Below are 56,646 nucleotides of genomic sequence, written 5' to 3'. Positions count from 1 at the left end.
CTAACATGGTAGTCCCCCTATTTGAAACGCCTGCAATCATGCAGGCGTTTGGGTCTGTCTTGGCTACTTAAAATGGAGACACTGAAGTAAATTTCAAGTCCCCATAGCAAGCATCAAATCTTAATCATTCTCGAGGAATGAACGTAAATGTTCTGAACGTGATGGATGGCGAAGCTTGCGTAACGCTTTAGCTTCAATCTGACGAATACGTTCACGTGTCACATCAAACTGTTTGCCCACTTCTTCCAAGGTGTGGTCGGTCGGCATGTCGATACCAAAACGCATTTTCAGGACTTTGGCTTCACGTTCAGTCAGGTTTTCCAGAACTTCGCGTGTCGCTTCTTTCAGGCCTTCTGAAGTCGCAGCATCAATTGGTGACGTGATGTTGCTGTCTTCAATGAAGTCACCCAGATGCGAATCTTCATCATCACCGATCGGTGTTTCCATCGAAATCGGTTCTTTGGCGATTTTTAGCACTTTACGTACTTTGACTTCGTCCATTTCCAGACGTTCGCCCAACTCTTCAGGTGTCGGTTCACGCCCCATTTCTTGAAGAAGCTGACGCGATACACGGTTGATCTTGTTGATGGTCTCGATCATGTGCACCGGAATACGAATGGTACGTGCCTGATCGGCGATTGAACGGGTGATCGCCTGACGAATCCACCAGGTTGCATAAGTCGAGAATTTATAACCACGACGATATTCAAACTTGTCTACCGCTTTCATCAAGCCAATGTTACCTTCCTGAATCAGATCCAGGAACTGCAAGCCGCGGTTGGTGTATTTTTTCGCAATTGAAATCACCAGACGCAAGTTGGCTTCGACCATTTCTTTCTTGGCGCGACGTGCCTTAGCTTCACCAACGGCCATGCGTTTGGCAATGTCTTTAATGCCTTTAACATCAAGACCCAATTCTTTTTCAATATCGGCAATCTTTTGCTGGAAGGCCAATACATCTGGACGTACTTTTTCCAGATAGGCTTTCTGGTCTGCAGGTGTTTTCGCGATCTGTTCATCTAACCAGGCTGGATTCGATTCCTGTCCCGGGAAAGAAGTACGGAACTGGGTACGATCCATACGACCACGGCGCACGGCATAACGCATTACTTCACGTTCTGCACCACGAATCTGGTCATGCGTACCACGAATCATTTCTGAAATGATATCGAATAGACGCGGCGTGAATTTGAACATCATGAATACGGTTGCCAGTGCTTCCAGCGCAGCTTCAGATTCTTCGCTGTCACGACCATGTTTTTCGATGGCTATTTTGGTATTCAACCATGCATTTTCAAGTTCAGTGAAGCGCGCTTTGGCAATTTCAGGATCTGGACCAGAATCAGCTTCTGAATCATCTTCAGTTTCAGCTTCTTCCTCTTCATCATCGTCCAGTTTTACATCTTTGGTCGATTTTTTCGAGTCAGTCTTGTCTTCAGCGATCTCGACTTCTTCTTCGAGTACTTCAGGAATTTCTTCGTCTGATTCAGGATCTAAATAACCCGATAACAGGTCAGCAAGACGGCGTTCGCCCGCTTCATAATCTTTATATTCTTGGAGTACAACTTCTACCGCATTGGGCCAGTAAGCAATCGAGTGCAAAACATCACGAATACCTTCTTCGATGCGCTTTGCAATGCTAATTTCGCCTTCACGGGTTAAAAGCTCAACGGTACCCATTTCACGCATATACATACGCACAGGGTCAGTTGTACGACCTGGCTCATTTTCTACAGAGGCCAATACGGCTGCAGCTTCTTCTTCTGCAACTTCATCGGCAGCTTCTGTAGTATCTTCGAACATCGTATCATCAGATTCAGGCGCGCGATCATGTACAGGAATACCCACGTCATTCAGCATCTGAATGATATCTTCAATCTGCTCGCTTTCTGTGATGGAGTCCGGCAGATGATCGTTAACCTCAGCGAAGGTTAAGTAACCTTGTTCTTTGCCTCGGCTAATCAGAGCCGCTACTTGTGAAGTAGGGGAAGTCATATCGCTCATCTTTTGCTTACTCTTCGTTGAATCTGTGACAGGAAAAACCGTACAACTTATGCACGATTTAAGCTCATTAAATTTAGTGAATAGCCTACGTATTTCATCAGAGTATTCAGCGTTCAAGCTGTCTGATAAAATATTTAAAATGAAATTCAGTAATTTAAGATGGGGATGAATTTGTTATTTTCAAGTCCAACCCCGGCATCTGTGTATTTGACCAAAAAATGTGTAGTCAAAAAACATAAGGACGCAGGGTGGATTATATCATGTCACACAATGTCCTTAAAAAAAAGCCCTATTTACAACTTTAAAATACGAAAATTTAAATAAAACTTGACTTGTGGTTTTAGGCAAGATAAATAGCGCTAAAACCATTTACATTTTTCACTATGAGGAAGTTTTAGTGTCTTCTACAGATTTTGAACTAGATGATAGCTTCGGTGAGGATGATGTTAATTTCGATGAAGCTTCCAGCAAGCTGAGCGCTAAAGAGTCGTTGGAAAAACGTCGTCTGATTGATGATTTACTTTCACAACGTCGCTTGGAACGCGAACTCAAAGATTTTGACTATGACTTCGACGATGATGACGATTTTGATGACGAAGATTAACGAATTCGGATTTAGCATGGCCTGAATAAATGCTATGCTAAACCTTTCGGTTTTCTAAGTTTGGATGTTAGATGAGTGCTTTAGATTTAGACCTGTTGAGTGAATATCTAGATGGTGACCAAAATGAACATGGTCTAGATTTCGCAGCAACCCATGGTTTCTTATGTGCTATTGCAGTAGGCCCAAAATTCGACAAATGGTTAGACGAGCTTTTTGATAGCAATCAAAAGAAAGTGCCTGCAGAAATCATCACTCAGGTACAAGCATGGTTAGAGTCTATCCGTCAAAGCTTAGCCAATGAAGAAGGGATTACATTCCCATTTGAAATTGAAGAAGCAGACACCGAATCAAGCTTGGGTGACTGGAGTGTGGGCTTTGTCGATGCCATGTTCCTGAACGAAGAAGCTTGGTTTACTGAAGAATTTGAAGAGCAACTGGTAGATTTAACTCTGCCAATCATGGTCTTCAGCGGCATTGATGATGAAGATCCACAAATGGAAACTTTCCGTCGTAATGGCCAGTTAATGGACGAACTTGCAGAAGAAATTCCAGACAACTTAAATGAATTGTATCTGATGTATCACACTCCAGAATAATTCATAAAAAAAGCACCGCACGGTGCTTTTTTTAGCTTTGGACTTTTATCAAAGCATCGAAGGGATTTTATTTTCTTTCAATACCGACCCGTTTGCTCAGACTGTAGCGGGCATAGCCATTATAGGCAATATGAAAGATCAAACCATGTACCGCAATCACAGCGGCCATCAGAAATGAATTCGGGCCCCTTCCGGTATAAGCCATGTTGTTGAAGATGGCTTCAGTCTGTGGATGTATCCAGATCACAACAAATATAAAAATAAACCCAAATGTAATCGCAATGATGGTAGAACCCCATACCAGTTTGCTTTTCTCTTCCTTGCTGGGTAAACGTTGTTCTCTCTTCACAAAGTATCGGGCACTGAGAAAGGCCGACGCGATCAGGGCCGGGATCAGGAGAATCGCGCCCAGATTGAATACATAAATGAGTACGCCCACGAATAGAACCAAGCTAAGATAAACGGTGGCAAAATATTTAAGATAGTGCGACATCGTTTTAGCCTCCTTCATGCTGAGGTCTATTCAGGATGGACGATTTTTACGCTGCTGTCTACGGTAGATAACCCAGGCAATAATGACTATAACAATCGCAATAATCACATAACTGACTTTACTGAAAATTTGCTGCATCAACTCTTGGTTTTCACCAAAGTAAAATCCGACACAGGCCAAAAACGTGGTCCAGATGATGGTTCCGAGTGTGCTATAGAACATGAATTTCCAGAAGGGCATACGGCTCATGCCGGCAGGAATGCTGATCAGTGAGCGGACGGCAGGAACCATGCGGCCAAAAAACACAATCCGATGTCCATAATGTTCAAACCAGCTCAGTGATTTTTTCACATCATTGGATTTGATAAACAGATATTTGCCATAACGGTCGACAAACTTGAAAATGGAATCGTGATTGAATTTATAACCCACCCAGTACAGCAAGGCTGCTGCTAGTAATGAGCCAATGCAACCGGCCATGATCACCCCGACCAGTATTAACTCACCCTGAGAGGCCGAATAGCCCGCAGAAGGCATAATGATTTCGGAAGGGATGGGTGGGAAGACATTATCCAGAAACATGAGCAGGGCAATACCCCAGTAGCCCAGTTGTTCCATGACGGAAATAATCCATTCAGTTAAATTCATAAGATGGTCAAAATAAAAAATACTGCCTGTATCCTAAGCAGTATTTTTTATGCGGTAAAGTCTTGGAATATAAATGAGCAGGCAGAATCAGCTATGTGTCAGCGTATAAATATAGACTTTGCGTAAGCCATAGGCCAAACAGACAGGTAAAACACTCAGCAGCATAAAATGAATGACACTGGTATTAAGATGATAACCAATAAACAGCGCTAAAATCGCGCCAATCACAGTTCCCAAGATGACCACAAACACATGTGACTGGCTCTCAAGCTCGTCATTAACCTGATGAAGTCGTTGTTGTTTTATATTCTCTTTGGGTTGAAACTGAACCAGATTATCTGGATCTCGAGCAAGTGAACTGGTCATGTTATATTCCTTTTCATTTTAAAATTTAAGTTAATAATGAAAGACTTGGCTTAAGATAGACTTTTCAATAGACTAGCAATCTTGCTTGGAAAAAAATAAGGTTCTTGGTAATGAATTGGTGAGAGTTTTATTACTGTTGTAATTTTTATGTAAATAAAAAACCCTCCGAAGAGGGTTTTTATATATTTTCTTACAAAGCGGCTGGCTTAGAGACGTTTACGTTTTGCTGCCAGAATTTGGGACTGACGCATACGGAAACCGTCTTTTTGTTTCTCTGTGGTCTTGTCAATGCAGTACACGCAAGAGACACCATGTTCATAACTTGGCAGCGCCACTTCTTCAGGAAGCAAAGGCCAGCCACAGGCATGGCATTTGGTGTTTTGACCTTCTTCGACACCGTGTGTTACTGCTGTACGGCCATCAAATACGAAGCATTCGCCTTCCCACATACTTTCTTCAGCCGGAGTTTCTTCCAGGTATTTTAAAATACCGCCTTTCAGGTGATACACCTCTGTAAAACCTTCTTGCAGAAGCAGAGAGGTTGATTTTTCACAGCGAATACCACCGGTACAGAACATGGCAATTTTCTTGTCTTTGTGCTGTTCCAGATTATTTTTCACATATTCAGGGAATTCACGGAAGCTTTCAGTTTTCGGGTCAATCGCGCCTTTGAACGTTCCTGCTTTGTATTCGTAATCGTTACGGGTATCAACCAGAATCACGTCATCACGCGCAATCAGTTCATTCCATTCCTGAGGATCAAGATAGTGACCGACCAGATCACGTGGTTTCACTTCTACCCCTAAAGTCACGATTTCTTTTTTTAATTTAATTTTCATTTTACGAAATGGCTTGTCAGAGCTGTCTGACTCTTTATATTCCATCTCAACAAAGCCTTCATTGAGAAGGAACTGGTGAATTTGATCAATCGATGCACGGTCACCTGCAACCGTACCGTTAATCCCTTCACCCGCTACAATGAGTGTTCCACAAAGGTTGATTGTTTTTACCAAGTCTAAAAGACGTTGTTGAAGATCGGCAGGATCTTGAACTTCTTTGAATTGATAAAGTGCGGCAACAACCCAACCTGAGGTCGCTTGCTGTTCTACAGGTGCAAGCTGTTCTACAGTAGCGTTCATGGAATACTCCAACGTAGCATGATAATTTAAAGGCGCATATTTTAGCGTGATTCGAGTGAATAAGCGAGTAAAACACTTGCCTTTTAACAGGCTTCAATTCATGGGGGAGAGCGTGTATAGTCATGCCCGACCCGGAATTTTGTAAAGTTTTATGCAGTGATGCAGGTACTGGAAGTTGTAGTATCTTTGGAGTGTGTTTTGAGTTCAGATCGTCGTATTGCGTCTTTAACCCCGTGTGCTGGGCGTTGCTCGACCGTATTTGGTGATGCGGTATGTCGTGGTTGCCGCCGTTTCAATCATGAGGTGATTCACTGGAACACTTATGGCGCTGATCAACATCATGCCGTATGGCGGCGTCTGGATGCACAGCTGGATCAGATTTTAGTGCCGTTGTTGCCACATGCAGATATCGTCAAGGTTCAAGCCTTTGTGCTGTCAAAACGGGTACGTTTACGTGACGATGCCTCCAAAGGACGTAAGCTGTATCATGCTTTAAAGCTCTGTGAAAAAAATCGGCATTTTACCGATGATAGTGGTTTGGGGATTCATTATAAGCAGGTACGTCCACTCTGGGATGAGTTTGAGCGCCGGATTCTGGCTTTGGCCACTGCCAGTTATGATCTGGCTTTTCTGCGGGCGGATGGCATTAGTCAGCATCTGATTCATCTGCAGGAAGAGGAATAAGTCCTCTTTTTTTATGCAGAAAAATAACAACAGCTGAGGGAAAAGCATGAATATCAGTGAGTATCTCTTGTATTGTCTGGCTGTTGTGGTAATGATCGCCACGCCTGGTCCGGTGATGTTGCTGGTGGCCAGTGCCGGTCTAAAAGGCGGTTATGCTGCGGCTTTAAGAACTATTTTTGGCACCAATTTCGCTTCATTGATATTGATTGCTTTATCGATATTAAGCCTGAAAGGCTTGCTGGTCATTAATGAACAGTGGCTGGATGCCATCAAGTTGCTGGGTTGTCTGTATATTGGTTATCTGGGGCTGCAAATATTTCGGGAGGTGATTTTCCAGCAAGCAGAGTCAACTCAAAAGAAGTTATCTCCGGTACGTGGCGGCTTTCAGCAGGGTTTTCTGGTCGGTATTTCCAATCCCAAAGATATTATTTTCTTTGCGGCTTTTTTCCCGCAGTTTATTGGTATTACATCTGATCTCGATTTGAGTCTCATAATCTTAACCTTGAGCTGGATCGTGCTGGATTTCCTGACCCTGTCGGTGGTGTATTTGGGTTTTAACCGTTTATCCCGTTCTCGGTTGTATCCGCATTTGCTGGCCTTGTGTGGTCTCATTCTGCTGATCATTGCTCTTTACGGCATTTATCAGATCCTGATTTAAAAAAGTACTGCACAGTTGTAAGGTTCCTGCCTGGCATATGCGCTAAAAATCATGCTAAGGTAAAATCAAATAAAAATTGAACAGATCAGCATGTCTAAAACAGTAACCAAGCCCGATCATCCATTCTCACCGCTGTTATTTATTCAACCTGCTGTTATTCAGATTCTTCAAATCATTGGACTCGCGCTGATCGCTGTCAGTATCGTGTATCTGCTGGCAGCAAACTGGTGGATGCTGCCGAAATTTGTCCAGTTGTTTATGCCGCAAGTTTTATTGCTGGGTTCGGCATTGCTGAGTGTGCATTTTGCTGCGCGAGAAAAGTTAAGACAAAGTCTGGATACTGTATCGGGTTTAATGCTGGGCTTAAGTCTGGCGGTGATTGGGCAGATCTATCAGACTGGCGCGGACAGTTATCAACTATTTTTGCTTTGGGCATTGTTACTTTTGCCTTGGCTGTATCGACCGAATATTGGTGTGTTTGCATTATTTTGCGTGGTCAGCCAGCTGGCGCTTTATTTTTATTTTAAACAAAGCTTTTGGTTGGTGCGTGCTGAAACTGCCTATCTGCTCAGTCTTAATCTGTTGACCGGACTGAGTCTGATCTATGCATTACGCTATTATCCGGTTTTACGCTATCTGTTGATTGCCGTGGTGGTACTCATTTCGGTATTCAGCATGTTTCGATTTATCGACTCGAATTCGATCTGGTATTTGGCTTCGGTACTGGTCTTAGCACTGTTATTTAGTGCTTATTTCTATACTCGGCAGCAACAGCTGGAAACCAGTTTGCTGGTTGCAGGGCTGGCACTGAGTTTTAGCATTCTGATTTTTGATCTCACAGACCAATATTTGCAAAATTCAGCTGCAGGCTTATTGGTGCTGGCTTTGCTCATCTTTGGCTGGTTTGCGGCGATTAGTGCGCTGCTGATAAAGCTGTTACCCCAGAGCCGGTTTTCGGTCATTCCACTGGCGCTGGGCGCATGGATTGCTGGTGTGATACTGGCCATGCTGTTGCTGACCTATTGGGAAAGTTTATCCATCCTGATGGGGCTAATCTTTATCGGGATTGCCTGGTGGCTGATTCATAGCAAGCCTTCAGTTTTTCTGCGGCAACTGGCTTATTGTTTGTGGGTTTGCGGTCAGGCTGCTGTCCTGATTCATACCGAATTGTTGACAGATAGTTTATTGCTGATCTGGCTGATACAAATCGGTATTACGTTGCTAAGTATCATGAATCGCATGCATTGGCTGGTGCTGCTATTACAGTTATTACTGGCTCATGCGTTGGGAATTGCAGTTTTAATCGAGCAGCACCCATTTTCTCATGACCATCGCCTGATCACATGGATCATGCTGTTGAATTACAGTGTGCTGACCGTGGCTTTACTCACTGCAAGACACTGGCTTGCTTCAGCTTATGCCAAAAGTGTGAATCTGTGGATGATCAGTATTTTGGCAGCAACGGCTATTTTTCAATGTCTGTTGCAATTTGGCGTAGCGCAGCAACTGCATCCGCGCGGTATAGATGAAGCAATTGTTTTCTATATTTTACCCGCAGTATGGCTGCTGAGTTTTATCGGAATACATCTGAAGCAATTTTCGCTGACACCACTCTGGCTGATTCCTGCCGTAGGCATTTTACTGATTGCACTGGGCTATTTTGAAATTTTCATCATTCTGGTACTTATGGCCTGGGCGATGGTCAATCAACAGCGATTGATGCAGGCCTTATTGGTTCTGTTACTGATCTTCTGGTTATGGTTGCTGTATTACAATCTGGGACTCAGCTTTTTATTTAAGAGTGTCAGTATCTTTGCTTCAGGTCTGCTGGTTTTGCTTCTGGCTTATGTGTTGAGCTCACCGAAATTTCAGTCGAAAACAGGAGTAGCCTCATGAAAAAGTTCTGGGTGCTACACCTGAGTATTTTTAGTATTGCCTTATTTGTGGGCTTAATTATCCAGCATGAATGGCATTTAAGAAATAGTCAGAGTATTTTTGTTAAGTTGGCGCCCGTCGATCCGCGTTCGATTTTGCAGGGCGATTATATGGCGCTGAACTATCAGTTGCATTTTGCTGGTCTGGATGCTGATGAAACTGCCCTGAATCAAACAGGTTCAGATATCACTATTCAGGATTTTAAAGATCGGTCTCAGATCGTGAGCTATGTACGCTTGGATGCACAACGACGAGTGATACGAAGCAGTTTTGATCCGCGTCTGTTACAAGTTCATCCGGCATCTTCCGCAAAACTGCTGTTAAAGAATCCACGCAATAGTTTTGAAGCTTTATATCCGGCGGCCAATAGTTTTTTATTCGCCGAAGGCCTAGAGCCGTGTTATCGCAATGCCAAATTTGCCGAACTTAAGCTTAAGGAAAATGGAAAGGCTTTACTGGTTAATCTTGTTGACTCCCATTTAAAGCCCCTAAATTGTGAAAGTTCTAAAAGCTGGCGGCAGGGCAGTTAATTATATTTAGTCATTCTGGCCATAAAAAAGCCCGCGAGGTGCGAGCTTTGGGAATCTGGTCGCATCGACTTAAGCGACTTGTACCGGAATACAGTTGGCAGTATGGCTGACGGTATTGTTTGGATTTGCATAGACCAAGCGAGGCTGATGAGCATTCGCTTCAGCTTCAGTAAAATCGCCAAAGGTTGCAATAATCACGATATCACCTACATCGGCCTGATGTGCAGCGCCACCATTGACTGAGATGATGCCTGAATTGTCTTCGCCACGAATTGCATAAGTTGCAAAACGTTTACCATTGGTCACGTTCCACACATGAATTTCTTCGTATTCACGAATGCCAGCCAAATCCATCAAAACGCCATCAATTGCACATGAACCTTCATAGTGTAGTTCTGCATGTGTAACGTGAGCGCGGTGAATTTTGCATTTTAATAAACGAGATAGCATGGCTAGCGTCCCCTGAGTTGACCTAAGAGTTTGATCATTTGGTTAAATCAATCTTGCTTGCTGTATGGTGAACAATCGAGCAAACGCATTTTGCGCTTAAATAAACTTTCTGGCAAGCGGAATTGTCCAGCAATTTTTGAATGTTTAGTTCGGCTTATATGCGTTGATTTGATTCATGGCTTGCTGTACTTCACCATTCACCAGCATTTTTGTGCGGGCGAGGGCATGGGAAATTGCATCATCCATTAAATTCTGTTCGCTGCTGGGCGCTTTACTGAGCACATGACCGGAAACGCGGTCTTTGGCACCAGGATGGCCGATTCCAATACGCAGGCGATGGAAGTTTGAACCAATATGCGGCACGATATCGCGTAGACCATTATGACCACCGTGACCACCGCCAGTTTTCAGGCGAATGACACCAGGATTCATATCCAGTTCATCATGGGCAATCAGGATCGATTCAGGTGCAATATTGTAGAATTTGGCGAAAGGAACAACACTTTTACCGGAAAGGTTCATAAAGGTTGTCGGTAGAAGAAGACGGACGTCTTGACCTTCGATATTGCCACGACCGCTAAATCCGTTGAATTTTGGGTCTTTTTTGAGGGTAATGCCATATTGCTCTGCAAGGCGTTCTACGAACCAGAAGCCTGCATTATGGCGGGTTTGGGCATACTCAGAACCTGGGTTACCCAAACCAACAATCAGTGAAATATTTGACACTAATTACACCATTAACACTTATGCGCGTTTGAAGTCAGCGTGCATTGGTGTGTTTTTCGCTGGGTGACGTTGTAACGCTTGGATTTTCACGCTTTCAACTTTACCGTCTACATCAATTTCGATAACTTCTTCAAAGAATGAATTGTTTTCTAAGAATTTAACAAGCTGACGAAGCTCAACAGTAATTGCTACAGGAGCAGCTTCACCACCGTAGATGATTGCAGGAACTTTAGCTTGAAGACGAAGGCGGCGGCTCGAACCTTTCCCTTGAACTGCTTCTTCACGTGCTGCTGCGTTTAATACGAAGTTTGCCATGATAGACATCCTATTTAAGTTAAATGAACCAGACTTGCGACCAGTCTAGTGAGTAAAAGCCCTACCAAGTGGCAGGGCTTTGAAAATTCAGCGCTCTATTATAGATAAGAATCGAACATTGCGCTAATAGATTCTTCGTTGTTAATGCGACGAATCGTTTCGGCAACCATGCTGGCTACGGAAACCTGGCGAATCTTGCCCAGTGCTAAAGCTTCATCTGAAAGTGGGATGGTGTCACAAACCACCAACTCATCAATCACAGAATGTCTTAAGTTTTCTAATGCTTTACCAGAAAGTACTGGATGCGTTGCATAAGCAACAACCTTGCGAGCACCGAAAGTTTTCAATGCATCAGCTGCTTTGCATAAAGTGCCTGCAGTATCTACCATGTCATCGACGATGACACAATCACGATCTTTCACATCGCCAATCAAATGCATCACTTGTGATTCATTCGCTTTTTGACGACGCTTATCGATGATTGCAAGATCGATATCACCCATTTGTTTCGCAACAGCACGTGCACGAACCACACCACCGACGTCAGGTGAAACCACCATCAGGTTGTGATGTGACTGCTGACGTAAGTCAGCAAGTAGCGCTGGTGTACCGTAGATGTTGTCTACAGGGATATCGAAGAAACCTTGGATCTGGTCAGCATGAAGATCAATCATCACAACGCGGTCAATACCTACAGTCGTCAGCATGTCTGCAACGACTTTAGCAGTAATTGGCACACGGCTTGAACGTGGACGACGGTCTTGACGAGCATAACCAAAGTAAGGAATCACGGCAGTAATACGACCTGCACTTGCACGACGCAAAGCGTCAGCCATGACTAAGATTTCCATCAGGTTATCGTTAGTAGGAGCACAAGTAGGTTGCACGACGAATACGTCTTTACCACGAACGTTTTCAGTAATCTCGACAGCGATTTCACCATCAGAGAACTGACCTACAGAGGCAGCGCCTAGAGGAATATGTAAGTGACTTACGACTTTTTGAGCGAATTGTGGATGCGCAGATCCACTAAAAACGACAAGATTGGGCATGAAGCACCCTTGGCGGTTGGGATATATGGGAATAGATGGCAGGGGTAGCTGGATTCGAACCAACGGATGCCGAGATCAAAACCCGGTGCCTTACCACTTGGCGATACCCCTAATGCGGCAGAACTTTAATATTTTTACGGTAAAGTGTCAAGGTAAATTAACAGTCTTACAGCAAATGAGTGTTCTGTCTTTTTTCGAGAAAATGGCAGGGGTAGCTGGATTCGAACCAACGGATGCCGAGATCAAAACCCGGTGCCTTACCACTTGGCGATACCCCTAAATTTGATGAACTGTAAGATGGCAGGGGTAGCTGGATTCGAACCAACGGATGCCGAGATCAAAACCCGGTGCCTTACCACTTGGCGATACCCCTAATACAGTACATCTACAGGTGAAAATGGCAGGGGTAGCTGGATTCGAACCAACGGATGCCGAGATCAAAACCCGGTGCCTTACCACTTGGCGATACCCCTATCTACACTTTAAACTGAACTAAAGGTGATTCTTGTAAACTGTTGACCAGGTAAGCTTTACATGGTGCATTTGCAAGAATATCTTCGATATTCAGATTTTCAGTGACTTCAATAAACACACAAGCACCTGTACCTGTAAGTTTTGCAATACCGAACTGGTCGAGATATTGCATCGCTTCATCGACTTCAGGATATAAGGATCGAGCCAGTGGCTCAAAGTTATTTCCAAAATCAGATGGCGTTTGCTGATAGGCGCAAAATTTAGTGCTCTTCGTGTCTCTTGTCAATGCTTTTTGCGAAAAAAGCAGTTGAGTGCTGATAAAACAGTCAGGTTTTAACACAATGAATTGTTTTTGATCTAAGTCTATGAATGTTAAGTGTTCGCCAATGCCTTCAGCCCAAGCATTTCGACCATGTACAAATATCGGTACATCTGCACCCAGCTTGACTCCGAGATCTGCCAGTTGCTCGATATTTAAACCGCACTGCCAGAGCTGGTTCAGCACAATCAGGGTGGTGGCTGCATTAGACGAGCCGCCCCCGAGTCCAGCACCCATCGGGATATTTTTTTCCAGACGAATCTTTAGTCCGGATAGTGTTTGAGCATAGGGCTTCAACAGTTGTACCGCACGATAGATTAAATTCTGTTCTAGGTCGACGGAGGCCAGCCCTTCAATCTGGATGTGTTGATTATCTGTTTGTTCAAACTCCAGCCAGTCATACAGATCAATCAGCTGAAAAATGCTTTGCAGCTCGTGATAGCCATTTTCACGGCGACCGGTAATATGTAAAAACAAATTCAGTTTAGCAGGCGAGGGAACACGAATCATCATGGGCTAACATCAGGTCAATTAACGGTTTTCAATGATCATTGTAATACGGTTTTCCGCACCATTTTCAAGTGACTGCTTTAAAATCAAGCGGTTTGGCATTTTGGCCTGCGCATTGTAATTGAGATCGACCGTCCAGCCCTGTTCAATAATCTGGCTAATCCGCTGTGTATCATCTTTTTGCAATTTGGCAGTCGTTGTCGCAGGGCGGGCCTGTACCCAGTCCACTAAATAGCTGATCGGTGCTTGCCAGCCTGTGGCGCGTTGCAGTAATTCTTCGGCACTTGCCGCCTGAATCACACCTGTTTTAGCACTGTTTAATGTGACTTGGCCGGGCGTGCCGGAAATCTGGGTTTTGCCCACACCTAAAATACCACTCAGCTCAATATCAAATTCTTCTTGCTGTTGTACCCAGGTAAAGAATGCACTGCCGGTCTGTTGCGGTGTGCGCACACCAATTTTACCTTGCAGCTGGAATTGATTATCTGCCTGTACAGAAGGTGTAACTGGCGTTTGCGGATTGATCATCTGCTGACAGCCAGTTAAGAATAAAGCAGTTGCTGCAAAGGCACAGCAGCCCAATTGGCTTAAATTGCGCATAAAAGAATTAACTCGTTTGGTTTTGTGGTGCTAACAATAGCGAATTAAGTTGTTTTAATTCGGGGTCATTTGGATGGTTTTGTTGTAATTGTTGTAACACTTGATGGAAGTGTTGTATATCACCATTCATGTACAACGAACGCGCATAACGTACCCCAATCTTCACGCTTGGATTGAGTTGATATGCTTTGTATAAGACATCTGCAGCCGTGGCAAAGTCATTCTGTAAATAACAGATATAACCATAAGTATCCAGAATGGAAGCCTGTTCCGGTGCATATTCCAGTGCCTGTTCGACATAGCGGCGCGCTTCTTCCAGACGCCGGTTCTGCATTGCCAGGGTATAGGCATAGGCATTCAGATAGGTCGGACTATTCGGTTCAATCTTGAGTAAATTTGCCAGCAATTTATCCAGCTTGTTGCGATCCTGATGTGGATCTAGCAATAGCACTTGCGCATAAACCAGTTCCGGATCATCCGGCAGGTTTTTGCTGGCTTCTTCTAGCAGGCGGATCGCAGCTTTTTTATTCTGCATACGCGTTAAAATATCTGCCTGGGCCAGATATAAAAAGCTGGCATGTTGTGGATAATTCACCCGTTCCTGAGTCAAGAAACGCAGCGCATCATGCAGCTTATCCTGCTGGGCAAAAATCGAGATCATGTTACGACGCGAGACGGTGTACAGACTGCCATCGACCAGACGATAATAGGCTTTGGCGGTTTCATAATGCTGTTTGCGTTCAGCATTCACTGCCAGATAATAATAGGCTTCATTTTGATACTGCGCAGAATAACGCAGTTCGACCAGATGTTTTTCGGCCTTCTCGTATTCTTCCAGATCAATACTGGTCAGTCCGGCAATGAACAGGGCTTCTTCAGCCGTTGGCCATTTTTTTAGAATGTCTTGCAGTTTTTTCAGCGCCAAAGTCGCTTCGTTCAGCTTGACCAGATATTTGACTTCGGCCAGACGCACATCCAGATTATTGCGGTGTTTACGGCTGGATTTTTCATACCATTGCAGGGTTTCTTCTGGATCGCCAAGAGCATTCAGCAGATTGGCTTTCATCAGGATATAACCAGTCGCATTCGGACGTTTTTTTAGAGCACGGTTAATGGTATTTAAAGCCTGTTCCAGCTGACCATTTTGTGCTTCCAGACCGGCCACCAGCACCAGAATAGACGGATTGTCTCTGGCTTTGGTGGTGCTTAAAGCCTGAATCAGATAGCTGCGGTCTTCTGTGCCTTCAGGTGAAATCCCAGCGAGAATTTCTTCCAGATCGGCACTGTCATCAATTTGCAGGATTTTCTCTAAGGTCTCTGCCGCCAGCTCATACTCATGCGCTTTCAGGGCAATATGGGATAAATAAAATAAGGCGGGGACATCCTGCGGCTCCTGTACCACCCAGTGGGTCGAGATATCGAGGGCTGCCTGTAAATCATCATGTTCCAATGCAACATTCAGTGCACGCTGCTTGACCGTGGTGGAATTGCTCTTGATTGCCAGAACCGTATAGTTGTGCAAAGCAGTCGGAATGTCATGTGCGGCAATGGCAAACTCGGCCATCATACTTTGTTTTATCGCATCATAATTTTGATTTGCATGGTAAACTGCTTCCGCTGCATAGAGATGCGCAGTCGAAGCCATGCTACCTACCAGTAGGAATGTGGTAGAATATTGCTTAATTGTAGGGCCGTTGATACGGCTGATTGTTTGACGCAATTTTTTATTGATCCAAGTAATGCTTTTTATGACACCGATGTTGCACAATAGCATAAATTTAGTGAAATGATGACCTGATATGTCTTTCTTTGCATTGGGTGTCAACCATCAAACTGCCTCTGTAGAACTGCGGGAACAAGTTGCGTTTAACCCTGAAAAGTTAAGTGCCATTCTTGCCGAGCAAAGCCAACACCCTGAATTAAACGACATGGTGGTGGTGTCTACATGTAACCGAACCGAAGTTTACGCGATGTCTGACAATGTCGACATGGTGCTGAACTGGCTCGCCCAAAAAAATGGGGTGGATGTCAAACAGCTGCAAAATCATGTCTATCGTTATGAAAATGCCCAAGCCGTGACGCACTTGATGCGTGTCGCCAGTGGTCTGGATTCACTGATGCTGGGTGAACCGCAGATTCTGGGACAAGTCAAAAATGCTCTTTCTCTTGCCAAAGATTCCCAGACGGTGTCACGCAGTTTAAACCGAATTTTTGAATATGCCTTTTATGCGGCCAAACGGGTTCGTTCCGAGACCGCTGTCGGCAGTCATGCGGTATCAATGGGCTATGCGGTCGCACAGTTGGCCCTACAGGTATTTAGTCATCCAGACAAGCTCACCATTATGGTGGTAGCAGCCGGGGAGATGAACAGTCTGGTCGCCAAGCATCTCGCAGAAATGGGTGTGGGCAAGATTATTATCTGTAACCGTACCCGCGAACGTGCCGACATTCTGGCGCAGGAAATTGCGCATCGGGTGGAAGTAGAAATTATTGACTTTGACCAGCTGGCAGACAATCTGCATCGCGCCGATGTGATTTCCAGTTGTACCGGCAGTCTGCATCAGGTGATTCATTTTGCAGATATCAAAGCGGCACTGAAAAAACGCCGTTACCAGCAAATGTTGTTAGTCGATCTGGCCGTGCCACGTGATATCGATCCTAAAGTTGAAAAACTTGATGGGGTATATCTGTATGGCGTCGATGATCTGCAAAGCGTGATTGAGGAAAATCTGGCGCATCGTCGTCAGGCTGCGGTTGAAGCTGAAGTTATGGTGAATCAGCTCGCAACAGAACTGATGACCCAGCAAAAGGTCAAGCAGGCCGGGGCCACCATTCATGCTTATCGTGACCATGGTGAAGAGTTGCGGCAGGAAGAACTGGCATTGGCGCTGCAACGTATTGCCAAGGGTGAAAAAGCAGAAATGGTTATGGCTGAGTTTTCGCACCGCCTGACTCAGAAACTCTTACATCCGACTTCTATTGTGCTGCGTGAGGCGGCCAAGGCGGAAGATCCAAGCTGTTTTGAAATGATGCGCGATACCTTGCAAGAGGTAGTTGATACACGCCGCAAGACCAAACATTAGCGAGCTCTTTAACAATAGCTATTTTGAAGAAAGGCGTTTAGAGATAAACGCCTTATTTTTATTTGAAGCGATTTAAAACTGTTAATCGTCCAATAAGGTCATGGAGCGTTTTTTATCAATTTCGTAAATCTGCATTTTCAGATTCTTCATTTCTGCAATGCTGCTAAATTTTTTCGATTTTATCTTGTTTTTCAGACATTGATATTGCAGCTTGGTCGAGAAGTCTGCCGCCAGTTTGTCGGCCTGTTCAGGCGAAGAGGTATAATCGCTCACATTGGCATGTTGTAGAATATGCTGTAATTCATGATGATGTACTGCACAGGCACCTAAAACATAATAGATCGAGAGTTCAGGATCATCCGGCAGGTCATCAAAAATCACATTCAGAATATTTAGGATTTTAAACAGTAGCTGATCTTCAGATACCAGCGCACGCAGTGGTTCAAAATGAATATACAAATAGGGATGATTCATCAAAATTGCAATCACATATTCTTCAGCATCAATTTTGGTGCTAAAACTTAAGGATGCATCGGTATTGACCTTGGGTTGCCATTTACGGTTAAAGCCCAGTTTCTCGCGGAAAAATTGCTGCAGCAAATAGCGGAATGAGCCATGTTTAGGCAATAATTCGGTCAGATTTTTCAGTTCACCCATGACCTGACTTTTACCTTCAGGGGTAGTGATGTCCTGATTTTGGGTCAGATGGGCAAACACGAAGTCTGACATCAGCGGCGCCTGATCCAGCAAGCGTCTAAAGTTTTCGATGCCTTCACGGCGGATCAAGGAGTCCGGGTCATGGTCAGCAGGCAAAACAAAGAATTTCAGCTCACGGCCATCACTGAGTAATGGCAGGGCAATGTCCAGCGTTCGGCGTGCGGCTTTTTGACCGGCAGCATCGCCATCAAAGGCAATGGTAATCCGGTTGTTCTGCTTAAACAGAATGTTCAGATGGTCGGTATTACTGGCAGTTCCCAGTGTCGCGACTGCGCCATGAATGCCGTATTGCTGCAATGCAATCACATCCATATAGCCTTCGACCATCAGCCATTCCTGGGCTTTCTGCTTTCTGCCTTCATACAGCCCATAAAGCAACTGGTTCTTATGGAAAACTTCAGAGTCTGGCGAGTTGATGTATTTGGGCTTGATCTCGTCATTGAGCGCACGGCCACCAAAGCCGACCACACGACCCTTGGTATCACGAATCGGGAAAATTACCCGCTCACGTAATAGATCAAAATCACGGCCACTGTCGCTGGTACGAATTAGCCCCAGTAGTTTCAGGCCTTCGATATCCTGAGGAAAGGCTTTTTCCAGATGTTGCCAGTCTTCAGGTGCATAACCTAAGCGCCAATAGGCAATGGTTTCTGCAGTCAGGCCACGTTGCTTGAAATATTGCTGTGCACTGGAACTGTTGGGTAACTGGCGTTCATAGAACTGCGCAATATTTTCCAGCAGGTCGTATAAGTTGCCGTCTTGCTGAACTTCGGCCATTGGCATGTGCTCAAAAGCAGCAAAAGGGTCGCCGTAGAAATCCTGTTCGGAGGCCTGAAACTCTGCAAATGGATCAAAAGAAGCATCCGACACAGAATGTTCTTGTGCTGGGCGTTGCGGAGCTTGCGTATTCTCAACTTTGGTCGCAGCGACTATTTTCGGTTTGGCGGCTTCCCGTTTGTATTTTAATTTATTGGAATCAGTATTGTCTTTTGGCAGTTCAATGCCGGTCTGACTGGACAGGTCTTTCATCACTTCGACGAAATTACGGCTACCAATGTCCATTAAAAAACGGATGGCGTTGCCATTGGCCTGACAGCCAAAACAGTGAAAATATTGTTTGTCACGATAGACGTGAAAAGAGGGCGATTTTTCCTGATGGAAAGGACAGCAGCCCGAATAGGTACGGCCAGTTTTTTTCAGTTTCACGAATTGACCAATCACATCGACAATATCGGTGCGATCGAGAATCTGATCAATCGTATGTTGAGGAATTGCCATAATCTGCTGAGCTTCTCGTGCTGCGTATCTAAGGTTTAAGTGATTGAATCAATAGGATTCAACTGATTCAGGTCAATTCTTTTTAACTTCCTTTGTATACCTTTTGCACGATTTGTTCAAGCCTGGCCGGGACAAAGCAAAAGGGCAAGTATGATACCTTGCCCTTAAAGAAAATGCACCTGCGACAGTCGGCTTATTCGGCAGTCGGTTCAGGTTGCTCTGCTTCGGTATTTTTAGGACGATCAAGCAAACCAAAAGATACACGATTGGTCAGGCTGCGCTTTTCAGTTTCTGGCGCATCCGACTCTGCATTGTTGTCAGTCACCGTCTTGGCTTCTTTACCAAAAATACCCAGTGTGGCACGGTTAAAGAAACTGCTTTCGCTACGTGCTGCACGCAAGTTGACCGTACCATCAGATTTCACCAGATTTGGATAATTCAGCTTTAACACATCAACATATTGCTGAGAGGTTGCTTTATCACCCAGTTGATCATAGCCATAGGCAATCGTTGCCAGTGCTTCTGGAATCTGAGGGGTTTGTGGATAATGTTCCACCACCCATTGTGCACGTTCAACCGCAGCCAGATAGGCTTTACGTTTTAAATTAAAGCGTGCCGCATTCATTTCATGCTCAGCCAGTTCCTGACCGATAAATTTCATGCGCTGCGCTGCATCGACCGCATAGGTGCTAGACGGATAGCGGCGAATGAAATCGACAAAATTCTGATAAGCCACTTTCAGATAGCTGACATCACGATGCGACTGTTTCAGCGAGGTATAACGCAGCAGACCATTATAGTTCTGCTCCATATTGGATACGCCGCGTACATAGTAAGCATAGTCGACATTTGGATGTTGTGGATTCAGACGGATAAAGCGCTCTGCCAGTGCCACTGCACCTTCATAATCTTTTTGCTGAAATTTTACATATAACAGTTCAAGCTGCGCTTGCGGAGCATACTGACTGGTCGGGAAATAGGTTTCCAGTGCTTCTAGCTGTTTTGCGGCATCGGTATATTGATTACGATCTAGCGCTTTCTGTGCTTTTTGAATATAAACTTGCTCGCTAGATTCAGGACCTTTATCCACGACTTCTTTTTTGGGATTACTGCTACAGCCTACCATTGCCGATGCAATGCCAATCGTGAGGGCAAGCATTGTCATTTTATAATGTGGTAGCGACATAAAAATTCCTCTGTTAATACGGGCAATGAGCTACAATTGCACTATTAAACCACTTTTGTCTGAATGAGCAAATGAGTCAAGCACAATCTTCCAATTCTAATATCCCTGATACTGATTTCAATTTACTTGAAGATTCTGAGGATGCAGATAACCATACTTCAGAAGCAACTGCAACACGTTTATCGTTGCAATTTCAACTGGATGAAACTTATATCGGGCAACGGATCGACCAGATTGCCGCGATGGTCTGGAGCGATTTTTCCCGAGAAAAATTAAAGCAATGGATCAAAGATGGCAATTTATTGGTGAATGGTCAACCGGTCAAGCCGAAATTTAAAAGTGATGGTTTTGAAATCCTGACCTTAAATGTCGAGCTTGAAGCGCAAACGCGAAACCTGCCGGAAGATATTCCACTGGACATCATCTATGAAGATGATGACATTATCGTCATTAACAAAGCTGTCGGCATGGTTGTGCATCCGGGCGCAGGCAATACATCGGGTACTTTGGTGAATGCTTTGTTACATCATTATCCAAAATCGGCTGAACTGGCACGTGCCGGTCTGGTACACCGTATTGATAAAGACACCAGTGGTTTGTTGGTCGTCGCGAAAAATCTGGAATCACAGTTCTCTCTCAGCAAACAGCTTGAGAAAAAATCAGTGTATCGTCTGTATGATCTGGTGGTATATGGCAATATTATTGCTGGCGGTACCATTGATGAACCGATCAAACGCCATCCGGTGGATCGCGTGAAAATGACTGTGCTTCCGGGCGGTAAAGATGCAGTAACGCATTATAACGTCAAAGAGCGCTTCCAGCATTTCACCCGTGTTCAAGCCCGTCTTGAAACCGGACGTACCCACCAGATTCGTGTGCATTTTAGCTATATCGGCTTTGGCCTGATTGGTGATCAGGTGTATATGCCGCGTGTACGTATGCCGGCAGGTGCATCACAATTATTAGATGATACTTTACGTGGCTTTAAACGTCAGGCCTTGCATGCAGCAAAACTCGGTCTGACCCATCCGCGTAGCAAAGAAGAAATGACCTTTGAAGCGCCGTGGCCGGAAGATTTTGCCAATCTGATTGAAGTGCTGCGCACCGAAAACAAAGCCTATTAATTTTTTTATTTAGCTCGCGTCAAAGCAAGGAATCGAGATGCAATTTGTACCAGGACTTCCACAAGGTGTGTATGTGGGTCAGACCCGCGTTCATCATGCGAAAGTACAGCCATCCACGCAGCCTGAGCTTGCAGGTTTTAATCTGGCCTTGCATGTGCAGGATGATGCGCAGCGGGTACAACAGCATCGTATGGCTTTACTGCAAGATTTCGCTGCCTTTGGCGTAGATAAAATTACCTGGATGACCCAGACGCATAGCACCATCTGTCATAGCATTAATGAACAGATATCCTTTGAGGCATTGGTCGGCGATGGTCTGGTGACGCAGCGCAAAACCCATGTCCTGATGATGATGACCGCAGACTGTTTGCCGGTGGTGTTAGGTAATGCCGATGGTACGGAAGTTGCCAATTTGCATGCTGGTTGGCGTGGTCTGGCCGGTGGTATTGTCGAAAATACCATTGCCGCCATGCAGACTCCGCCGACCTGGGCCTGGCTTGGTGCGGCGATCAGTCAGCCCTGTTTTGAAATTGGTACAGAGGTAAAAGTGGCTTTTTGCAGTAAATATCCTGAACTGGACAGTGCATTTCAGGGTGGTGAACAGCTAGGTAAATATTATGCCGACCTGTATGCGATTTCGCGCTATATCTTGCAGCAACATGGGATACATACCGTATTGGGCGGGGATCAATGTTCTTATCGTCAAGCAGATGAATATTTTTCTTATCGCCGTGAGCCTAAAACGGGTCGTATGGCGACATTCGTGTTTATGGCATGAAAATGTTAAACTTAACTGAATTTTTTGGCTTTTGAGCATTATGTCCCTATCTTCCAAATCTGTTGCGATTGTTTATCACAGTCCTTATGGACACACGGCTAAAGTGGCAAATTTTATTGCTGATGGTGCACGGGAAACTGGTGTTCAGGTGCATATGATGAATGTCGAACATATTGATTGGGATGTGCTAGATGCCGCAGATGCGATTGTCTTTGGTTGTCCGACCTATATGGGAAGCCTGACCTCTGCCATGAAGCTGTTTATGGAGCAGTCATCCAAGCGCTGGCTGGCGCGTAGCTGGCAGGGCAAACTGGCAGCAGCTTTTACCAATGGTGGCGGACTTAGTGGCGACAAACTGGCAGTGTTGCAGCAAATCAACCTGTTTGCGATGCAGCATGGTATGTTGTGGAGCGGTTTGCCCTTGATGCCGACAGGTCGTGCCGTGACTGATCTGAATCGTATGTCGAGCTTTTTGGGGCTGATGACCCAGTCGGACAATGCACCGGTAGAAGTCACCCCACCTGAAGGGGATTTAAAAACCGCGCTCTGGTTTGGCGAATATATTGCTTTGACACTGGCGCGCTTAAATCATCCAGCTTAGTCAGTGATAAAAAAACCTCCACATGCTGGAGGTTTTTATATTCAAGTATTGATCCATTATTTATGGAAAATTCGCGCTTTATCACGTTGCCAGTCACGGTCTTTTTCAGTAGCACGTTTGTCATGGAGCTGCTTACCTTTGACCAGTGCAATTTCCAGCTTGGCATGCGGGCCTTTCCAGTAACAGGCCAGTGGCACGCAGGAATAACCTTTCTGGTTAATCGCGCCCATCAGCTTTTCAATTTCACGGCGATTCAACAACAGTTTTCGGGTACGGGTCGCTTCAGGCACCACGTGTGTTGAAGCACTCAGCAAAGGCTGAACTTGCGCACCAAACAGGAAAGCTTCACCATTTTTAAAGGTAATATAGCTTTCTACAATGGTCATACGACCGGCACGCATTGATTTGACTTCCCAGCCCTTTAATGACAGCCCCGCTTCAAATTTCTCTTCAATAAAATAATCGTGGCGGGCACGTTTATTCAGTGCAATGGTACCGCCATTATTTTTTTTTACTACAATAGATGCTTTCGCCATAATCTGATACTTCCAAACGTGCTGCTATTGTACCGCAACTAGAAATAAGGTGAAGTTTTTTAAATTAATGAGGATTATTCACCAAAAAAACAAGTTTTTGCTAAAATAAGATTCTACATAACAAACAGAGTACAAATGGATGTCTAAAACTCGTGTGATTTATCCGGGGACTTTTGATCCAATTACCAATGGACATATTGATTTGGTAACCCGCGCAGCGCGAATGTTTGATGAGGTCGTTGTGGCGATTGCCATCGGTCATCATAAAAATCCGGTATTTAGTCTGGAAGAGCGTGTTGCATTGGCAAAAGAGTCATTGAGTCATTTGGACAATGTTGAATTTGTAGGTTTTGATGGTTTGCTGGTCAATTTCTTTCGTGAACAAAAAGCGACGGCTGTACTGCGTGGTTTGCGTGCAGTGTCCGATTTTGAGTATGAATTTCAGCTGGCCAATATGAACCGTCAGCTGGACTCCCACTTTGAAGCGGTATTTTTAACCCCTTCAGAGCAATATTCTTTTATTTCATCCACTTTGGTGCGTGAAATTGCTCGATTAAGAGGTGATGTGACTAAGTTTGTACCCCCAAACGTGGTTGCTGCCTTCGAGCGTAAACTTCAACAAGGTTGGTAGCGTGTCTTTATATATCACCGATGAATGCATTAACTGTGATGTCTGTGAACCTGTATGCCCAAATGAGGCAATTTTCATGGGTGAGCTCATTTATGAGATTCATCCGGATTTATGTACAGAGTGCGTCGGACATCATGATCAACCGCAGTGTCAGCTGTTCTGTCCGGTAGATTGTATTCCACTGGATCCGAACCATGCGGAAACGCAGGAACAGCTACAAGCCAAGTATGAAAAACTGACTGCTCAAAAAACATCAAGCAATTAGTTGCGATATTTGGTACTATGCCGCTCGAAGTGAGCCAGACGATCGCTGCTGTGGAGATCTCCGTGATTGAAGCAGGGGAGGAAAGTCCGGGCTTCATAGGGCAAGGTGCCAGGTAATGCCTGGGCGGTGCAAACCGACGGCAAGTGCAGCAGAGAGAAGACCGCCTTCATTATGTTTCCGAGCAATCGGAATCGGAGGTAAGGGTGAAAGGGTGCGGTAAGAGCGCACCGCATGGCTGGTAACAGTTCATGGCGAGGTAAACCCCACCGGAAGCAAGACCAAATAGGAATCCATTAGGCATGGCCCATGCTGGATTCGGGTAGGTCGCTTGAGCGCATGAGTGATTGTGCGCCTAGAGGAATGATCGTTCACGACAGAACCCGGCTTATCGGCTCACTTCAACAAATTTTGATCAAACAGTGCATTATGGGGTTGACGCTCTTTAAAGAAAATCTCATAATGCGCGCACAGTTTAAGGCTATGTAGCTCAGTTGGTTAGAGCACCGCACTCATAATGCGGGGGTCACAAGTTCAAGTCTCGTCATAGCCACCATATTCTGAAAAAACCCACTCCGATTGAGTGGGTTTTTTATGTCTGATATTTGATGATGATGTTGGTGGAAAATCTGAAAAGCACTACAATAGTTAAAATAAAACAAATAACAAGAATATGTATGATGATTAAAAATTTAATACTATCAACTCTGATTTTCTTTATTGCTTTACCTGTTTTTGCTGCAGATTCAATTAAGTCACTTCCTTTTAAAGAAAAAAATATTTCCAAAGCAGAAATAAGATCAATTTGTCAAAAAGTAAAATTTAGTTGTGATGAGAGTGATGCAAAACTTTGGGTAGTTAAAATTGCTGAAGCTGAAAAATATTATTTAATTGATGAAAATTTACAAATTATTCAGCTTTCAAAAAATCTTGGAAAATATCAAATCATTGATTATTGGGATCTAACCACGTATCAACAGGTTTATGCGCTTAAAGAGGATAAGAGTGGTATAGAATTTATATATCCTGCCTTATACCCACTCAATCGGCATAGTTATGCTATTGCCTTAATTCATGGCTGGGTTTCAAATGATGCAGGTGAACAGAATGCACAGTTTATTCAATTACTTCCAAAAGGAAAGACAAAACTGGTCTTCGAGCATTTACCTTTTTACGAATACCAGAATCGACTTTCCTGCTACAAAGATATGAAAGATAAAAAGAATAATTATTGTGATGATCAGAAGGAGACCGTACTTAAGATCAGCTATAGAGATGTAGGATTGGCTTATTATGAATGGCGTTTAAGTTATTTGAATATAAACTGGCTTAAGAATAATAAAATCGACGAATATAAACAGCGGAGTTTGGCGTTAATCCCTTTTATTCAAGCGCAGTAAAGGCATGTAGCAGTGATCTAACATCATCCGTTTGCAACTGCTCACGCATTTTTAAAAACTGCTTTTCATCTAAGTCATAGAGCTTAAGAGAAAGCAGTTTTTCTATATCTGCTTTAGGAAAACGATATTTAATAATTTTGGCAGGCACGCCACCGACCACTGCGTATGATGGAACGTCTTTGGTGACCACGGCACCTGTTGCCACCACAGCACCTTCGCCAAGCGTTACACCTTGCATAATCATGGCACGTGAGCCAATCCAGCAACCATCGCCAATGAATGTATCGCCAGCAGGCACAAAACTGCGTGTATCGAAGGGAAAGGCTGAAATCCAGTCGGTACGGTGTAATTGATTACCACCCATCATAATCACGCATTCTGCGCCAAAACAGACAAAATTGCCGATATAGAGCTGATCAATGGGTTTATCTGGGGTAGAGGGCTTGTCATGTAGATAACGCACCACGCAACGCTCAAAACCCTGATCCCAATAAGCAGAATAGTAAGAATAGTTTCCCTTAATATGAATATTTGGATTCTTCACCGTTTTTGAGATGAACTCGAACTCACACCAGTGGTTTACAGGGGAATTAATTAACTTTTCGGCCATAAGGGAGATACAAAAATCAAGGAATGAGAAATTATACCTAATCGGCGTCTAAACTGGCTGAATAATCTCGAAAGACAATCCAGCGAGTAGGGATAAAGCAAATGATTAAGTTATAGCAGACTGGATGGGAATACGTGCAATGACTTTAATTTCAAAATCAAAACCCGCTAGCCAGGTCACACCAACAGCCGTCCAGTTTGGGTAAGGCTTTTGATTAAACACTTGCTGCTTAACTTTCATGATACTTTCAAACTGTACTTCTGGGTCAGTGTGAAAAGTCGTCACATCGATAATATCATCAAAGCTACAACCTGCCGCTGCGAGGGTCGCAGCTAAATTTTCAAAAGCACGTTCTACCTGTTTTTCAAAATCAGGTTCGGGGCTGCCATCTTCACGGCTACCGACCTGACCCGAGACAAAGAGCAGATCTTGCGATTTGATTGCAGCCGAATAACCATGCTGTTCATATAGGGCATGGCGGTCTTTAGGAAATATTGCAGTTCTGGTCATGACTATTCTCGTTAAAACCTAGATGAAAAATTATTTTAAAGCGCTGTAAATTTTCACATACGCTTCGTATGTATTAAACATAATTGACATACGATACGTATGTCAATTAAAATTTTTGTGATGATGAGGTAAAGTAATTGATGTCTGTTCGTGAACAAAAAATGGCGGAAACCCGCAAAAAACTGATTGAAGTTGCACGCCGTACATTTGCTGAATATGGCTATGCAGATACCTCAATGGATAAGCTCACGGCAGAAGCGGGGCTGACCCGTGGTGCGCTTTATCATCATTTTGGTGATAAAAAGGGTCTGTTTGCTGCTGTAGTCGATCAGATCGATTCAGAGATGGCGGCATATGCCCAGCAGCATCTGGAACAGCCTGAGGATCTTTGGGAAGGCTTGCTGCTTGAAGGACAGACCTATATTGAACATGCCTTGGATCCGGAGTTTCAGCGTATAGTATTACGTGATGGGCCGGCCGTACTGGGTGATCCGGCACATTGGCCGAGTCAAAACAAATGTTTGCAGTCTACCCGTGAGTGCGTTGAACAGCTCTTGGCAGCAGATCGATTGAAACCTGTATCTCCACAAGCAGCGGCAGTGTTTTTAAATGGTGCAGCCATGAATGCTGCATTATGGGTGGCTTCGAGTGAGTATCCTGCACAGGTACTCCCTGAGGCCTTACATGCGTTCAAGTTACTGGCATCAGGATTCTTGAAATAAGTACCACGATCATCTGTTGAAGTTCGATAGCTAAATATAAAAACCCCTCAAAAGAGGGGCTTTAAATTAAATAACTTTAAATATTAAAGATATTCAACCTTCACAATTTCGTATTCAACCTCACCGTTTGGTGTATTGATTTTCACGTCATCGCCTTCGTTTTTGCCCAAAAGACCACGTGCAATCGGCGAGTTCACAGAAATTTTATTGATCTTAAAATCTGCCTCGTCATCGCCTACAATTTTATAGGTTTTTTGTTCTTCAGTATCCAGGTTTTCAATGGTAACAGTCACACCAAAAACCACACGACCTGATTGTTCCAGTTCTTTTACATCGATGACCTGGCAAGCGCCCAGTTTACCTTCGATGTCCTGAATACGGCCTTCACAGAAACCTTGCTGTTCACGGGCTGCATGATATTCCGCATTTTCTTTTAAGTCGCCATGTTCGCGCGCTTCTGCAATCGAAGCCGTGATACGAGGACGGTCAACTGTTTTCAGTTGATGTAATTCTTTCTCTAAGGCAATTTTGCCTTCAGGTGTCATAGGATAACGTTGCATGTTGTCCCTCAAAAGTCAGTTGAAAGATATAAAATCTATAAATAAAAAAAAGCCCGCCACCAAGAAGGTAGCGGGACTTCTTGGAAACTTAATTAACCTTTAGTTAGGTCTTGCAAGCGATATACATCCATTGGCAATTTGATTGCTAAAGCTTGGCATACAGCATCAGCACCGTTCAAGGTGGTCGTGTAATACACTTTACCTTGTAGCGCAGAGCGACGGATCGAGAACGAATCCTGCTGAGCCTGTTTACCTTCAGATGTATTGATAATGAGGTGAATTTCGCCATTTTTCAAGCGGTCCACGATATTAGGACGGCCTTCGGTTACTTTATTCACACGTTCACATGCAATACCCGCTTCAGTAATCACGCTGTATGTGCCACCCGTTGCAAGCAACTTGAAGCCATAGTCTACCAGTTGCTGAGCGATACGCGCGACATGCGGCTTATCTGAATCACGAACAGACAGGAATGCATGTTTTACTTCGCCTTCAGTTGGTTTACCTGGTAAGCGATCGTTCGAGCCTAATACAGCTTTATAGAACGCTTCACCAAATGATTTACCAACACCCATGACTTCGCCAGTCGATTTCATCTCAGGGCCAAGGATTGGGTCAACACCCGGGAATTTGTTGAATGGGAACACCGCTTCTTTTACAGAGAAGTGCTGAGGAATAATCTCTTTAGTGAATCCTTGAGATTCTAGAGATTGACCTGCCATACAACGTGCAGCAACTTTTGCTAAAGACTCACCGATACATTTAGAAACGAACGGTACAGTACGTGATGCACGTGGGTTCACTTCCAGAATGTAAACGTCAGTGCCTTTTACTGCAAACTGAACGTTCATCAAACCGATTACACCCAGTTCTTTTGCCATTGCAACAGTTTGACGGCGCATTTCGTCCTGTACTTCTTGAGAAAGCGAGTAAGGAGGAATCGAACATGCTGAGTCACCAGAGTGGATACCCGCTTGTTCAATGTGCTGCATGATACCGCCAATCACAACGTCTTTACCGTCAGATACGCAGTCCACGTCAACTTCGATCGCGTCATCAAGGAAGCGGTCAAGAAGAACCGGTGCTTCGTTTGATGCTTGAACTGCATCACGTAAGTAGCGTTTCAATTCGTCATCGTTATACACGATTTCCATGGCACGACCGCCAAGAACGTATGATGGACGTACAACGAGTGGATAGCCAACTTTCGCTGCTTCAGCCATACCTTCTTCAGCAGATTTTACAATGCTGTTGTTCGGTTGACGAAGTTGCAGACGCTGAATCATTTGCTGGAAGCGTTCACGGTCTTCTGCACGGTCAATCGCGTCTGGAGATGTACCGATAATTGGCGCACCGGCTTCTTCCAAAGCACGAGCCAATTTCAAAGGTGTTTGACCACCGTACTGCACGATAATGCCTTTAGGCTTCTCGATACGTACGATTTCAAGCACATCTTCCAATGTGATTGGTTCGAAGTACAAACGGTCTGATGTGTCGTAATCTGTAGAAACCGTTTCAGGGTTACAGTTGACCATGATGGTTTCATAACCATCTTCACGCATTGCAAGCGCTGCGTGTACACAGCAGTAATCGAACTCGATGCCTTGACCAATACGGTTAGGCCCGCCACCAATCACCATGATCTTGTCACGCGTTGATGGATTTGCTTCACATTCTTCATCGTAAGTTGAGTACATGTATGCTGTATCAGATTCGAATTCTGCAGCACATGTATCGACACGTTTGTAAACAGGGGTTACGCCCAGGTTCCAACGGTGTTTACGGAATTGTTTTTGTGAAATGCCCATCAAGTCTGCAATACGAAGATCCGATAAACCTTTACGTTTGAAGCTGCGGATGTTGTCCGCGTTCAAATCACCAAAACCTAAAGATTTAATCTGTTCTTCAGTTTTAATGATGTCTTCGATTTGAATCAGGAACCAAGGGTCGATATTGGTTGCAGCAAATACTTCATCAAGTGTAAAGCCGTGACGGAATGCATCACCAATGAACCAGATGCGCTCAGGACCTGGCACTTTAAGTTCTTGAAGAATTTTATCTTTCGCACCTTCAGCACCGATTTCGATTTTTTCATCGAAGCCAGAAGCACCGACTTCAAGACCACGAAGCGCTTTTTGCATAGACTCCTGGAAGTTACGGCCAATGGCCATGACTTCACCGACAGATTTCATCTGAGTCGTCAAAGTTGCATCTGCTTGCGGGAATTTCTCGAAGTTGAAGCGAGGAATTTTCGTTACAACGTAGTCAATCGCAGGTTCGAATGAAGCCGGTGTTGTACCGCCCGTGATGTCATTTTTCAACTCATCAAGGGTATAACCTACAGCCAGTTTCGCCGCGATTTTCGCAATCGGGAAACCCGTTGCTTTAGATGCAAGGGCAGAAGAACGAGAAACACGTGGGTTCATCTCGATCACAACGATACGACCGTCTTTCGGGTTGATACCGAACTGAACGTTTGAACCGCCTGTTTCTACGCCAATTTCACGAAGTACAGCTAAAGATGCATTACGAAGTAACTGGAATTCTTTATCTGTCAGCGTTTGTGCAGGCGCAACAGTGATGGAGTCACCGGTGTGCACGCCCATTGGATCAAAGTTTTCAATGGTACATACGATGATACAGTTGTCATTTTTGTCACGAACAACTTCCATCTCGTATTCTTTCCAGCCAATTAAAGATTCATCAATCAATAACTGTTTGGTCGGAGAAAGATCGAAACCGCGTTCACAGATTTCAATGAACTCTTCACGGTTATATGCGATACCGCCGCCTGAACCACCCATCGTGAATGATGGACGGATAATCACAGGGAAGCCGAAGCGTGCTTGAATAGTTAAAGCTTCTTCCATTGACTCGGCAATATCTGCTTTTGGACATTCAAGACCAATTTTACGCATTGCCTGGTCGAAGAGTTTGCGGTCTTCAGCTTTTTCAATCGCTTCTTTGGTCGCGCCGATCAATTCAACATTGTATTTTTCTAGAATGCCGTGCTCATCAAGGGCAAGGGCACAGTTCAATGCAGTTTGACCGCCCATGGTGGGAAGAACTGCGTCTGGGCGTTCTTTCTCAATAATTTGTGCAACAGTTTGCCAGGTAATCGGTTCGATATACGTTGCGTCTGCCATTGCAGGATCGGTCATGATGGTCGCCGGATTCGAGTTGACCAAAATAACGCGGTAGCCCTCTTCACGAAGGGCTTTACATGCTTGAGCACCTGAGTAGTCAAACTCACATGCCTGACCGATGACAATCGGACCCGCACCAATAATTAAGATGCTTTTAATGTCAGTACGTTTAGCCATGATGCTTCCTTAATTACTTCTTAGATGCTTCGATAAGTTCGATGAAATGATCGAACAATGGTGCGCAGTCATGTGGACCAGGGCTTGCTTCAGGGTGACCCTGGAAGCTGAACGCAGGCTTGTCTGTGCGATGAATACCTTGGTTAGTACCATCAAACAGTGAGCGATGCGTTACACGCAATACATCCGGCAGGTTGCTTTCATCAACTGCGAAGCCGTGGTTTTGAGAAGTAATCATCACTGTACCATTTTCAAGGTTTTGCACAGGATGGTTGGCACCGTGGTGACCGTGAGGCATTTTTAGTGTTTTGGCGCCACTTGCAAGTGCAAGGATCTGGTGACCCAGACAGATACCAAATACTGGAATTTCAGTGGTTTCTACAATTGTTTTTACAGCTTCAATTGCGTAGTCACATGCAGCTGGATCGCCAGGGCCGTTCGAGAGGAACACACCATCTGGATTCAGAGCAAGTACGTCAGCAGCAGGAGTTTGCGCAGGCACCACAGTCAGTTTACAACCGCGGTCTGCGAGCATACGTAAGATGTTGGTTTTGACACCGTAATCGTATGCAACAACATGGAATTTAAGTTCAGGTTGAGAGAAACCTTTGCCTAATGCCCAAGAGCCTTCAGTCCACTCAAAGCCCTCAGGATCGCAACATTCTTTTGCCAGGTCTAAACCGTTTAAACCGCTAAAGGCACGTGCTTTTTCAAGCGCTTCTGCTTCAGTGATATTTTCGCCAGCAAGGATACAGCCATTTTGCGCACCTTTGTCACGTAGGATACGTGTCAATTTACGCGTGTCGATATCCGCAATTGCCACAACATTGTGTTGTACCAAATATTCAGCTAATGATTGGGTTGAACGGAAGTTACTGTGCAATAAAGGCAGGTCACGAATGATCAATCCGTTGGCCCAAACTTTATGAATACGACCTGATTCAGCGTCTTCTTCATTGCAGCCTGTGTTACCGATATGCGGGTAAGTCAGTGTCACAAGTTGCTGTGCATAACTCGGGTCAGTCAAAATTTCTTGATAGCCAGTCATGGCAGTGTTGAAAACGACTTCACCAGTCGTACTACCCGATGCGCCAATCGAAGTACCTTTAAAGATAGTTCCGTCGGCAAGGGCTAAAATTGCTGGGGTGCTCAAACCAAAGCTCCTGAAATTTAGGCTGTAAAAAAGCGAGAAGACGAAAAAAAAGGAAGGCTAATTTTTAAACCTACCCTCCTATGTCTGCTCGCTTGAACTTAACACGGCATTATACGCAGAATGATGCTTGAAGTCCAATGGCTTTGCAGCGAAAGTATAAGATAAATGCCTTGCTTTTTGAATGGAAGTCTGTTTTGTAAACAGGATGAAAAAATGTAAGCAATTAATAATTGTCAGACAAATCAAATCTTAAATTTTATCAAGTCTACTAATATAGCTCAGTCAATATAACAATAGGAACAAGACAAATGACTACAGCATCAAAATCTACCCAATCCAAAAAAGCCAGCCCGAGCGTCGTGGCAGAAACTGCCGAGAAGCTTGAAAAAGTAGCAGTAGAGGCGAAAGATCAAGCACTTGAAAGCATCGAAGAAAGTAAAGAAAAGCTTGAAGTTGAAGCCAAGCAATTGACCGATACCGTACAGGAACAATTGCGCCAATTTAAGCAGGAGGTGTTGCAGCGAATTGACACTTTAAAGGAGCAGATCTTCGGTTCACAAAAAGAATTAACTGAATTGAAGAGCTTTATCAAAACAGAATTCAATGCAGTGATCGAAGACTTGTCCAGTCTGGGCAAGGAACTGAAAGAGGATGTCAGTCAGATTTCGACCAAACATAAAGAGCATTTGACCGATACCTTAAAACGTTCTAAAGACAGCACCATTGAAGTGCTGAAAAAAGTCAAGCCGGTAGTGAAAGCAGAAAGTTCAGACAAAAAGCCTGAGCTGAAAAGTTAAACTGCGTTGAAAGGCTGCTCTTTAAAAGGAGAACAATCACATGTTCTCCTTTGTCTTTATGTAGCAAAACGGACTCACAATAATAATCAGAAGGGGTTACGATGCCACGGCATTATTTGGTAGGTGTGCTTGTTTTATTGATATTGATTATGCTGCTTAATCTGGAAAGCGGCTTGGGGCGCATACTTTATCTGGGTGTGATTGTGTTATGTTTGGGCGTACTGGGGCTGGTTTTGGGGTCTGTTCTGCTCATGGTACTCACTTTTACTTTTATTCTTTATGCTGCAGTGAAAGCCATTCGGAGCCAGCATCAGTTACCTCATTAAAATGCTACTCTAAGATGTTCAAAAACAAGAAAATGCAAAATAACCATACACAGCTAACTACTTTGTCTAGAGACAAACAAAAACGTGAGACTTCAAGTCTCACGTTTTATCAGCCTATTACAGATTCAGACAGAGGATATACAGGTTTGATTGATCTAAAATACATGCAACCAGTCACGTTTATTATGAAAATCTGCCTGAGGACTACTATGCTGCATCGCGTAGTACTGGTCACCTTGCGAGGTTTTTAAAACAGCAGATAAACCCAGGAACAAGTTTTCCCATTTGAGTTTATGTGTTGCCATAAAATCGGTCAGATCCACACTGACATTGAGACCATAATGGGTACGTTTGAGCTGATTCAGCTCAATATCATCTGCAGCTTGTGGTGGCATATCTTCAGGATAGCGGTATTCTTCAAATTGATAAGCCTGCCAGGCCTGAGAAGGGGAGAGATTAATCTCACGATAAAAATCTTCACCCTGAACCCCAATAAAAATTTCAAAGCAGGTCTGTTCCCACAAGAAATCCTGACGGGGATGTGCAGCTACCATGTCTGGCCACAGGATGTAATGATTGGGATCGCGGATCCAGAAGCCCACATTTAAACTACATGGACCTTGCTGTTCAATGGCAGCAACCAGAGAGATGGCCTGAAAACGGCGATCAAATGCGCTAAGTTCGTAACTTGCCATAAGTCCTGTACTTAGTTAGACAAATGAGCGAAACGAACAAGATTGGACAATTTTTGGTTCTGTTTTGCCGCTTTCTTATAAAGCAGTGCAATTTTACCAATAGTTTGAACCACTTCAGCACCAGTCGCTTCTGAAATTTCAGCAATCAGCGCTGCACGCGCTTCACGATCTTCAGCGACAATTTTAACTTTAATCAGTTCGTGATCGTTTAAAGCACGCGCTAATTCTTCGATGACATTTTCCGTCAGACCTTTGTCACCTAGCATCACGACTGGGTTAAGTGTATGTCCGATTTGACGTAAACGCTTACGTTCCTGAATAGATAAAGCCGCCATGAGAGATAACCTGAATTTTAAAACGGCTTAGTATAGCAAAAGCAAAAAATAAACGCTGTAAATTATCAGGAAATAATCATATTCAATCTGTCCACGGAGAGAGCAAAAGCCTTAGATTTAGATACACATGTATACTGCAAAATAAGTCTTTTTCACGTACAATTAATAATGAGACATTTTTTTATTTAGAGAGTTATGGCTACACGCATTACCAACCAAAAGTTATCTAAAAGTAGTCGTGATTGGATGAGAGAGCATTTAGACGATCCTTATGTGAAAAAGGCACAAAAGGAAGGCTATCGTGCGCGTGCAGCATATAAGCTCTTAGAAATGCAAGAAAAGTATAAAATCATTAAACCTGGTATGACTGTGGTCGACCTGGGCGCAGCGCCAGGCAGCTGGTCACAGATTGCCGGTAAACTTGTTGGCGATAAGGGTTTATTGATTGCATCTGATATTTTACCAATGGATGCTTTACCAGATGTCACTTTTCTGCAAGGTGACTTCCGTGAAGAAGAAGTTTTCCAAAAACTGCTAGAAATTTTAGATGGTCGTACTGTAGACGTTGTAATTTCAGATATGGCCCCCAATACATCAGGTAATAAGGCTGTAGATCAACCGCGTCAGATTTACTTGTGTGAACTTGCACTGGATTTTGCCAATAAGGTGCTAGGCCCCAAAGGTCAATTTGTGGTAAAAGTTTTCCAAGGCTCAGGTTTTGATGAATTCCGTAAGCAAGTGGTTGATAGTTTTGATATTCTGAAAACATCTAAACCCTTGGCATCACGTGCTCGCTCTAAAGAAGTTTTCCTGATCGGGCAGGGACGCAAGAAGGCTTTAAAATAAGTCTACTTGCCAAGTCGTTAAAAATTGTGCATTTTGTACGTTTTCAGATAATTGTAAGTTAATTTACAGCTTAAGTATTAAGGTCACCCTGAACAGGGCATGATCAAATTAGATTGGAATGGGAATAAAGCTTTGAGCGATCTTTTTAAGAATGCCGTATTGTGGCTCGTAATACTGGGTGTGCTGGTGTTAATCTTCAGCAACGTCAGTGACCGCAATCAACCGACTACAATGAACTACTCAGAGTTTGTTGCCGCGGTCAATGCTGGCCAAATTAAACAAGTTGTTATTGACGGCGAAAGAATTCGTGGCGAAAAATCAAACGGTTCAGAGTTTGAAAGTATTCGTCCGGCAGTTCAGGATCCTGAGCTGATGCCAAGCCTCATTAAAAATAATGTTGTGGTCGAAGGTGAAGCACCACAACGTCAAGGCTTGCTCATGCAGTTGCTTATTGCAAGTTTCCCTGTGCTTTTAATCATTTTGTTATTCATGTTCTTTATGCGCAACATGGGTGGCGGTGCAGGTGGTAAAAACGGCCCAATGAGTTTTGGTAAGTCTAAAGCCAAAATGTTGTCTGAAGACCAGATTAAAGTCACTTTCGTCGATGTTGCCGGTTGTGATGAAGCCAAGCAAGAAGTGGTTGAAATTGTCGACTTCCTGAAAGACCCAACCAAATTTAAACGTCTCGGTGCAAGTATTCCACGTGGTGTTTTGATGGTCGGTCCTCCAGGTACAGGTAAAACCTTGCTTGCCAAAGCCATTGCCGGTGAAGCTAAAGTGCCATTCTTTAGTATTTCAGGTTCTGACTTCGTGGAAATGTTTGTGGGTGTTGGTGCATCGCGTGTGCGTGACATGTTCGAACAGGCAAAACGTCATGCACCATGTATCATCTTTATTGATGAGATTGATGCAGTCGGTCGTCACCGTGGTTCAGGTACGGGTGGTGGTCACGATGAACGTGAGCAGACGCTGAACCAGATGCTGGTGGAAATGGACGGCTTTGAAGGCAATGAAGGCATTATCGTGATTGCTGCAACCAACCGTGCAGATGTACTGGATAAAGCATTACTTCGTCCAGGCCGTTTTGACCGTCAAGTTGTGGTTGGTTTGCCAGACATTAAGGGTCGTGAACAAATCCTGAATGTGCATTTGAAAAAATTGCCTTCAGTCACAGGGGTCGATGTTAAAGTACTTGCACGTGGTACACCGGGCTTCTCGGGTGCGCAATTGGCCAACCTAGTGAATGAAGCTGCTTTATTTGCTGCACGCCGTAACAAGAATACTGTCGATATGCATGACTTCGAAGATGCAAAAGACAAACTGTATATGGGGCCTGAGCGTAAGTCGATGGTGCTGCGTGATGAAGAGCGTCGTGCGACGGCTTATCATGAAGCAGGTCATGCGATTGTTGCTGAAAGTTTGCCGGGTACAGATCCTGTGCATAAAGTAACGATCATGCCGCGTGGCTGGGCTTTAGGTGTCACCTGGCAGCTGCCTGAATTTGACCAGACTAGCCATTATAAAGACAAAATGTTGAATGAACTTTCGATTTTGTTTGGTGGTCGCATTGCAGAAGAAGTCTTCATTAACCAAATGTCGACAGGTGCTTCAAACGACTTCGAACGTGCAACTAAAATGGCACGTGCGATGGTGACCAAATACGGTATGTCTGACAAAATGGGCGTCATGGTCTATGAAGAAGATGCACAGCAATCGTTTATGGGCAGTATTGGTAGCCGCAGTATTTCTGAAACGACCCAGTTAGAAGTCGATCGTGAAATCCGCCGAATTCTGGATGAGCAATATAAAGTCGCACGCGATATCTTGGAAAGTAAAAAAGATATTGCCCATGCGATGGTCAAAGCCTTGATGGAATGGGAAACTATTGATCGTGATCAAATCCGTGACATTATGGAAGGTCGTGAGCCTCAACCGCCAAAAGTCTATGTTGCAGAAAATCCTGTGATTGATGTAACCCCAGATGATGGCCCGTTGACGCCACCGCCATTGCCAGCCAACTAAGTTAAATAAAAAACCACCTTCGGGTGGTTTTTTTATGTCAGTCATTTTTATGATAATTTTCTGAATGCTATATTTAACTCAAAACTAATGGGCAAATGTCTTATCGAGCTTTGCTTTATTGCTCTATCCATAAGACAATATTCGAATTATTGTGAACGAGAATGGAAACATGCAGCTGATGCCTTTACGACCACATGTATGGACATTTGGTGAGTTAAAACTGGACTTATCTCAGCCGCATGTGATGGGAATTCTCAATGTCACCCCCGACTCATTTAGTGATGGTGGTCGGCATAATCAAAAAGAAGATGCAGTTGCACGTGCGCTGGAGATGATGGCTGAAGGTGCGACCGTAATTGATATCGGCGGGGAATCGACCCGTCCGGGTGCCGCTGTGGTAGACGTAGAGGAAGAGATCCGCCGCGTGGTGCCTGTGGTTGAAGCCTTAGCAAAACATGATGTTGTTCTCTCGATTGATACTTCACAACCAGAAGTGATTCGTGCAGCGGTTCAGGCCGGAGCGCATATCTGGAATGACGTCCGTGCGTTGACCCGCCCCAATGCCTTAGTAACGGCCGCTGAATTAAATATTCCGGTAATCATTATGCATATGCGTGGTGAGCCGACCACCATGAACAATCTGGATCAATATGAGGATGTCACTACCGAGGTGATTGGCGAACTATCTCAACGTGTTCAGGATGCCTTGGATGTAGGAGTAAAAGCCGAAAATATCATGATTGATCCGGGGTTTGGTTTTGCCAAGAATGCCCAGCAAAATCTCAAGCTGCTTCAAGAATTTTATAAATTGACAGAAATGGGTTATCCGATTTTATCTGCCTTATCACGTAAACGCTTTATTGGGGCTGTCTTAGATGGCGCAGAACCACAGGCGCGTGCGGTGGGTTCGGCAACAGCACATTTGCTCAGTATTCAGCAGGGCGCCTGTATGGTACGGGCACATGATGTGAAAGCGACAGCGGATGCGATTAGAGTCTGGCAAGCCATGCAGATGGCGTAGACATTGATGGCGGGAGAGTAAGCATCTGGCAATGTTGTTTGGCTTTCAGGCAACAATGTGCTATATAGGCACGCTTAGATTAAATTGTCATCTTTTAGAGTGCCTGTAATGTTTGCAGATTTACTTCTCCCCATGTTCGATGATGCGTATTATCCCGATATTCTGGTTGCTGAAATCAAACAGCACATCGAACATTTTGCCCAAAAAGTCGCTAAATCAGCTTTGTCAGATCAAGAAATTTACCAGCTTGCCCATCTGACCGTTGCTGATATTAATGCCATGAAACCGCAGTTTGAAGATCTGGATTCATCTCTGGATGATACCGCTGCAGATTATATTGCCGAAGCCATGATGATGGTGGTGCAAGAGCACGGGTTGTTCGAGATTGAAATGGAAGAGCTGATTACCAATCGTGAATGGTGATCGATAAAACCCTGCTACTGCAGGGTTTTTTATTATTTGTAGAAATAGTCTTTAAAACTTTTAAAGCGAATCGAGCTGAGTAATTTTTGCTCTTCATGCATGCATTGCTGATAAAGATTCTGGTAATAAGCCTGCAGATTTGACTGGTCCTGAATCGGTTGCGGTGTTTTGGATCTGGACTGTTGATAGGCCCAAAAGGCCAGCTGCCGCAGTTTTTGCAGTTTGATCTGATCAATCGCACTACAAGAACTTTTAAATAAAGGTTCTAAGGTGACAGCGCCAAAAGAGGAAAGCGCTAAAATGATCATGCTGATGATTACCAGCATATCTGAATGAATTACATACAGATTCAGCAATAAAACCAGAAAAATCGGAATTTGCAGATACAGACAGTTCTGCAAACGCTGACTATAGGCTTTGGAGCTGAATTGTGCCTGATATTGTGCATACCAGATATAGGGATAAAGCAGGGCCATTAACATGATCAAGGTGACATTAAAGGCGATTGTGGCATTCTTGAAAAAATAATATTCCAGAAGTACTGAGCTGATGCTACAGGCCACGCAGATTAAAAGAGACAGTAAATTAATCGCGATCACAAACTGGAGATTTTGCAGGGCATTAAATTTGAAGCGGCTATAACGCAGCTTCAGGAAAAAAGCGTCTGGATGGCGTAATTGTAATGTGGCGAGATCGAAGTATTTTAATTCTGACATGAGGATTTCGCGCTAAAAGAATAAAATTCAGGCACAAAAAAACCAGCCTAATGCTGGGTTTTCTATTGCACCATTTTAATAAAGATTAAAATGGTGCCCGAGGCCAGACTCGAACTGGCACGCTTTGTGGGCGGGGGATTTTAAATCCCCTGTGTCTACCGATTTCACCACTCGGGCATGTGCGCAATAATAGAGGACGAAATAAAGCTTGGCAAGCACATTTCTAAATGATTGCTTTCTTTTCAAGCAATTCCGTGGCTTCTCTCTAAAAAATTAGCAGATCAATCTGTTTTTAAGGCCCCTTATTAGAAATATTCAAGATGGCTAATCAAAATAATAGAGCGAACTATGAGTTCTCGTCCAGATAACTGTCGACATCCAGATGTTTGATGGTTTTACAGTATTGATGCTCATGTTTCAGCAGCTGGGTATATAATTCGGCATAGTGATTTAATTGCTGTTTTAGTTCGGCATGCTGAGGATGATTGTTTGAACAAAAACGTAATTTTAGTCGAAGCATACAGGTCTGTTTATAAGCCCAGAAGCAGATTCTACGTAATTGTTGCAACTGATAATGTTCAGTATTTTGGCTGTTTTCCCGGAACAAGTTTTCCCGATAAAAACGGATAAAGCCAAAGCTCACTCCAAAAAAGAATAAACTCCACATCAGCAGGCTACTTTGTACAAAAAACAGATTTAAGGCTTGTAGTAGAATCACCACAGCCATCTTGATTGGGGTATGGCGTAATAACTGATATAGCGAATAAGAAGAATGCTGAACCTGTTGCAGAATTAAGGTGAGACTCAACATCAGGAACAACAGTATCGCCAAAATGGCATAACTTTGCGCCTGAAATTCACTCACTTGCACAAAAGATTGCTTTATGACGTCACCGAACATCAAACTGACGGGAATAAAAATCATGGCTGCCAAGACCCAGGGAATCAAAAGCTTGGCTTTATCCCAGATCCCACGGATTTTGATCTGGCTATAGAACAGGTAATTGCCTTTAAATGCAGTTGGATACTGTTGTTGAAGTTGCTGCAGCAACAAAGTTACTTGGGTAGTGGGCATCATCCAGAGATTGATTCAGAAATAGACACAGGCACTATAGTCGATTTGACGCAGAATCACAGGACAAATCCATTTTCAGCGCTTATCATTACTTTAATCACGAAGATTTTAGTTTTTTAGCCACGAATTATGCGAAAATAGCCGATTCAAGATTTATTTTTTTAAGGACAGTTTATGACTGATCAATCTCCTGAGGCGTTAAGCGACATCGAAATTTTAGACATCCTGCAAAGCATGAAAAAGGATGAACTAAATACTGAGGCGAAAGAAGTGATTCGTCAGGGTGGTAAAGCTGGTCGTCAGGAAGCGCATAAAGAAGCGTTAGTGGCATTGAATCAGTCATTTGAAGACAAATTTGTCGAAGCGGTATCTTTGGCTTTGGGCCTGAATACGGCACAAATCAAAAAAATCCGTTATAAAAAAGACCGCGTCCGTATTTTAAAAGCGCGCGGAATCGACTATATGGCGATTGATGGCGCTGAAACGGCACAAGTGCTGTCCCAGATTGCACAAGCGATTCTGCGTGAAGACGCGATTGTTACCCATGACCTGCACAATATTTTCCCATTCTGGAAAGAAGGCTGGCCTATGGTGCAGTTCGACAATGCTTACAAGATTCTAGAAGATGATATCCAGATTCACTATCAAGCTGTTTTAGATGCATTGTTAACAAAGATCTAAGCACCTCAATAGATGTAAAAAAGCACCGTTAGGTGCTTTTTTATGATTGAATTTACTGGTTTGAATAAAACAAACTTAAAATAAAACTGATAGGAACGATAAATAGTCGTCCCCATAAAATCAAAGGTATGGCCAAATACTGTCCCCAACTCATGGTTCGGTCATAATGGCCACGGTGACGCTGGTAACCATAAGGGGTAATGATGCAAGCAAAAATCAATAAAATGATCGCTAAAAACAAGAACAGCGGATTTTGTTGTTGAGCAAAAAAGAAATAGATTAAATACAGTCCTGAATAAAAACTAAAACAAGCCAACAGCGCAGAAATGGACATCACTCTATCCTTATGATTTTTATTTTAAAATAGAAGAAGAATCAGATTATTCTGATTCTTCCTGAATTAATGGATTGATTTCAATGATCCGAGTCACCAGCAACTGGTCAATCTTGAAATGATCGACATCGACGACTTCAAATTTATAACCGGCATGAATGACGGTATCGGCGGGACGCGGAATTTTACGCAGCTTGAACATCATAAAACCAGCCAGTGTTTCGTAATTTTCCTCATCTGGCATTGAGTCGATTTCAAGCGCATGTTTCATGTCTTCAATTGGCGTGCTGCCTTCAATCAACCAGGAATTATTGTCACGCTTAATAATTTGCTGATCGGCTTCAATTGGTGTCACCCAGTCGCCCATTACAGTAATCATAATGTCGGAGAGGGTAATCACCCCAACCACCAGCGCATATTCATTAATGACGACGGCAAATTTTTCCTTGGTCGAGCGAAAACGGTCCAGAACTTCCGATAAAGTTAAAGTATCCGGAATGGTCAGGACATTACGGATGGTATTTTCATTTAACTGTAGCAGCGACTGGTTATTCAGAATCCGCACCAGAATATCTTTGGCATCGACATAGCCAATCACACTGTCGATGTCATTGCTACACACCAGAAACTTGGAATAGGGATATTCCGCCAGCTTTTGCCGAATACTTTCTTCTGGTTCATTTAAGGTAAAGAACACCACATTCTCACGGGTAGTCATACTCGAAGGTACATTACGCTCTTCCAGCTCGAATACATTTTCAATGAAATGATGTTCCTGTTTTTGCAGTACGCCAGCTTGTGCACCTGCATCCATCACTGCGGAAATATCATCAAAGGTAATATTATCATCACGAATGGTATTCACTTTAAACAGACGGAACAGCATGTTGGCAATAACATTAATGAGCCAGGCCAAAGGCTTACAGACTTTAATGAAAATCTGAATGGGTTCAATGACCGAGACTGCGATCTTTTCTGGCGCAATCATGGCCAGACGTTTCGGCATCAAGTCTGCAAATAAAATAAATAAAGAAGTGACGACAGTGAAGGAAAGTGCAAAGCTAATGTTTTCAGCCCACGGACCCTGGTAAAAGCGGGAAACAAAATTAAAAATATAAGGACGGAAGGCTCCTTCACCTAAAATACCGCCAAGAATGGCGACTGCATTTAAACCGATTTGAGAGGCTGCAAAGAAGTCAGCAGAATTTTCTTGTAGATCTAAAACTTTTTGAGCGCGATGTTCACCCGATTCAGCCAGAATTTTCAGTTTGACTTTACGGGCACCTGCGAGGGCGATTTCTGTTAAAGATAAAAAACCGGCCCCCGCGATGAGTATTAAGATAATCACGATATTTTGTAAGAGGCTCACAAATCCACCTGTGGATGAATAGTATCTTGGGATATTTTTAACACAAAAAAAGGCTTGAGGTGTAAAAACTACCTCTCAAGCCTTCAAAGTATAATCTTAAAAAATAAGAATTTAGAAGAATTTGAGTTTAATAGTGTGAAAATTGAGAATTATTGCTCAGGAATTCACGATTTTCTTCCTCAATCATTTGACGCGCAACATACAAAATCAGCTGACGTAACCAGCGATGTGCAGGGTGATGATGCAATAGAGGGCACCATGCCATTTTGAGTTCAAATTCGGGAATATAAAATGGAGGATCTTTCAGAATTAAATTATGATTCTTGGCTTGCAGGCGTGCGATCCGTGAAGGCAGGGTTGCCACCAGATCGACATTGGAGGCCAATAAACCTGGCATTTGATAATGACGGGTAAAGACCGAGATTTTACGTTTCTGGCCAATACGTTCCAAAGCCTGATCGATCCAGCCTAAACCGGCCTGTTTCTCCGGGTTGACCCCGAAGCCCACACCCATACCGGTTTTAGAGACCCAGATATGCTGTGCATCCAGATAGCTTTTTAAGTTCAGGTTGGTTGCAGCCGGGTGTTTATTGTTTAATAAACAGGAAAAACTGTCACGCCAGACCAGAACCTGATGAAAACTTTGCGGTATTTCATTAAAACGGTTAATCGCCAGATCAACTTTGCCTTGTTCCATGTCGCGATAAGACACATCACTCGGGGTTAGAAAGTCCAAGACCACGTTCGGTGCTTCTGAACGTAAGGCTTTGACCAGCCGAGGAACCAGTGTCGCTTCGGCATAATCCGAGGTCATAATCCGGAAGACACGATTTGACGTATAAGGACGGAACTCGGTACGCGGTTCCAGAATCATGGACAAGTCAGCCAGCGCATCGCGGATACGTGGCTGTAACTCAAGTGCACGTTCTGTTGGTGTCATGCCTTCAGAAGAACGGATCAGGAGAGGATCATTAAATAAATTGCGTAATCGGCGTAAAATATTACTCATGGCAGGCTGGGTAACGCCCAATTGTTCGGCTGCACGGGTGACATTTTTTTCGCGAAGAAGTACATCAAGATAAATTAATAGATTGAGATCGACCCGCTCCAGATTCATAAAAGAAATACCGAGAATAAATACAAGAAATTATGCTGATTATGCCATAACTGCCGGGCTTTGTGTAAAGCGCCGATGAAAAAAAAGCCATGAGAATGCAGATAAAATCTAGGGAATTTATGCAGGTTTAAGCTGAATGATTAATGATTTTATTCGACTGAGTAGAAGCACGGGCTAAGCAAAGATTCAGTATTTTCATGTATGCAGATCAACAGCTCCATAGCCAAGCTTTAAACTTTAAAAATACAGCTGTAATTGCGTGAATAATTGCGTGAAAAGTGTGCTATCTTGATAAATGCTTCAGCCTAAGAAATAATTCAAAATCATGATTATTTTTTAATAAAAGTGGATTTGAGCCAAGCCCAGACTTAAGTCTAATGAAGTATTTTTAAGCAGTATGAAGGAAAAACGATCAATTTTATTTTAGTAAAATATAAAATAAAACAATATCTTATTTTAACATCACAGGATTATACTAAGACTTTCATCTACTCATTTTTTAAATAAATACTGAAGATTCTTGCAGACTATTGGATTAATTTTCATAAGCCCACTAATCTTTAGCTATCCCAACGGACCGGCGAAAATCTAAACAAGTTACTGAGGGTGTGATTTGAACGGTTCGTTGCAGAAAAATCCTAATATTATTACAGGAAAATATCATGACTACATACCAAACAGCGATTGATGCAATCCGCGAATTGAAAGCGAAATTCGGTAACACTTGGGCAGACATCAGTCCTGAAGATGCTGCGCGTATGCAAATCCAAAACCGTTTCAAAACTGGTTTAGACATTGCGAAATATACCGCGGCAATTATGCGTCGTGATATGGCTGCTTATGATGCAGACTCTAGCAAATACACTCAATCATTAGGTTGCTGGCATGGTTTCATCGCACAACAAAAAATGATTGCGAACAAAAAATACTTCGGTACGACTGAACGTCGCTACATTTACCTTTCTGGTTGGATGGTTGCAGCACTTCGTTCAGAATTTGGTCCACTTCCTGACCAATCTATGCACGAAAAAACTTCTGTTCCTGCATTGATCGAAGAAATCTACACATTCTTACGTCAAGCTGACGCGAAAGAATTGAACGACTTGTTCCGTGCACTTAAAAAAGCACAAGAAGCAGGCGATACAGCTAAAGCAGCTGAATTGACTTCACAAATCGACAACTTCCAGACTCACGTTGTGCCAATTATTGCGGACATCGATGCGGGTTTCGGTAACGAAGAAGCGACTTATCTTTTAGCTAAGAAAATGATCGAAGCGGGTGCATGTGCACTACAAATCGAAAACCAGGTGTCTGACGCGAAACAATGTGGTCACCAAGCTGGTAAAGTAACTGTGCCACACGAAGACTTCATCGCGAAAATCCACGCACTTCGCTATGCATTCCTTGAAATGGGTCTTGACGACGGTATCATCGTTGCACGTACTGACTCTGAAGGCGCTGACCTGACTCAAAAAATCCCAGTGGTTAAAGAGCCAGGCGACATCGCTTCTCAATATATCAGCTACTTGGAAACATCTGAAATTGATATCGCTGATGCACAAGAAGATGAAATCCTGATCAAACGTGATGGCAAACTTCACCGTCCTAAACGTCTTGCTTCTGGCTTGTACCAGTTCCGTGAAGGCACGCAAATTGACCGCGTTGTACTTGACTGTGTAACCAGCTTGCAAAATGGTGCGGATCTTCTTTGGATCGAAACTGCGACACCAAACGTTGCTGAAATCGCTCACATGGTAAACCGTGTGAAAGAAACAGTTCCAAATGCGAAACTTGTATACAACAACTCACCTTCATTCAACTGGACGCTTAACTTCCGTCAACAAGCGTATGACCGTTGGGTTGCTGAAGGTAAAGACGTTTCTGCTTACGACCGTGCTAAGTTAATGAGCGCTGAGTACGATGCAACTGAACTGGCTGCTGAAGCTGACGAAAAAGTTCGTACCTTCCAAGCAGATGCTGCGCGTGAAGCGGGTGTGTTCCATCACTTGATCACACTTCCGACTTACCACACAGCTGCACTTTCTACGCATGAACTTGCTCAAGGTTACTTCGGTTCTGAAGGCATGTTGGCTTATGTTGCTGGCGTACAACGTAAAGAAATCCGCGGCGGTATCGCATGTGTTAAACACCAGGCAATGGCTGGTTCTGACATCGGTGATGACCACAAAGAAATCTTCGCTGGTGACAATGCATTGAAAGCTGGTGATGACGCTAAAAACACAATGAACCAGTTCAGTGCTTAATCTGCTGAATTGATTCACCAAAAAACCCTGCATCTGCAGGGTTTTTTATTTGGAAAAATGCTATTAATAAATAGGAAATGGCAACCTCAAGAAAGTATTCAAGTAAGATCATCCATAATTTCTCCATGATTGGTTTTTATCACAGTTATTATGTGTTTAATTCTTGCATTTTACTGCTATGTCACTGAATACTTAGATATAGCTTGCTCGTATTTGGTCTAAATTCATCCCTATTTAATTAAAAAGTGACTCGGACTTATGCTGTCTAAATTTTTTATCCACCGCCCGATCTTTGCTGGGGTATTGGCGATTGTCGTGATGGCGATTGGCCTGTTCGCAGTGATGAACCTGCCAGTGGAACGTTATCCGGATATTGCCCCGCCACGGATAACGGTGGCAGCAACCTATAGTGGCGCTTCTGCGGAAACTGTGGAAGAAAGCGTGACCCAGGTGCTGGAGCAGCAGATTAAAGGGATTGACCATTTACTGTATTTTAGTTCGAGTAGTGATTCTTCAGGGCGCAGCCGGGTCAGCATCAGCTTTGAAAATGGTACCGACCCCGATACAGCACAGGTTCAGGTACAAAATGCGATTAATGGGGTATTGAACCGTTTACCGGAAGATGTCCAACGCCAGGGCGTTAACGTGTTTAAATCTCTCGGCGATACCCATATGGTGATCAGCCTGTATGATGAGTCCGGCCGCAGTAACAATATTGAACTTTCTGATTACTTGATGACACATCTGGAGCAGGACATTTCCCGGATTGAAGGCATTGGTGAAGTCGATGTTTTTGGTTCTCAATATGCGATGCGGATCTGGCTGGATCCAGGAAAACTCAAACAGTATAAGCTGATGCCAAGCGATGTTCGTGCCGCCATTGAAGCTCAGAATACTCAGGTGGCTGCGGGCGCGATTGGGGATTTGCCGGCAGTGGATGAACAATACCTGAATGCTAAAGTCACCTCGGGTTCCCGTCTAAAAACCGTTGAAGAATTCCAGAATATTATTGTCAAATCGGATCGTGCCGGTAGTTTTATTTATTTAAAAGATATTGCACGGGTCGAACTTGGTGCTGAAAGTTATCAGTCTTATAGCACCAATAATGGTTATCCTTCGGCAGGTCTTGGAATTTCTCTGGCCTCAGGTGCCAATGCCATTGCCACCTCAAACTTGATTAAAGCTGAAGTTGCCCGTATTTCCCAGCAATTACCCGAAGGCTATAAAATTGCCTACCCACGAGACAATACACCCTTTGTACAAGAGTCGATTAAAGAGGTGGTCAAAACCCTGATCGAAGCGATCATTCTGGTTATCATGGTGATGTTCATTTTCTTGCAGAACTGGCGTGCTACTTTGATTCCTACCGTAACGGTGCCGGTGGTGATTTTGGGAACCATGGCGGTGCTTTATGCACTGGGCATGAGTATCAATACCTTAACTTTATTCGCTTTGGTTCTGGCCATTGGTCTATTGGTTGATGATGCGATTGTGGTGGTAGAAAACGTGGAACGGCTGATGCATGAACAGCATTTGTCTGCCAAAGAGGCGGCGTTAGAGTCCATGCAGGAAATTAGTGGGGCATTGGTCGGAATTACCTTAGTTCTAACTGCTGTATTTATTCCGATGGCGTTCTTTGGCGGTTCTACCGGGGTGATCTACCGACAGTTCTCCATCACTTTGGTCGCGGCCATGTCCTTATCCTTATTGGTGGCCTTGATTCTAACCCCAGCACTGTGTGCACTCATTCTGAAACCGAATCCAAAACCGGCAAAATGGGCGGCATGGTTTAACCAGAAGCTGGATCATTTAAAGTATCGTTATCTGCATCTTTCCAAAGTCACGATTCAGCATCAGGTCATTTGTTTACTGCTTTTTGCCGGCTTGATCTGTGTCTTTGCACTGTTTTACCGTGCTTTGCCAACCAGTTTTTTGCCGAGTGAAGATCAGGGGATTTTAAGCCTGCAAATCAAAGTGCAGGAAGGTGCTCCGATGAAAAATACCATTCAGGTCGGAGAAGAGGTTCGTAAATATTTTCTGGATCAGGAACAGGCCAATGTCAGTCTGGTGATGATTCGTTATGGCCGCAATTTCTCGGGAACTGGCCAGAATCTGGCCACCGGTTTTGTGGCATTAAAACACTGGAATGAACGTTCCGGTCAGGACAATACCGCATCCGCGATTCGTGAACGGGCTTTGAAGCATTTTCAAAGTAACCCTAATGCACAAATCAATGTATCCATGCCAGCGTCAGTCAATGGTCTGGGACAAACCGATGGTCTGGATTTCTGGATTCGGGATATCAATGGTAATGGCCGGCAGTATCTGGAACAGCAATTTCAGGCACTGGAAGCTCAGGCTGGCAATTATGCAAGCTTTGAAAATCTGGGTAAACGTTCTAATCCTGAAAAAGCCGAACTACGCGTCAATATTGACCAAAAACAGGCCATGGCCAATGGTCTGACCCAAACGGCAATTAACAGCACCTTATCTAGCGCTTGGGGTGGCAGTTATATCAATGACTTTATTGATCGCGGCCGGATTAAACGGGTGATCATGCAGGGCGATGCCGAATTTCGTTCCAAGCCGGAAGATCTGGCACAATGGCATGTCCGCAATGACCAGAATCAAATGGTGCCTTTTAGTAACTTCTCGCAAGTGGACTGGAGTGGTGGTCCGGAAGTGGTCAACCGTTTCATGGGCTATACCGCACTACAGATGGAAGCAGATCGGGCTCAAGGCAGCAGCTCCGGTCAGGCCATGCAGGATGTAGAGGCGCTGATTGCTGAACAGGACGGTGTAGATGTGGTCTGGAGCGGTTTATCCTTTGAAGAAAAACAGTCCAATAATCAGGCCATCTGGCTGTATCTGATTTCGATAGGTTTTATTTTCCTGTGTCTGGCCGCATTGTATGAAAGCTGGAGTATTCCAACGGCGGTAATGTCAGCAATTCCTCTTGGTATTGGCGGCAATATTATTTTCAGTTATTTGGCTGGCTTCCCGAATGATATCTATTTCCAGATTGCCTTGCTGACCACCATTGGCTTGTCCTGTAAGAATGCCATTCTGATTGTGGAATTTGCTTCGCTGGCACAGCAACAGGGAAAATCGGTGGTGGAGGCAGCATTGGAAGGTGCTTCCCTGCGTCTGCGTCCGATCCTGATGACTTCCTTGGCTTTTGGCGCCGGAATTTTACCTTTGGTTTTTGCCACGGGAGCAGGCGCGGTAAGCCGTCAGGAAATTGGTGTCAGTGTATTCGGCGGCGTAATTTTCGGAACCGTGCTGGTGCTAATTTTTATTCCCTTTATGTATGTGATGATTCGAAATTTAATGGCTAAAAAAGAACCGGTTGATTCATGATCGTGCGCTCAGAAAAACAATTCATAGCCTGACTCAATCCGGCTGTGATGATTTAGATGCACTGAGAGCAGGGGTAATGTTCGGAGGATGATGCTAAAATCCACGCCTTTGCGCTTATAACCATGGACTGCCTATGCCGAAAATTTCAGAAAAAATACAGCATATTCAACAACAGATCCGTTCTGAACACCATGCTATGGCGATTGGCTTATTAAATGAGCTGAATGTCGCCGATCAGGCCAGTATTTTAAAAGGTTTGAAGTTAGAAGAACAGATCCGGATTTTTCAGGAACTCAAAGAACCGAGCCGGGTATTCGAGTTTATGCCACTCAGCCAACAAGTCAGTCTGGCTGAGCAATTACCGGTCGCACAGATTATTGCGATTTTAAATGCGCTCGATTCGGACAACTTTGTCGATGTTTATAAACGATGTTCTCCACAGCTGCAGCAGCAGCTCATGGCAAAATTGTCCGAAGCGAGTCGGCAAACCCTAAAAGATCTGGCGATTTATCCTGAAGGGACTGCTGGTGCGCTGATGAGCTCCAGTTTTGTTTCTTTGCATCAGGATCTGTCGATTCATGACGCTATCCAAATGTTGCGTGTGGTGGCCGCAGATCAGGAAACCCTGTATCTGATTTATATTGTTGATGAGCAGGACCAGCTGATCGGGGTAGTCTCTTTAAGGCAGATGATTCAGGCCAGTCCTGAAACCAGCATTGCCGAGATCATGCAAAGAGATGTGATTTACGCCAAGATTGGGGATGACCAAGAAGACGTCGCAAAAACTTTAACCTATTATGATTTTATGGCTTTGCCGATTGTCGATGAGCATAAAAAAATTCTTGGAATTGTCACTTATGATGATGCCATGGACATCATGGAAGCCGAAACCACCGAGGATATTTTAAAGTCAGGGGCGGTTGAGCCCTTAACTGAGTTAAGTTTAAAAACTGCGCCTATTTTTACATTGTACCAGAAGCGCGTATCTTGGCTGGTGATTCTGGTCTTTGGCAGTCTATTGTCCGGCATTGGCATTGCACATTATGAAGAGACCATTGCCGCGCATATTGTTCTGGTTTTTTTCCTGCCATTGCTGGTGGGCAGTGGCGGTAATGCCGGCTCGCAGTCGGCGACCTTGATGGTGCGTGCTTTGGCCACCGGTGATGTAGAATTTAGAGACTGGTTTAGCCTGCTCAGCCGGGAAACCTTGGTGGCGTTGTGTCTGGGTGGCACCATGGCACTGGCTGTCTCGGTGTTGGGTTATGTCCGAGGGGATATCATGGTGGCTGTGGTTCTGGCGATCAGTATGCTCGGCATTGTGCTGATGGGTTGCCTGATCGGCATGAGTCTGCCTTTTATTCTGAACAAGTTTAAGATGGATCCGGCCAGTGCCTCTGCACCTTTGGTGACCTCTATTTGTGATGCCACCGGTGTGATTATTTATCTATTTGTTGCTTCCAAATTATTGTTTTAATTCACAGATTGCTACAACTTCGGTCTCAAAATAATTTATGCTGATGAAAGTCAGCCCTATTTTTGGAATCACATATGCCTGAGCCTGGACAAAAAACAAAACTGAGTCAACAAGAGGTCATTCGTCTGGAACGTGATCTGGCCAAGTTTGCCAACATGATGGATTCAGTGGTACGTATTCCATTTACCAAGCAAGGGGTAGGGGCAGATGCTGCGCTGAGTACGATTCCGGTCGCTGGAGATATCGCCGGTTTTGTATTGACCTGTTATGCCATTCATAAGGCCAAACAGATTGGGGTGCCGAGTGCCAAGCTGAATCCGGTCATGAAACTGGCGGTGATGGATGCGGTGGTTGGATTTATTCCGGTGGCAGGCACCATTTTTGATATTTTTATTCGTCCCAGTCGCAAGGCGCTTGATGTGGTGCATGTTCATATTCGTGAAGAATATCAGATTCACAGTGATCGACATGTGGTACACCCTTTTTTGCATGAAAGCCTGGAACGCAAACAGCAGCAATCTGCATTTTGGCGCAATCCTGTAGTGGCCTGGATCTGGATTCATATCCCGGATATTTTAGGCGCCTTGTTCCTGATTCTATTTGTTTTTGCGATTGGGTGGGGTGCGATGGCGTTGTATCAGTGGATTAGCGCATAAAGGCCTATATAAATAATGAATAATTGAATCCAATAAAAAAGCCTGCAAGTGCAGGCTTTTTTCAATCAATGAATAGTATTACTTAAGCACAATCAAGCTGTTGTAGTGCAGCAACACGTTGTTCGATGCTTGGATGCGTCTGGAACAAGGCAGCAAGGCTAAAGCCTTCTTCTTTACCCGCAGAAATCGCAAATGCTTTCATTTCTTTCGGCATGGCATCTGGCATTTCAGACTCTGCCTGTAAGCGCAATAATGCTGAAATCATAGCCTGTTTACCTGCCAAGCGCGCACCTGCTTCATCGGCACGATACTCACGCTGACGGGAGAACCACATCACAATCGACGACGCCAGAATACCGAATACGATATCCAGTACGATGGTAATTACAAAATAGGCAATACCCGGTGCTTCACCTTCTTCACGACCAAAAACGTTACGGTCAATAAAATCACCCGCGACACGTGCGAAGAACATGACGAAGGCGTTCACAACACCCTGAATCAGTGCCAGAGTGACCATATCACCATTGGCGACGTGACCAATCTCATGCGCCAATACTGCACGAAGCTCGTCTTTGTTCATACGCTCAAGCAGACCAGTCGATACGGCTACTAAAGCATCGTTTTTATTCCAGCCAGTGGCAAAGGCATTGGATTGATAAGATGGGAAAATACCCACTTCCGGCATTTTAATGCCTGCACGCTGAGAAAGTTGTGCAACTTCATGGAGCAACCAGGCTTCAGCTTGGTTACGAGGTGCATTCGGGTCAATCAGTTCAGTACCCGTGGTCTTTTTCGCCATCCATTTAGACATGAACAGGGAAATCATTGAGCCAACCATACCGAACACGAAACAGATGACCAACAGGTTGCCTAGATTCAAGCCACCTGCGCCATGGTAACTACCGACACCGAAGAGTGACAAGATAATGCCAGCTACAACCAGTACCGCGAGGTTGGTTAGCAAGAACAAACCAATCCGCATCATTGAGAAATCCTCTTATTACAGAAAAATAATCTGATTATTGAATGTAAATCATTGAAATCAATATGAGGTGAAATCGATAAGATTTCAAGAAAAAAATAGCAATTCGCTACAAAAAGACAGTATGTTTTTTGTCCATATTGAAAGATAGGTCTTTAAAAACAAAGCTGTTTCAAAATTACTCACTTAAATATATTTTTGCAGATGCTGTCGCATTGGCAGTGGCATAAGAACCCATCGGTGCATCAGTGAAGCTACCATCTGCTCGTGCAATGATCTGACGCTGATATTTTGCCGCCTGAACATTGGATGCCGTCGTGGTTTCAGTTGAATAATTGGCAGAGCTGGCAATGACACGACCAGTATCAGAGGAAGCGGTATATGTACCACTGGTGCTGCCCAGTCCCTGTGCGTACAAGTTCTGATAACGGCTGCTGACACGGCGGACATAGTCCTGAGTTTCACGAAAAGGTGGCACACCCTTATATTTGGCCACATTGCCTTCGCCGGCATTATAACCTGCCAGTGCCAAGGTGGTATTGCCATTAAAGCGTTTCAATAACCAGGCCAGATATTTGGCCCCGGCCATAATATTCTGCTGCGGGTCATAGGCATTGCTGACATTAAAACGACGTGCTGTCGCCGGCATGAGTTGCATCAGGCCTTGTGCACCGACTGGAGAGCGAGCCTGTACATTAAAACCGGACTCGGTATGCATCACGGCTTTGATCAGGCCTTCAGAGACACCATAGGTTTGCGCTGCCTGGCGAATAATCGAATCATAAGCATTTTTATTTCTACTATAGCTCGGCAAGACCGAAGCTTCACTGGAACCCCAATTGCTATAACTATGAATATTACTGTCTGGATAATAGGTCTTCTTTTCAACCTGAAGATGGTTATAGCGACTTTTCTTATTGGTTAATAAGGTGCTGCCATTGCTATCGCGCAACTGATAAATGGTTTGACCGGCATAGACCAACTGGCAACAACTCGCCAATAGCACAGCACTGATCCCATGACACCCCAAAACACGCAAATTTATTTTCATTGTTTATATTAGGTAAACACAATCGAGAAAAATTTAATGATGAGTTTAACAAAAAATTACGGAATGAAAAGACTTGTACGCTGCATTTATAAACGAGTTTGTAAGTGCAAGCCATTTTTTACATTTTAGAGTTAGAAAAAAAAATATGATTTAATTTAAAACCTTAGGGTTGACAGGTTTAACTAGTTGATTTTTATTAATAATTAAATTGATTAAAAAGTGATCAATTTAAAGAAAAGCCTTATCTTTTGAGACGAAGAACTTGTCAAGTGCGTTTCAATCCACAAAGTTATCCACAACTTTTGTGGACAACTGTGGAAAAGTCCAAAAACTAGGCATCTTGCTGATTAATTGAACTGAAACGTTCAATATATCAATCTAAATAAAACATGAAAATGAAACTAATATGACATTTGCATGAAAATAAATTCTTTTGATGCGATGCGGGCCTGAATCGGCTAAAATTGCGCGGTATTTTTATTTATGGGTGAATCTCGTCTATGTACTCGCCAGTTGAGTCCGAACAAGGATTTAATTTCAAACCTGAACTGCCAACAAGCTCAGCCTACTATCGTTTGTTGAAGAAGCTGCGTCGCCAGGTCGGACATGCCATTCGTGACTTCAAAATGATTGAAGAAGGCGATAAGGTCATGGTGTGTATTTCAGGTGGTAAAGACAGTTACACCCTGTTAGATATCATGTTGCAGTTCAAGCGTATCGCACCGATCAACTTTGATGTCGTGGCGGTGAATCTGGATCAGAAACAGCCAGGCTTCCCGGAAGATGTATTACCACGTTATTTAGAAGAAAATAACATTCCGTATTACATTCTGGAAAAAGACACCTACAGCATCACCAAAAAGTTGACCCCGGAAGGTAAGACTTATTGCGCCGTCTGTTCGCGTCTACGCCGTGGCTCTTTGTATGGCTTTGCCCAGGAAATTGGTGCGACCAAGGTTGCGCTGGGGCATCACCGTGATGATATTCTGGCGACCTTCTTCCTGAACCTGTTCCATGGCGGCAGCTTGAAGGCCATGCCACCAAAACTGTTGTCTTCTGACAAAAAGAACATTCTGATTCGTCCACTGGCTTATGTGGAAGAAAAAGACATCATCAAATATGCAGAAATGCGTCAATTTCCAATTATTCCATGTAATTTATGTGGCTCTCAGGCGAACCTGCAGCGCGCAATTATCAATGACATGTTACGTGATTGGGATAAGGCACATCCAAAACGTCTGCACAGTATTTTTGGTGCATTGCAAAATGTCTCGCCATCACAGCTGGTCGATCGTGAATTGTTTGACTTTGAAGTGCTGGACAGCCAGCGCGAATTTGACTTCAAAGACAGCTGTTCGACTGAAGAAGCGCTGGAAGGCGAGAAACGCCGGATTAATATGGTCAATCTGGGCTTTGCCGCAGAATAATTTCAGCACACAGATATCAGCCTTCGGGTTGATGTCTGTATGAAAAACAAATAAAAATAGAACTACAAAAATTGAACGACGCGTACAAAATTCGTTAGCCTTTGCGCTAATGATCATGATATAACAAAGCACGAGCATAATAGCTTCAACATGATGTCGTCTGGATAGTCGACACAAATGAACAAATAATTTGAGGAAAGATCATGCCTGCTTTTTTAACTGATGATTGGTTTTCAACTGTAGAAACACTTACTGCGCAAGCTGGTGATTTAAACTTGCCACCAGCTTTGGCGAACCTGGCGATTAATTTGGTTGTAGCGGACACTACAGGTAATACTGAACTATCTTTAGATGGTGGAGCAATTAAAAAAGGTTTGTCTTCAAATGCCAAAACGACTTTGAATATGGACGGCGAAACGTTACGTAAAGTTTTTCTGGAGTTTGATATGGCCGCAGCCATGCAGGCATTTATGACCGGTAAAATCAAAGTACAGGGTGATATGTCTCAATTGATGGCACTTCAAACTGCCAAACCGAGTCAGGAACAAAAAGATCTATTCAAGAAAGTACTTGAAAATACGACAGCTTAATTTTGCTGAACATCAGCTGAAATGAGCACAAAAAAAGCTTACCTTTGAGGTAAGCTTTTTTATCGCCGGATAGAATAAAATCCAGCTCATCAGACCTTAGATATTCACCAATTGTGGTGTGGTCTTGATGTGTTCCAGATAAGCACGAATACGGGTTACATATTGTACTGCCTGACGATAGCGGCCGTTATTGGCTTTATTCTGATCCAGATAGGCATAGAGGTTGACCCAGTTATTTGGATTCTTGCCTTGTGACTGAATGCGTTTTTGTAACTGATTCACTGCACCTGGGCCCATATTATAAGCGACCAGTGCAAACCAGTTGCGATCTGGATAAGGAATATGCTCATAGCGGCTCAGCATTTGATCATAATACTTGGCACCACCCTGAATGCTTTGGGCTGGATCGGTACGATTGCTCACACCCATTGCTTTAGCAGTGCTATTGGTCAGCATCATCAAACCGCGAACACCTGTCGGAGAGACTGAGTTCGGTTTCAGATAA

Annotated in this window: 58 protein-coding genes, 6 tRNA genes and 1 other RNA gene (2 of these 65 only partly in view); 29 read left to right on the top strand and 36 right to left on the bottom strand. The window is 43.9% G+C overall.

Features of this window, described 5'->3' with window-relative positions; translation table 11 throughout:
• Together LOZ91_RS03315 and rpoD are read right to left on the bottom strand one after the other, a co-directional pair.
• On the bottom strand, positions 1–7 hold the 5' portion of the coding sequence (locus LOZ91_RS03315; protein ID WP_005097756.1) for a DUF493 domain-containing protein. It extends 281 nt beyond the left edge of the window; the window shows 7 of its 288 coding nt (coding positions 1–7); its start codon is at positions 5–7; its stop codon lies off the left edge, out of view.
• 113 nt (positions 8–120) lie between these two features.
• Positions 121–2,055, bottom strand: coding sequence for an RNA polymerase sigma factor RpoD (rpoD, locus tag LOZ91_RS03310; RefSeq protein ID WP_228730826.1), 1,935 nt, complete (start codon positions 2,053–2,055; stop codon positions 121–123).
• A gap of 346 nt (positions 2,056–2,401) precedes the next feature.
• On the opposite strand from rpoD, the gene LOZ91_RS03305 reads away from it, so the two are divergent.
• A complete protein-coding gene (locus tag LOZ91_RS03305) occupies positions 2,402–2,608 on the top strand; it encodes a hypothetical protein (RefSeq protein WP_005169810.1) in 207 nt (68 codons plus the stop codon).
• A gap of 71 nt (positions 2,609–2,679) precedes the next feature.
• Complete coding sequence (locus LOZ91_RS03300; protein WP_005169813.1) at positions 2,680–3,204, top strand: YecA family protein; 525 nt, start codon at positions 2,680–2,682, stop codon at positions 3,202–3,204.
• A gap of 67 nt (positions 3,205–3,271) precedes the next feature.
• Here the strand turns inward: LOZ91_RS03300 and LOZ91_RS03295 are convergent, their stop codons facing one another.
• The 4 genes from LOZ91_RS03295 to LOZ91_RS03280 all read right to left on the bottom strand — a co-directional run bounded on the left by LOZ91_RS03295 (position 3,272) and on the right by LOZ91_RS03280 (position 5,850).
• Positions 3,272–3,697, bottom strand: a complete 426-nt coding sequence (locus tag LOZ91_RS03295) for an ABZJ_00895 family protein (protein ID WP_244782647.1) — start codon at positions 3,695–3,697, stop codon at positions 3,272–3,274.
• Positions 3,698–3,727: 30 nt separating this feature from the next.
• Positions 3,728–4,345 carry a DedA family protein gene (locus tag LOZ91_RS03290; RefSeq protein WP_074383408.1) on the bottom strand — a complete coding sequence of 206 codons (618 nt, stop codon included), beginning with the start codon at positions 4,343–4,345 and terminating at the stop codon, positions 3,728–3,730.
• Positions 4,346–4,432: 87 nt separating this feature from the next.
• Positions 4,433–4,711 carry a hypothetical protein gene (locus LOZ91_RS03285; protein WP_005097750.1) on the bottom strand — a complete coding sequence of 93 codons (279 nt, stop codon included), beginning with the start codon at positions 4,709–4,711 and terminating at the stop codon, positions 4,433–4,435.
• Positions 4,712–4,917: 206 nt separating this feature from the next.
• Complete coding sequence (locus LOZ91_RS03280; protein ID WP_005097749.1) at positions 4,918–5,850, bottom strand: rhodanese-related sulfurtransferase; 933 nt, start codon at positions 5,848–5,850, stop codon at positions 4,918–4,920.
• Between the two features lie 198 nt (positions 5,851–6,048).
• On the opposite strand from LOZ91_RS03280, the gene LOZ91_RS03275 reads away from it, so the two are divergent.
• From LOZ91_RS03275 to LOZ91_RS03260, 4 genes are all read left to right on the top strand, one after another.
• Positions 6,049–6,534 (top strand): DUF1289 domain-containing protein, encoded by a 486-nt coding sequence (locus tag LOZ91_RS03275; protein WP_035337988.1) that lies wholly within the window; start codon positions 6,049–6,051, stop codon positions 6,532–6,534.
• 46 nt (positions 6,535–6,580) lie between these two features.
• A complete protein-coding gene (locus tag LOZ91_RS03270; RefSeq protein ID WP_005097747.1) occupies positions 6,581–7,192 on the top strand; it encodes a LysE family translocator in 612 nt (203 codons plus the stop codon).
• A gap of 90 nt (positions 7,193–7,282) precedes the next feature.
• Positions 7,283–9,088, top strand: coding sequence for a DUF2157 domain-containing protein (locus LOZ91_RS03265; RefSeq protein ID WP_100329104.1), 1,806 nt, complete (start codon positions 7,283–7,285; stop codon positions 9,086–9,088).
• Positions 9,085–9,657: a GDYXXLXY domain-containing protein gene (locus tag LOZ91_RS03260; RefSeq protein WP_005097744.1), complete on the top strand. Its 573-nt coding sequence runs from the start codon at positions 9,085–9,087 to the stop codon at positions 9,655–9,657. Before LOZ91_RS03265 ends, LOZ91_RS03260 begins: the two co-directional genes overlap by 4 nt.
• A gap of 69 nt (positions 9,658–9,726) precedes the next feature.
• Here the strand turns inward: LOZ91_RS03260 and panD are convergent, their stop codons facing one another.
• The 11 genes from panD to LOZ91_RS03205 all read right to left on the bottom strand — a co-directional run bounded on the left by panD (position 9,727) and on the right by LOZ91_RS03205 (position 15,823).
• The gene (gene panD, locus LOZ91_RS03255; protein ID WP_004280606.1) at positions 9,727–10,107 is read right to left on the bottom strand and encodes an aspartate 1-decarboxylase; all 381 of its coding nucleotides are present in this window, start codon (positions 10,105–10,107) and stop codon (positions 9,727–9,729) included.
• 144 nt (positions 10,108–10,251) lie between these two features.
• A complete protein-coding gene (pth, locus tag LOZ91_RS03250; RefSeq protein ID WP_004280604.1) occupies positions 10,252–10,833 on the bottom strand; it encodes an aminoacyl-tRNA hydrolase in 582 nt (193 codons plus the stop codon).
• Between the two features lie 18 nt (positions 10,834–10,851).
• On the bottom strand, positions 10,852–11,148 hold the full coding sequence (gene rplY, locus LOZ91_RS03245; protein ID WP_244782646.1) for a 50S ribosomal protein L25: 297 nt from the start codon (positions 11,146–11,148) through the stop codon (positions 10,852–10,854).
• A gap of 98 nt (positions 11,149–11,246) precedes the next feature.
• Positions 11,247–12,200: a ribose-phosphate pyrophosphokinase gene (locus LOZ91_RS03240; protein ID WP_005097740.1), complete on the bottom strand. Its 954-nt coding sequence runs from the start codon at positions 12,198–12,200 to the stop codon at positions 11,247–11,249.
• A 36-nt stretch (positions 12,201–12,236) separates the two neighbouring features.
• Positions 12,237–12,311, bottom strand: a tRNA-Gln gene (locus LOZ91_RS03235).
• Positions 12,312–12,403: 92 nt separating this feature from the next.
• Positions 12,404–12,478 (bottom strand) — tRNA-Gln (locus LOZ91_RS03230).
• 20 nt (positions 12,479–12,498) lie between these two features.
• A tRNA-Gln gene (locus LOZ91_RS03225) sits at positions 12,499–12,573 on the bottom strand.
• A gap of 25 nt (positions 12,574–12,598) precedes the next feature.
• A tRNA-Gln gene (locus LOZ91_RS03220) sits at positions 12,599–12,673 on the bottom strand.
• Between the two features lie 2 nt (positions 12,674–12,675).
• Positions 12,676–13,503, bottom strand: coding sequence for a 4-(cytidine 5'-diphospho)-2-C-methyl-D-erythritol kinase (gene ispE / locus LOZ91_RS03215; protein ID WP_100358238.1), 828 nt, complete (start codon positions 13,501–13,503; stop codon positions 12,676–12,678).
• A gap of 21 nt (positions 13,504–13,524) precedes the next feature.
• The gene (lolB, locus tag LOZ91_RS03210) at positions 13,525–14,103 is read right to left on the bottom strand and encodes a lipoprotein insertase outer membrane protein LolB (RefSeq protein ID WP_005097737.1); all 579 of its coding nucleotides are present in this window, start codon (positions 14,101–14,103) and stop codon (positions 13,525–13,527) included.
• 7 nt (positions 14,104–14,110) lie between these two features.
• Complete coding sequence (locus LOZ91_RS03205; RefSeq protein WP_005097736.1) at positions 14,111–15,823, bottom strand: tetratricopeptide repeat protein; 1,713 nt, start codon at positions 15,821–15,823, stop codon at positions 14,111–14,113.
• A gap of 79 nt (positions 15,824–15,902) precedes the next feature.
• On the opposite strand from LOZ91_RS03205, the gene hemA reads away from it, so the two are divergent.
• Positions 15,903–17,186, top strand: a complete 1,284-nt coding sequence (gene hemA, locus LOZ91_RS03200; RefSeq protein ID WP_005097735.1) for a glutamyl-tRNA reductase — start codon at positions 15,903–15,905, stop codon at positions 17,184–17,186.
• 81 nt (positions 17,187–17,267) lie between these two features.
• Here the strand turns inward: hemA and LOZ91_RS03195 are convergent, their stop codons facing one another.
• Positions 17,268–19,181: a CHC2 zinc finger domain-containing protein gene (locus LOZ91_RS03195; RefSeq protein ID WP_005097734.1), complete on the bottom strand. Its 1,914-nt coding sequence runs from the start codon at positions 19,179–19,181 to the stop codon at positions 17,268–17,270.
• Between the two features lie 193 nt (positions 19,182–19,374).
• Complete coding sequence (locus LOZ91_RS03190) at positions 19,375–20,367, bottom strand: outer membrane protein assembly factor BamD (protein ID WP_005097733.1); 993 nt, start codon at positions 20,365–20,367, stop codon at positions 19,375–19,377.
• A 71-nt stretch (positions 20,368–20,438) separates the two neighbouring features.
• Here LOZ91_RS03190 and rluD point away from each other — a divergent pair, with 71 nt between their 5' ends.
• Genes rluD through LOZ91_RS03175 form a run of 3 tightly spaced genes read left to right on the top strand, consistent with a single transcriptional unit; the run spans position 20,439 to position 22,870 of the window.
• Positions 20,439–21,491 (top strand): 23S rRNA pseudouridine(1911/1915/1917) synthase RluD, encoded by a 1,053-nt coding sequence (rluD, locus tag LOZ91_RS03185; protein ID WP_005169846.1) that lies wholly within the window; start codon positions 20,439–20,441, stop codon positions 21,489–21,491.
• 37 nt (positions 21,492–21,528) lie between these two features.
• A complete protein-coding gene (gene pgeF, locus LOZ91_RS03180; protein WP_244782645.1) occupies positions 21,529–22,269 on the top strand; it encodes a peptidoglycan editing factor PgeF in 741 nt (246 codons plus the stop codon).
• A gap of 40 nt (positions 22,270–22,309) precedes the next feature.
• On the top strand, positions 22,310–22,870 hold the full coding sequence (locus LOZ91_RS03175; RefSeq protein ID WP_005097730.1) for a flavodoxin family protein: 561 nt from the start codon (positions 22,310–22,312) through the stop codon (positions 22,868–22,870).
• Between the two features lie 56 nt (positions 22,871–22,926).
• Here LOZ91_RS03175 and smpB read toward each other — a convergent pair whose 3' ends face one another.
• Complete coding sequence (smpB, locus tag LOZ91_RS03170) at positions 22,927–23,406, bottom strand: SsrA-binding protein SmpB (RefSeq protein ID WP_004280586.1); 480 nt, start codon at positions 23,404–23,406, stop codon at positions 22,927–22,929.
• A gap of 139 nt (positions 23,407–23,545) precedes the next feature.
• On the opposite strand from smpB, the gene coaD reads away from it, so the two are divergent.
• From coaD to LOZ91_RS03145, 5 genes are all read left to right on the top strand, one after another.
• Positions 23,546–24,037 carry a pantetheine-phosphate adenylyltransferase gene (gene coaD, locus LOZ91_RS03165; RefSeq protein ID WP_004280585.1) on the top strand — a complete coding sequence of 164 codons (492 nt, stop codon included), beginning with the start codon at positions 23,546–23,548 and terminating at the stop codon, positions 24,035–24,037.
• 1 nt (position 24,038) lies between these two features.
• Positions 24,039–24,302: a YfhL family 4Fe-4S dicluster ferredoxin gene (locus LOZ91_RS03160; protein WP_180049613.1), complete on the top strand. Its 264-nt coding sequence runs from the start codon at positions 24,039–24,041 to the stop codon at positions 24,300–24,302.
• 26 nt (positions 24,303–24,328) lie between these two features.
• An RNA gene (gene rnpB / locus LOZ91_RS03155) (RNase P RNA component class A) lies at positions 24,329–24,706 on the top strand.
• Positions 24,707–24,778: 72 nt separating this feature from the next.
• Positions 24,779–24,855 (top strand) — tRNA-Met (locus LOZ91_RS03150).
• Positions 24,856–24,976: 121 nt separating this feature from the next.
• A complete protein-coding gene (locus tag LOZ91_RS03145; protein ID WP_005097728.1) occupies positions 24,977–25,699 on the top strand; it encodes a hypothetical protein in 723 nt (240 codons plus the stop codon).
• On the opposite strand, the gene LOZ91_RS03140 is transcribed toward LOZ91_RS03145, so the two are convergent.
• Complete coding sequence (locus LOZ91_RS03140; protein ID WP_244782644.1) at positions 25,683–26,309, bottom strand: CatB-related O-acetyltransferase; 627 nt, start codon at positions 26,307–26,309, stop codon at positions 25,683–25,685. The two genes, LOZ91_RS03145 and LOZ91_RS03140, sit on opposite strands and share 17 nt — an antisense overlap.
• A 105-nt stretch (positions 26,310–26,414) precedes the next feature.
• Positions 26,415–26,819 carry a RidA family protein gene (locus LOZ91_RS03135; RefSeq protein ID WP_005169859.1) on the bottom strand — a complete coding sequence of 135 codons (405 nt, stop codon included), beginning with the start codon at positions 26,817–26,819 and terminating at the stop codon, positions 26,415–26,417.
• Positions 26,820–26,959: 140 nt separating this feature from the next.
• On the opposite strand from LOZ91_RS03135, the gene LOZ91_RS03130 reads away from it, so the two are divergent.
• Entirely contained in the window at positions 26,960–27,541 is a 582-nt protein-coding gene (locus LOZ91_RS03130; protein ID WP_159138242.1) for a TetR/AcrR family transcriptional regulator, read from the top strand.
• An 83-nt stretch (positions 27,542–27,624) separates the two neighbouring features.
• On the opposite strand, the gene greA is transcribed toward LOZ91_RS03130, so the two are convergent.
• From greA to carA, 3 genes are all read right to left on the bottom strand, one after another.
• Positions 27,625–28,101, bottom strand: coding sequence for a transcription elongation factor GreA (greA, locus tag LOZ91_RS03125; RefSeq protein ID WP_180075255.1), 477 nt, complete (start codon positions 28,099–28,101; stop codon positions 27,625–27,627).
• A 92-nt stretch (positions 28,102–28,193) separates the two neighbouring features.
• Positions 28,194–31,424 (bottom strand): carbamoyl-phosphate synthase large subunit, encoded by a 3,231-nt coding sequence (carB, locus tag LOZ91_RS03120; protein ID WP_005097722.1) that lies wholly within the window; start codon positions 31,422–31,424, stop codon positions 28,194–28,196.
• A gap of 13 nt (positions 31,425–31,437) precedes the next feature.
• On the bottom strand, positions 31,438–32,577 hold the full coding sequence (gene carA / locus LOZ91_RS03115; RefSeq protein ID WP_005097721.1) for a glutamine-hydrolyzing carbamoyl-phosphate synthase small subunit: 1,140 nt from the start codon (positions 32,575–32,577) through the stop codon (positions 31,438–31,440).
• A 308-nt stretch (positions 32,578–32,885) separates the two neighbouring features.
• Between carA and LOZ91_RS03110 the strand changes: the two genes are divergently transcribed.
• Positions 32,886–33,374 carry a hypothetical protein gene (locus LOZ91_RS03110; protein WP_159516100.1) on the top strand — a complete coding sequence of 163 codons (489 nt, stop codon included), beginning with the start codon at positions 32,886–32,888 and terminating at the stop codon, positions 33,372–33,374.
• Between the two features lie 101 nt (positions 33,375–33,475).
• On the top strand, positions 33,476–33,700 hold the full coding sequence (locus LOZ91_RS03105; RefSeq protein ID WP_244782643.1) for a hypothetical protein: 225 nt from the start codon (positions 33,476–33,478) through the stop codon (positions 33,698–33,700).
• A gap of 155 nt (positions 33,701–33,855) precedes the next feature.
• Here LOZ91_RS03105 and LOZ91_RS03100 read toward each other — a convergent pair whose 3' ends face one another.
• Both LOZ91_RS03100 and yhbY read right to left on the bottom strand, forming a co-directional pair.
• Entirely contained in the window at positions 33,856–34,395 is a 540-nt protein-coding gene (locus LOZ91_RS03100) for a DOMON-like domain-containing protein (protein ID WP_005169863.1), read from the bottom strand.
• Positions 34,396–34,406: 11 nt separating this feature from the next.
• Positions 34,407–34,730: a ribosome assembly RNA-binding protein YhbY gene (gene yhbY, locus LOZ91_RS03095; RefSeq protein WP_005097716.1), complete on the bottom strand. Its 324-nt coding sequence runs from the start codon at positions 34,728–34,730 to the stop codon at positions 34,407–34,409.
• A 195-nt stretch (positions 34,731–34,925) separates the two neighbouring features.
• On the opposite strand from yhbY, the gene rlmE reads away from it, so the two are divergent.
• The 4 genes from rlmE (at position 34,926) to LOZ91_RS03075 (ending at position 39,042) form a co-directional block, all read left to right on the top strand.
• On the top strand, positions 34,926–35,576 hold the full coding sequence (gene rlmE, locus LOZ91_RS03090; protein WP_005097715.1) for a 23S rRNA (uridine(2552)-2'-O)-methyltransferase RlmE: 651 nt from the start codon (positions 34,926–34,928) through the stop codon (positions 35,574–35,576).
• 132 nt (positions 35,577–35,708) lie between these two features.
• The gene (gene ftsH, locus LOZ91_RS03085) at positions 35,709–37,598 is read left to right on the top strand and encodes an ATP-dependent zinc metalloprotease FtsH (RefSeq protein WP_034608943.1); all 1,890 of its coding nucleotides are present in this window, start codon (positions 35,709–35,711) and stop codon (positions 37,596–37,598) included.
• A 169-nt stretch (positions 37,599–37,767) separates the two neighbouring features.
• A complete protein-coding gene (folP, locus tag LOZ91_RS03080; protein ID WP_159138239.1) occupies positions 37,768–38,619 on the top strand; it encodes a dihydropteroate synthase in 852 nt (283 codons plus the stop codon).
• Positions 38,620–38,727: 108 nt separating this feature from the next.
• The gene (locus LOZ91_RS03075) at positions 38,728–39,042 is read left to right on the top strand and encodes a DUF5713 family protein (RefSeq protein ID WP_005169878.1); all 315 of its coding nucleotides are present in this window, start codon (positions 38,728–38,730) and stop codon (positions 39,040–39,042) included.
• A gap of 32 nt (positions 39,043–39,074) precedes the next feature.
• Here the strand turns inward: LOZ91_RS03075 and LOZ91_RS03070 are convergent, their stop codons facing one another.
• The 3 genes from LOZ91_RS03070 to LOZ91_RS03060 all read right to left on the bottom strand — a co-directional run bounded on the left by LOZ91_RS03070 (position 39,075) and on the right by LOZ91_RS03060 (position 40,833).
• A complete protein-coding gene (locus LOZ91_RS03070; protein ID WP_100329093.1) occupies positions 39,075–39,758 on the bottom strand; it encodes a hypothetical protein in 684 nt (227 codons plus the stop codon).
• Positions 39,759–39,849: 91 nt separating this feature from the next.
• Positions 39,850–39,935, bottom strand: a tRNA-Leu gene (locus tag LOZ91_RS03065).
• Positions 39,936–40,104: 169 nt separating this feature from the next.
• On the bottom strand, positions 40,105–40,833 hold the full coding sequence (locus LOZ91_RS03060; protein WP_100355626.1) for a hypothetical protein: 729 nt from the start codon (positions 40,831–40,833) through the stop codon (positions 40,105–40,107).
• Positions 40,834–41,007: 174 nt separating this feature from the next.
• Between LOZ91_RS03060 and LOZ91_RS03055 the strand changes: the two genes are divergently transcribed.
• On the top strand, positions 41,008–41,514 hold the full coding sequence (locus tag LOZ91_RS03055; protein ID WP_005097708.1) for a hypothetical protein: 507 nt from the start codon (positions 41,008–41,010) through the stop codon (positions 41,512–41,514).
• 52 nt (positions 41,515–41,566) lie between these two features.
• Here LOZ91_RS03055 and LOZ91_RS03050 read toward each other — a convergent pair whose 3' ends face one another.
• From LOZ91_RS03050 to LOZ91_RS03040, 3 genes are all read right to left on the bottom strand, one after another.
• Positions 41,567–41,848 carry a hypothetical protein gene (locus tag LOZ91_RS03050; RefSeq protein WP_005097706.1) on the bottom strand — a complete coding sequence of 94 codons (282 nt, stop codon included), beginning with the start codon at positions 41,846–41,848 and terminating at the stop codon, positions 41,567–41,569.
• Positions 41,849–41,894: 46 nt separating this feature from the next.
• On the bottom strand, positions 41,895–43,217 hold the full coding sequence (locus tag LOZ91_RS03045; RefSeq protein WP_005097704.1) for a hemolysin family protein: 1,323 nt from the start codon (positions 43,215–43,217) through the stop codon (positions 41,895–41,897).
• 127 nt (positions 43,218–43,344) lie between these two features.
• On the bottom strand, positions 43,345–44,334 hold the full coding sequence (locus LOZ91_RS03040; RefSeq protein ID WP_005097703.1) for a LysR family transcriptional regulator: 990 nt from the start codon (positions 44,332–44,334) through the stop codon (positions 43,345–43,347).
• Between the two features lie 662 nt (positions 44,335–44,996).
• On the opposite strand from LOZ91_RS03040, the gene LOZ91_RS03035 reads away from it, so the two are divergent.
• From LOZ91_RS03035 to LOZ91_RS03020, 4 genes are all read left to right on the top strand, one after another.
• Complete coding sequence (locus LOZ91_RS03035) at positions 44,997–46,598, top strand: isocitrate lyase (protein ID WP_005169883.1); 1,602 nt, start codon at positions 44,997–44,999, stop codon at positions 46,596–46,598.
• Between the two features lie 258 nt (positions 46,599–46,856).
• Positions 46,857–49,958 (top strand): multidrug efflux RND transporter permease subunit, encoded by a 3,102-nt coding sequence (locus LOZ91_RS03030; RefSeq protein WP_244782642.1) that lies wholly within the window; start codon positions 46,857–46,859, stop codon positions 49,956–49,958.
• Between the two features lie 133 nt (positions 49,959–50,091).
• On the top strand, positions 50,092–51,432 hold the full coding sequence (gene mgtE / locus LOZ91_RS03025) for a magnesium transporter (protein ID WP_100357860.1): 1,341 nt from the start codon (positions 50,092–50,094) through the stop codon (positions 51,430–51,432).
• 74 nt (positions 51,433–51,506) lie between these two features.
• Positions 51,507–52,088 carry a DUF4112 domain-containing protein gene (locus LOZ91_RS03020; RefSeq protein ID WP_005097695.1) on the top strand — a complete coding sequence of 194 codons (582 nt, stop codon included), beginning with the start codon at positions 51,507–51,509 and terminating at the stop codon, positions 52,086–52,088.
• 82 nt (positions 52,089–52,170) lie between these two features.
• On the opposite strand, the gene htpX is transcribed toward LOZ91_RS03020, so the two are convergent.
• On the bottom strand, positions 52,171–53,076 hold the full coding sequence (gene htpX / locus LOZ91_RS03015) for a protease HtpX (protein WP_005097694.1): 906 nt from the start codon (positions 53,074–53,076) through the stop codon (positions 52,171–52,173).
• Positions 53,077–53,251: 175 nt separating this feature from the next.
• Complete coding sequence (locus LOZ91_RS03010) at positions 53,252–54,124, bottom strand: lytic transglycosylase domain-containing protein (RefSeq protein WP_005097692.1); 873 nt, start codon at positions 54,122–54,124, stop codon at positions 53,252–53,254.
• 500 nt (positions 54,125–54,624) lie between these two features.
• Between LOZ91_RS03010 and ttcA the strand changes: the two genes are divergently transcribed.
• Together ttcA and LOZ91_RS03000 are read left to right on the top strand one after the other, a co-directional pair.
• Entirely contained in the window at positions 54,625–55,551 is a 927-nt protein-coding gene (gene ttcA, locus LOZ91_RS03005) for a tRNA 2-thiocytidine(32) synthetase TtcA (protein WP_005097691.1), read from the top strand.
• Positions 55,552–55,754: 203 nt separating this feature from the next.
• Entirely contained in the window at positions 55,755–56,141 is a 387-nt protein-coding gene (locus LOZ91_RS03000) for an SCP2 sterol-binding domain-containing protein (RefSeq protein WP_004280536.1), read from the top strand.
• A 96-nt stretch (positions 56,142–56,237) separates the two neighbouring features.
• On the opposite strand, the gene LOZ91_RS02995 is transcribed toward LOZ91_RS03000, so the two are convergent.
• Positions 56,238–56,646: the 3' portion of a transglycosylase SLT domain-containing protein gene (locus tag LOZ91_RS02995; RefSeq protein WP_005097690.1), read on the bottom strand. It continues 707 nt past the right edge of the window; only the last 409 of its 1,116 coding nucleotides appear in the window; its start codon lies beyond the right edge, outside the window; it ends in the stop codon at positions 56,238–56,240.

Source organism: Acinetobacter sp. F-1 (assembly GCF_022869025.1).
Lineage (GTDB): Bacteria > Pseudomonadota > Gammaproteobacteria > Pseudomonadales > Moraxellaceae > Acinetobacter > Acinetobacter pseudolwoffii.
The sequence above is the reverse complement of the archived record's forward strand: the minus strand, read 5'-3'. Positions and strand labels throughout refer to the sequence as shown.

Bases quoted from the DNA above. Each gene is read 5' to 3' on its own strand.
- LOZ91_RS03100 (WP_005169863.1), bottom strand. From the start codon at position 34,395: ATGGCAAGTTACGAACTTAGCGCATTTGATCGCCGTTTTCAGGCCATC.
- LOZ91_RS03075 (WP_005169878.1), top strand. From the start codon at position 38,728: ATGTTTGCAGATTTACTTCTCCCCATGTTCGATGATGCGTATTATCCC.
- ttcA (WP_005097691.1), top strand. From the start codon at position 54,625: ATGTACTCGCCAGTTGAGTCCGAACAAGGATTTAATTTCAAACCTGAA.
- rplY (WP_244782646.1), bottom strand. From the start codon at position 11,148: ATGGCAAACTTCGTATTAAACGCAGCAGCACGTGAAGAAGCAGTTCAA.
- rlmE (WP_005097715.1), top strand. From the start codon at position 34,926: ATGGCTACACGCATTACCAACCAAAAGTTATCTAAAAGTAGTCGTGAT.
- LOZ91_RS03050 (WP_005097706.1), bottom strand. From the start codon at position 41,848: ATGTCCATTTCTGCGCTGTTGGCTTGTTTTAGTTTTTATTCAGGACTG.
- mgtE (WP_100357860.1), top strand. From the start codon at position 50,092: ATGCCGAAAATTTCAGAAAAAATACAGCATATTCAACAACAGATCCGT.
- LOZ91_RS03110 (WP_159516100.1), top strand. From the start codon at position 32,886: ATGACTACAGCATCAAAATCTACCCAATCCAAAAAAGCCAGCCCGAGC.
- hemA (WP_005097735.1), top strand. From the start codon at position 15,903: ATGTCTTTCTTTGCATTGGGTGTCAACCATCAAACTGCCTCTGTAGAA.
- LOZ91_RS03190 (WP_005097733.1), bottom strand. From the start codon at position 20,367: ATGTCGCTACCACATTATAAAATGACAATGCTTGCCCTCACGATTGGC.
- folP (WP_159138239.1), top strand. From the start codon at position 37,768: ATGCAGCTGATGCCTTTACGACCACATGTATGGACATTTGGTGAGTTA.
- LOZ91_RS03105 (WP_244782643.1), top strand. From the start codon at position 33,476: ATGCCACGGCATTATTTGGTAGGTGTGCTTGTTTTATTGATATTGATT.
- LOZ91_RS03195 (WP_005097734.1), bottom strand. From the start codon at position 19,181: ATGGCAATTCCTCAACATACGATTGATCAGATTCTCGATCGCACCGAT.
- LOZ91_RS03265 (WP_100329104.1), top strand. From the start codon at position 7,283: ATGTCTAAAACAGTAACCAAGCCCGATCATCCATTCTCACCGCTGTTA.
- LOZ91_RS03055 (WP_005097708.1), top strand. From the start codon at position 41,008: ATGACTGATCAATCTCCTGAGGCGTTAAGCGACATCGAAATTTTAGAC.
- LOZ91_RS03020 (WP_005097695.1), top strand. From the start codon at position 51,507: ATGCCTGAGCCTGGACAAAAAACAAAACTGAGTCAACAAGAGGTCATT.
- LOZ91_RS03060 (WP_100355626.1), bottom strand. From the start codon at position 40,833: ATGCCCACTACCCAAGTAACTTTGTTGCTGCAGCAACTTCAACAACAG.
- yhbY (WP_005097716.1), bottom strand. From the start codon at position 34,730: ATGGCGGCTTTATCTATTCAGGAACGTAAGCGTTTACGTCAAATCGGA.
- smpB (WP_004280586.1), bottom strand. From the start codon at position 23,406: ATGGCGAAAGCATCTATTGTAGTAAAAAAAAATAATGGCGGTACCATT.
- rluD (WP_005169846.1), top strand. From the start codon at position 20,439: ATGAGTCAAGCACAATCTTCCAATTCTAATATCCCTGATACTGATTTC.
- LOZ91_RS03000 (WP_004280536.1), top strand. From the start codon at position 55,755: ATGCCTGCTTTTTTAACTGATGATTGGTTTTCAACTGTAGAAACACTT.
- LOZ91_RS03070 (WP_100329093.1), bottom strand. From the start codon at position 39,758: ATGTCAGAATTAAAATACTTCGATCTCGCCACATTACAATTACGCCAT.
- LOZ91_RS03035 (WP_005169883.1), top strand. From the start codon at position 44,997: ATGACTACATACCAAACAGCGATTGATGCAATCCGCGAATTGAAAGCG.
- greA (WP_180075255.1), bottom strand. From the start codon at position 28,101: ATGCAACGTTATCCTATGACACCTGAAGGCAAAATTGCCTTAGAGAAA.
- LOZ91_RS03175 (WP_005097730.1), top strand. From the start codon at position 22,310: ATGTCCCTATCTTCCAAATCTGTTGCGATTGTTTATCACAGTCCTTAT.
- lolB (WP_005097737.1), bottom strand. From the start codon at position 14,103: ATGCGCAATTTAAGCCAATTGGGCTGCTGTGCCTTTGCAGCAACTGCT.
- LOZ91_RS03040 (WP_005097703.1), bottom strand. From the start codon at position 44,334: ATGAATCTGGAGCGGGTCGATCTCAATCTATTAATTTATCTTGATGTA.
- LOZ91_RS03270 (WP_005097747.1), top strand. From the start codon at position 6,581: ATGAATATCAGTGAGTATCTCTTGTATTGTCTGGCTGTTGTGGTAATG.
- pgeF (WP_244782645.1), top strand. From the start codon at position 21,529: ATGCAATTTGTACCAGGACTTCCACAAGGTGTGTATGTGGGTCAGACC.
- coaD (WP_004280585.1), top strand. From the start codon at position 23,546: ATGTCTAAAACTCGTGTGATTTATCCGGGGACTTTTGATCCAATTACC.
- LOZ91_RS03260 (WP_005097744.1), top strand. From the start codon at position 9,085: ATGAAAAAGTTCTGGGTGCTACACCTGAGTATTTTTAGTATTGCCTTA.
- LOZ91_RS03285 (WP_005097750.1), bottom strand. From the start codon at position 4,711: ATGACCAGTTCACTTGCTCGAGATCCAGATAATCTGGTTCAGTTTCAA.
- LOZ91_RS03135 (WP_005169859.1), bottom strand. From the start codon at position 26,819: ATGACCAGAACTGCAATATTTCCTAAAGACCGCCATGCCCTATATGAA.
- LOZ91_RS03300 (WP_005169813.1), top strand. From the start codon at position 2,680: ATGAGTGCTTTAGATTTAGACCTGTTGAGTGAATATCTAGATGGTGAC.
- LOZ91_RS03010 (WP_005097692.1), bottom strand. From the start codon at position 54,124: ATGAAAATAAATTTGCGTGTTTTGGGGTGTCATGGGATCAGTGCTGTG.
- LOZ91_RS03130 (WP_159138242.1), top strand. From the start codon at position 26,960: ATGTCTGTTCGTGAACAAAAAATGGCGGAAACCCGCAAAAAACTGATT.
- carB (WP_005097722.1), bottom strand. From the start codon at position 31,424: ATGGCTAAACGTACTGACATTAAAAGCATCTTAATTATTGGTGCGGGT.
- LOZ91_RS03280 (WP_005097749.1), bottom strand. From the start codon at position 5,850: ATGAACGCTACTGTAGAACAGCTTGCACCTGTAGAACAGCAAGCGACC.
- htpX (WP_005097694.1), bottom strand. From the start codon at position 53,076: ATGATGCGGATTGGTTTGTTCTTGCTAACCAACCTCGCGGTACTGGTT.
- ispE (WP_100358238.1), bottom strand. From the start codon at position 13,503: ATGATTCGTGTTCCCTCGCCTGCTAAACTGAATTTGTTTTTACATATT.
- LOZ91_RS03140 (WP_244782644.1), bottom strand. From the start codon at position 26,309: ATGGCCGAAAAGTTAATTAATTCCCCTGTAAACCACTGGTGTGAGTTC.
- LOZ91_RS03290 (WP_074383408.1), bottom strand. From the start codon at position 4,345: ATGAATTTAACTGAATGGATTATTTCCGTCATGGAACAACTGGGCTAC.
- panD (WP_004280606.1), bottom strand. From the start codon at position 10,107: ATGCTATCTCGTTTATTAAAATGCAAAATTCACCGCGCTCACGTTACA.
- LOZ91_RS03295 (WP_244782647.1), bottom strand. From the start codon at position 3,697: ATGTCGCACTATCTTAAATATTTTGCCACCGTTTATCTTAGCTTGGTT.
- LOZ91_RS03030 (WP_244782642.1), top strand. From the start codon at position 46,857: ATGCTGTCTAAATTTTTTATCCACCGCCCGATCTTTGCTGGGGTATTG.
- LOZ91_RS03145 (WP_005097728.1), top strand. From the start codon at position 24,977: ATGATGATTAAAAATTTAATACTATCAACTCTGATTTTCTTTATTGCT.
- LOZ91_RS03240 (WP_005097740.1), bottom strand. From the start codon at position 12,200: ATGCCCAATCTTGTCGTTTTTAGTGGATCTGCGCATCCACAATTCGCT.